We start from the raw sequence: 57,671 nt of genomic DNA on the forward strand, positions 1-57,671 counted from the left end.
TTCATTGCCGTTTTAAGGCTATTTAGTGTCTGTCTATAATGTTGTCTGGCTGCGTTGCACTCACTCAAAAAATGCTCATTTACCGTCAGTAAACTGCGCTTTTTATTCATCTCATGTTTACTTTACGGGCATTCATGATTGCTTCGCAGTTTTCATTTCGCGCGCCTTGCCAGTCATCATTATTCCAACGGTCTGCTTTCAGCGGCAGTCATGAGGCTGCAAGCAGCGTTCTAGTCTAGCCACCGACTTTATGGATAGACTCTATTTAAGGATTATGTTCGTTATATTGGTTAAATTAAGAAGCACCTATACAAGCAGGTACTTCAAATCAGATTCTAATATAGCAATTCACACTATTGTTATATGTTCCAGCACGATTATTGAAACACACAGGATTCCGAGCTTTCGCATCACAGCAGCTTTACAAAATCTTCCAATTTGATTACGTTAATGGCTGGGAACTCGATGGATTTCAAAATATTGAAGTGCTTGTCGTCTACGATAACAGAAAAAGCCGAACGACGGGAGATAGACCGTAGAATCACATTGGTGTCAAGCACCACTTTTAATGTCGGCATGGTTAAGCCTTATCCAATAGCTGCTTCAATTTTTTGTCACTGTATCTTTTCTCGTCCCAAATGGTATCGGCTTTATCCCTCGCCCTTTCGAGCAAGAATTTGGACATTACCTTTTTTAGTTCCAACAATTGGCCTTCCGGCAAGTCCACAGAAAATAACTTCAGTAATTCTGCTTGCACATTACTCAAAGGAGGATTAATTGATATAGTTGCCATAGTTATCCGTTTTATTCAAAATTACTAAAATTTTTTAATTTAATTATTCTTCGCCTTTACCCTGCAGGGCAACCACATTTAACTTTTTCGTCATTGCGAAATTTTAGAGTTGTGCCAACCCATTGGAGGGATAATGACAGCACGCTATGAAGCGTGTTCTTCTGTCATCAGACCGTCCTGCTTTTTCCGGGACGTTAATGCTTCATTTCCCTGTTGCTGTGTTTCTAGGAGCTGGAGTGAGGCAGTTAACGACTTGTCAAGTGCATCCGTAGCGCTGTTCGTTTCAGTCATACGCATGTCGTCTCGGATCAGCGATAATAGTTTCAGGTTTTCTTCCTGTTGTTGGCGACCAAGCTCAGTTTGGAGGTCGGCCAGTCCGTTGTGCAACGATGTTTCGAAGCTCGCGTCATTTACCGGTACTTCGATTCTGGGCATAACCACCGCTACTTGTGCAGTTTCATGATTGTCCTTTGTTCCCTTATCATGGGCTACCGCGCCGAAGATGGTCGTTGCCATCAGTGCGCCGGTTAATAATAGATTTTTTGTCTTCATTGTCATTTGTTAAAAGTTATTTATCCATAAGATACCTTTTAAGCCAAAAGGTTGCAAAACAATGTGTTAAAAATTGTTAATGAGATTTTCATGACATTTTGTTTTAAGTCGGTGTCCATGATAGATGCCCGGTTTCAGTAAGGACATTGTAAACTTAATATCCCCTTAATCCCTGCATAATAAGGCTTCCGTTGTTTTGGCAATATGAAATCGCGTCTGTTGCCAGCATATCTGCTGATCCTATGCTGTATTGGCTTAATGAACACCCAAGCTCAGCCGAGATCTGCCGTTCGGCACTTGCAAACACTGGATTCTTTGGGGGCAGCGCAAGGTGTGGCATATATACAAGGCCAACTGTTTGCCTATGGCGATCGCGAAGTTGGGGTGATGCGCGCCTATACAGTGACTGATACACTCAAGTACCTGCACCGTGAGTATCAATTTACAGTGGACGGAAAAAACCTGATTAATCACCCAACGGGTATCGCTTGGAATGGGAGTTCCCCTACTTTTGTTGGCAATACTGTACGCCTGAACAAGGAAGGAACACAATGGAAGGCAGTGATCCACGCCGTGGATTGGGACGGGTTGATGCGTACCAAGACCTTGGATGGCAACTTGCTGGCGACCATTGAGGACGATGCCTGCATACAGGGGACAAGGCCGGAATACGTGCGCTATAAAGACAAATGGATGGTGGCGACTGCCGATTATGGTCCGCAGGGAAACGAAGTACGGCTGTATGACCCTGAAAAGTTATTGACGGCAAAGAAAACTTCCGAAAAAGGAGTGTTGATCGGAAAGTTTAGCTGCTCACCTTGGGTGCAAAACCTTCACTGGATACCCGAGAAAGGGATGTTGGTATTGGTACAAAACCAAATAGAAGGTAGGCGGTGGCGGCTTACCTTTCTCAATCTTGAAGCTTCAATGGAAAGCGGAGAGGAAGCCGTAGTGAATGTGGCGGATATCGACCGGGGCGACGAATTGGAAGGATTTACGTTATTGGGGGATACTTCCAATGGCGTTGCGATATCTTCATCGCGAAAAAACAATGCGGCATTGCTGGATATCCAATGGTAATCTTCTTTAAGTCAAATTCAATCAACTAGTATATGGTAACTCGTTTATTCATTATTTTCTTTTTTCTTTTTGGGTTTCTAATCGAAACCTCTGCGCAATCTGTTGTTGAGGGAACCATTACCGGCGAAAACAATGCGCCGCTGGCTGGTGTATCCGTAGTAGAAAAGGGGACTTCCAACGGTGTCTCAACCAATGCAGACGGACATTACCGCATCAATATTGGCGCTGGTGCTACCCTAATAATTACCCATATGGGGTACGCACCCAAAGAAGTGGCAGTCGATGGCCGTCGTTTGGTAAACGTCCAGTTAGATCTTGAAGCGCAACTTTTGGAAGAAGTGGTCATGATCGGTTACCAAAGCTTACGCAAATCGGACCTTACAGGAGCCATCTCAAATGTACAGGCCAAGGACCTTAACCTGACCACACCCACCGTGGGGCAGGCGATGGTAGGTAAAATTGCCGGCGTGCAAGTGTCGCAGGTGTCAGGAGCACCCTACGAAACCACCAAAGTAAGGATAAGGGGTGTAGGATCCATTAACGCCAGCTCGGCGCCACTGTACGTTATTGATGGATATCCTGCAGGTAACGACGTGTACATCAATCCAAACGACATTGAGTCCATCGATATCCTGAAAGACGCCGCTTCCGCCGCCATCTATGGGTCAAGGGCTTCCGGCGGCGTGGTGCTCATCACTACCAAACGTGGTAAAGAAGGTAAAGCCCAGATCAATTTTGACTATCAGTCAGGCATACAGCAATTGGAAAAGAAGGTGAAGCTACTCAACGCCACACAGTTTGTGGATTTGTTGATCGATGCCCGGAATAACAATTATCGCAACCTCATGGAAAATGCAGGGCGTACTTGGAATGATGCCATGTATTCCGACCCCAATGATGTGCGGGTGGCCAATGTAGGAAACGCCGGAGGAGTGAGTATCCCAACCGAATATTATGATTTCGCCAACCAACGGATGGTTGCACCTACTGTCAATACCGACTGGCAGGATGAACTCTATCGAAATGCACATGCCCAGCGTTATAATTTATCGTTTGCCGGGGGAAACAACCTGGCCCGGTATTTCGTGAGCGGGGGTTACCAAAAGCAACCGGGAATCATCAAAACGACTGGACAAGACCGGCTCAATCTACGGGTAAATATCGACTCGGATGTGAGCGAAAAGTTTAAGGTGGGTGCAAACATTGCTGTGACCTCCAATGAAAACCGGGAAGTGCGGGAAGGGCGCTTTCACCAAGGCCCAATCCTAGGAGCGCTCATTTATATGCCCATTTTCCCGGCATACAACGAAGACGGTACCCTAGCAAAAAACAAGGCTGCGTCGTTGGCTCCTGCTTTCGGTTTCCAGACCATCGAAAACCCATTGGCGTTGGCCAGCGAAACCATCATCAGCAGACGGGGGCAACGGGGAACATATAACGTGCATGCCAGCTACGACATTTTGGATGGGTTGACATTCAAAGCCAATGTGGGGATGCAGACCTACCACGAGAAATATGAGTTTTACCTGCCTACGAGCCTGAGCAGCGGTAATAACCCGCCGTATTCCGACCAGTCCAAAACAGCGGCGATGGCCACGGCACGCACCATTGACGAGCGCGACCAAGTGGGCGAATTTACGCTGAGTTACCTCAAGGATTTCGGCAAGCATTCCATCAATGCCCTGGCCGGCTATACGGTGCAGGTTACTGATCGGGATGTCATCAGTGTGACAGCAAACGGTTTTGAAAATGACAACATTCCGGAGATTACCGGCAAAGGGGCCGATCCTTCCAACTTCCAACTAAATGATGCCACAGGCAAGTCTGAAAACCACTTGCTGTCATACCTGGCCCGGATAGGTTATAACTTCGATAGCCGCTACTACTTGTCAGCTTCGTTCCGGCGTGATGGCTCTTCCCGTTTCGGCCCGCTCAACCGCTACGGCAACTTTCCTTCCGTATCAGCTGCTTGGAATATCTCGAATGAGCCATTCTATGACGATTGGCTGGGTATGGGGTCGTCCCTGAAGTTACGAACAAGCTGGGGGTTAAGCGGCAATAACAACATCGGTAACTACAATTACGAACAGGTGGTATCCAGTCCGGGAGGGGTGGTATTCGGCGATGGTACCATCGCCTCTGCCATCTGGCCGCGAGACATGCGCGACTTGTCTCTCGGTTGGGAATCAACTAGCCAATTTAATATAGGGGTGGATGCCGAATTGTTGAACAGGAGATTGTCGGTCATTGCCAACTTATACTTGAGCCAGTCGTACAATTTGCTCTTTTACCGACCTATTTCAGCCATTTCAGGCACATCAACCATATTGACCAATATGCGCAATTCCAACGTAGAGAACAGGGGATTCGACCTGCAATTGGATGCGGTGGTCGTTGCCAAACAAGATTTCAACCTCAATATGAGCGGCAATTTCTCACTCAATCGAAATGAAGTGCTTGATTTAGGAGGCGCGAGCACCATCATAACCAATGGCGCCGAACGTTCGTACCTCACCCATATCACCACCACGGGCCACCCCATAGGGATGTTCTACGGATTCAAGGTAGCGGGTATGGTACGTGAAGTTGATATGGAAAACATCGCCAAGGACGATGCCATGTACGATGCGGCCACGCAAAGTTTTCCCGCTGGTTACCAGATACAGGGGCCGCCGCGCTCCCTCGCATCAAGCAATCCGCTACGGCCTGGCGACCTCTATTTCGCAGACGTGAATGGCGATGGGATAGTGAATGATGAGGATAAAACGGTCATCGGAAACCCTTATCCAGATTTTACTTATGGGCTATCAGTTACCGGCAACTATAAAAACCTCGACTTTTCGGTGGCGCTTAACGGGTCGCAAGGCAACGAGGTGTTGGATGGCCAGGACTATTACCTCTTTAACATGGAAGCTTCAGGCAATCAATATGCCGTGGTGGATGACCGTTTCCGGAGCGAGAACGACCCGGGTAATGGCTGGGTGTACAAAGCGTCGCGGGGAGGAACCCAGAGCAATAGTACGCGGTTGTCTACTTTTTATCTCCAGGATGGGTCTTATTTACGGATCACCAACATCACGCTGGGCTACACCTTGCGTAACCTAGCGACTTTGGATCGGATGAACGTTTCCGCGTTGCGGATTTTCCTTGGGGTTGATAATGCCTACACGTTTACCAATTACCTGGGCTACAACCCGGAGGTAGATTACAACGACGGGGAAAACCTTACACCGGGTGTTGACTATGGGAAATATCCCCTGATGCGGGCGTACAATCTTGGGGTGAAAGTTACTTTTTAACAACATTAAATCAGTTGAAAGCATGAACAATATCAGCAAAATATTCTTGACCCTGGTTCTTGCCACTAGCATCGCGGGTTGCGGCGAGCAATTCTTGGAGCTATCAGATCCCAACGCGGTGCCGGCTGGGTCTTTCTTACGCTCCGAAGGGGATGTAGGGGCCGCCGTGAATGGCATTTATGTGGCTATCCGTAGCAACAACGCGTTGGGCGAGAGCAGTGCCCTGTATACGGATGAACGTGGGGATGATATCGGGCGCAACGATAACCAATCCAATGCCGGCGAACCTTTCCAGTTCAACGACTTCTCCTTGCTGCCGAGCAATACCTACCTGAAATCCCATTGGTCGGCACTATACACGGTAGTTGCTCGGGCCAACTATGTCATCAACAACATCGATGATGTTGATTTTGCGGATGATAGCCGTAAGGAAAGCCAACAAGCGGAAGCACGTTTCCTCCGGGCATTGGCCTATTACCACTTGGTACGGAAATGGGGGGCAGTGCCGTTGGTCACCATACAGGTAATTACCCTTGATGAACTAGAAGCCATTACCTTCCGCGAACGGGAAGAACAAGTATATGCACTCATCATAGCCGACCTCGAAGCGGCGATAGCAAGCCCATTGCCCAACCACCAACCACTGGCTGGAAAAGGGAGGGTATCAAAGGTTGCAGCTTATGCCTTGTTGGGCGAAGTGTACCTGACCATGGGCAGCAACGACATACCGGGACAACAGCCGGAAGCATACTTCACGTTATCCCGCCAGTACCTCAACGAGGCATACAACCGGCGGGAATTTGGCGAGTTGAAGGATATCAGCTATGAATCGGTCTTCGATGTGAACCAAAAGTCGACCAACCCGGAGTTGATTTTCCAAATCGTATACAAACAAGAAGATCCCAACCTGAGCTCCGCAGTGGCTCGCAACAATCAGGCATTGGGAGAAACCATCAATTCGCTACGCCCGGCCACGGGGGCAGGCGCCCGGGTAAACCTTGATTTGGTGAACGAATATGAAGCCGAGGACCCCCGTAAAACGTTCGCTGTAAAGTATGCTGCTGCCTCCACCGTGCAACAATGGTTTATTACCAAGTTCAGGGATGTTAGCGATGCGGCAGGTGTGAATGGGTTTGGCGGAAACGACCATGTGTTGATGCGCTATGCCGATGTCATCCTGTTATTGGCAGAGGTGAGCATGCGATTGGGCAATGAAGCTGAAGCGATTGCGTTTCTAGATCAGGTGCGCGAACGGGTAGGACTTCCAAAATACGCTGATGCGATGCAACATCCAACCTACGCTGCCAAGTTCCCCACGTTAAAACTGGCAATCCTGCACGAGCGAAGGGTGGAGTTGGCCTTTGAGCAGAAACGGTGGTACGATCTGATACGGACATTTACCAACGACGAATTGGTGCAATTTTTCAACGCAAAAAAGCAGTCGGAATATGGTGTCGCCAATTTGCAGAACTTCAGTACGAAAGATCGATATTTCCCCATCCCATTTGATGAATATAAACTAGACCCCGAGCGGATGTACCAAAATCCGGGGTACAACTAGTTTGTTTGTAAAAAACTCATAGGTTTGATGGAAACCTATGAGGTTTGCTAAGCTGGTCAATCTCGTGGAAAGGTTGACTGTCCCATTTTTATTGAACAGTTATAAATCGCTATTTTTATGTAAGTTTGCCGGCACACCAACTGGGTTATGGCTGCGTATACGTCCAAAAGCGACCTTGAACTGGCGACCTTGCTCCAGGCAGATGATGAGGCGGCCTACGCCGAATTGTACCGGCGTTACGCGTTGATGCTGCTCAACCATGCCTATAACAAGACGCGCGATCGGGAAGAAGCCAAAGACATCGTGCATGAGGTGTTTTCCATGCTATGGAGTCGGCGCAAGGCGTTACGGTTCAGCAGCAACCTATCCGGATTCCTATATACCGCCGTGCGCAACATCATTCTAAATCAGGTAACCCGTCGTGAAGTTGAAGCGAAATACTTCCAATCCATGCAGCATTTTGCTGATACGGAAGAGTCCATTGCTGATTACCTTATCCGGGAGCAACAGCTGGCCGAGCTGGTGGAACGGGAAATCGAACAACTTCCTAAAAAAATGCGCCAAGTGTTTACGCTGAGCCGAAAAGAATACCTTTCTCATCAAGAGATTGCTGAAAAATTAGGGATATCCGAGCAAACCGTCAGCAAACATGTCACAAATGCCTTAAAAATACTGCGAGGCAAGCTTGGCATCCTTGTTTATTTGCTTTGGTTAATCAAATTTTAGATTTTTATAAAAAATAATTATTTTTTTTACCTGTTGTTGCCTCGTATCTTGTCTTACTTATATAAACAAGCGAGCAACAAGCCAACATGCGACCCGAAAACATCAAATCTATCCTCGTCCGTTATCGAAATGGAGAAGCCACCGATGCTGATAAGGCCTTTTTGGAAAGCTGGTATGCATGGTATCAAAAGCAGGGGCTACCTGCCGATTATCCCGTTGCCGACCGGCTTGCCGATGCCGAAGTTGTGTGGCGCCGTTTGCAACACAAGCCCAACAGGCTCCGCCGCTGGCTACCTTATGCCGCGGCCATTTTCATTGCTGCGGTAGCCGGTACGTGGATATTTTTAGATAATAGGCAACAGACGACAGACAACAGACTTGCCGCCACTGATATCCAACCTGGCGGCAACCGTGCCACGCTCACCCTCGCCGACGGCCGGACGATAGACTTGAGTGAGGGGCACGAGGGAATTGTTGTTGGAGATGGGATTACGTATCAAGACGGCAGCAAGATTTTAGATGTGAGATATGAGACGTTAGACCGTGTCCGACCACTGGCGGATATGAGAGCAGATTCGGCGTCAGAAAGTTATCTCACATCTCACATCTCACATCTCATGTCTTTAACCACTCCCAAAGGCGGTACCTACCGAATCACCCTACCCGACGGTTCCAAGGTCTGGCTTAATGCGGCGTCTACCTTGAGATACCCCTCGCGATTTGATGGGAAAGAACGTGTAGTCGAACTTGAGGGAGAGGCGTATTTTGAAGTTAGTCATCAGTTATCGGCCGTCAGTAGTCGGCTATCAGCTACCGGCCATCGGCCAATGGACGAAAATAATCCGAGAGCCGAAAGCCGAAAGCCGACGGCTGAGAAAGTATCCTTCAAAGTCAAGACTAAAAACCAAACCATCGAGGTTCTCGGTACGCAATTTAACATCACGGCATACGCTGATGAATCCGAAACAAAAACCACCTTGGTGGAAGGCGCTGTTCGATTGAGCGTCGGAGCCACTGGCGCAAGTGTGTCACTTGTGCCTGGCGAGCAGGGGGTATTGGAAAGCGGTAAGTTGCAAGTCAAAGAAGTAGACGTAGAACCCTACACCGCTTGGCGATATGGCAAGTTTAGTTTTAACAACAAAACATTCGCGCAGATCATGGAAGAGCTGGCGCGCTGGTACGATCTGGATATCGTATACGAAAACGGCATTCCCGAGGAGGAACTAGCTGGAGACGCTTTCCGCAACCAAAACTTCAGCCTCATCCTCCGCATCCTGGACGCTGTAGAGATCAATTACAAGCTGGATGCGCCCAGCCGCAAGTTAATCATCAACGGGAAAAAGCAACAGATTAGATAACTAAAACATGAACGATATGGAGACATAAAAACTACACCCCCAACCTGGCAGCATATCCCAAAAGATAAAACAGGAAAGGATTCCAGTCCTTTCCTGCGGTCATCTGGATAGCAGCGCCAACTCATCCTTTAGCAAAATAGAATTACATACTATCCAAACCTAGGGTAAAGTTAATGAATAAAAATTACTTAGTACGAGTGATGAAGATCATCATGTTCTTGCTTTTCGGCGGATTCCTAAGCGTCAGCGCATCTAGCTATTCGCAAAGCATCACCTTCAAAGGAACCAACATCCCGTTTGCCGACGTGATAACGGTCGTCCGCAACCAAACGGGTTACACCGTTTTCAGCGCCAAAAGCCTGTTGGAAGAAGCCAAACCGATCACAGTAGATGTCAGCAATATGTCGCTACGTGATTTTTTGGAAACCATCATTGCAAACCAGCCAATCGCTTATCAGCTCGAGGACAAGACGATCTCGCTATCCAGAAAACCTGTTGTTAGCAATTCCTCCGGCCAGCCGGTTGTTTCGCACATGGTCAGGCAACAGGCCACCATCACCGGGAGGGTTATCGACGCTGATACCGGGGAACCCATGGCGGGCGTAACGGTCCAGATCAAGGAGGAGAAAATTCAAACCTTGACCGACGATGAAGGCCGCTACAGGCTTGCCATCCCGCAGCACATGGACCAACCTATCTTGGTGTTTTCATTTGTTGGCCGGACGCCGACAGAAATTAGTTATACCGGCCAGCAAACCATTAATGTCTTCTTGAAGCCCGACGTAGAAACCATCAAAGATGTGGTGGTAACCGGTATCTACCAGCGGCAAAAGGAAAGCTTTTCAGGCTCTTCTGCCACCTATACCGCAAAAGACCTACAGGTGGTTGGCAACCAGAATGTCTTGCAAAGCCTCAAGACCCTCGATCCATCTTTTGCCATCATTGATAATAACCAATTCGGTTCTGACCCGAACCGCTTGCCCGATATCGAAATCCGGGGAAAGAGTAGTGTCATCGGGTTGACCGAGGAATTCGGCACCAATCCGAACCAGCCGCTCTTTATCCTGGACGGCTTTGAAAGCACGCTGGCCATTATCAGCGACCTGAGCATGGATCGTGTGGAGAGCATCACGCTATTGAAAGATGCCGCGGCGACGGCCATTTACGGTTCAAAAGCCGCGAACGGTGTTGTCGTGGTGGAAACGAAACGACCAGTCGCGGGACAGTTGCGCATCAACTACAACCTTAACTCGTCCGTGAGCTTTGCCGATCTGATGGACTATAACTTGATGAATGCCGAAGAAAAGCTGCAGTTCGAGTTGCTTTCCGAACATTATGGATTTATCGACGAAAACAACAACATTATCCGGAACGCCGAAAACGAAGTCCTTTACTATGAGCGGCTGAAAGAAGTGCGCCGGGGGGTAAACACCTACTGGGCAAGCGAGCCGTTGCGTACCGGTCTGTTCCATCGCCACACGCTCTTTGCCGAAGGTGGGGATGATAACTTACGGTACAGCGCCTCGCTCAACTACGGCAACAACAACGGTGTGATGAAAGGCTCCTCACGCCAAACGACCAATGGCAACGTGCGGTTGATGTACCGCAAGGGTCGCCTATCGGTCAGCAACTCCCTGAGTATTGACTACATCAATGCCAACCGGGAAACCGTACCCTTTTCACAGTTTTCCCGTGCCAACCCTTACCACCGGAAGTACAACGCCGAAGGGGGTATGGACAAAGTGCTGGACGCCTATGAGTTTGGAGGGATCACCGTACCGCTGGTAGCCGTGAACAACTATAACCCGCTGTACGACCTCAATAACCATAACGTGAATCAGCAGGAATCCCAGGGCTTTACCAATAATTTTGAGCTCGACTGGCGGATGGTCGATGCGCTGCGTGTACGCGCCCGTATCGGTATCCGGCGTTTCACCGATCACGACGAGATTTTCAATTCGCCATTCAACAGCCAGTTTGAGGGGGTTGACGACCTCCGCAAGGGTACGTATGAAGAGTCCAACAGCAAGCGCCTGAATTATGACGGTGACCTGAGCCTGACCTATGGCAAGCTATTGGCCGACAAACACATGGTCAATGCGGTAGGGGGTATGCGCATGGAACAGGCATCCACGCAGCAGAGTGCCTATCGGGTTGAAGGTTTTGTGGACGACGATTTTGCCAATCCCAATTTTGCTTTTGGCTATCCGGAAGGCAGTCGTTCCGACTACCAGAGATCCATGCGCCGGGGTGCCAGCTTCTTTATGAATGCGGGCTATGCCTACGATCAGCGGATACTGGTGGATGCAACCGTTCGTTCTGACGGGTCATCCATCTATGGCTCCACCCGGCAGTTCACCACCATCTGGTCGGCCGGTTTGGGCTGGAATATCCACAACGAACCTTTTCTGAAAAATGCCAGTGGGAACTGGTTCAGCCAGCTTCGTCTAAGGGGTTCCATTGGCAACCCGGGCAATCAGAATTTCGACGATTACATTTCCATGCGGATTTACCGGTACAATAATGAAAATCGCAACCCTTTCGGTGCTAGCGTCATTCTTAATGATTTGGGCAACAGTAACCTACAGTGGCAAAAGACGCTGGACCGGAACGTCGGAATCGATGTGACGACCCTCAACGACCGGCTTCGGATCAACTTCGATTATTTCGTTAAAAACACCGATCCATTGCTCGTTTTTGTTGCGTTGCCGTCTTCCTCCGGCACGAACCGCGTCGCACAGAACATCGGCGAACAGATTACCCGGGGCTTCACAGGGATGGCCGATTATACACTGCTACGGCGGCAGCAGCTGAATTGGCGGGTCAACCTGAATATGCGTCAGCTGAAAGCCGAATATCAAAACATGGGCAATCGGCTGAACAACTTTAATGAAGCGAACCAAAGCCGTAACTTGGTACGCTACTATGACGGTGGAAGTCCTTCTGACCTATGGGCCGTTCGCTCGTTAGGGATAGATCCGGCAACGGGACGCGAGGTATTCCTCAACAAGAATAATGAACAAACCTTCGTGCACAACTACGCGGATGAAGTGGTCGTGGGCAACAGCGAACCGACATTAGAAGGCATTATCGGAACTAGCTTTTTTTATAAAGGGTTCTTGGCATCGGTCAATTTACGTTACCGCTTAGGTGGGCAGGTGTTTATGCAGACGCTGTACGAAAAGGTTGAAAATATCACCAACGTAAACGCTGCACTTAATCAGGACAAGCGCGCGCTGTATGAACGTTGGCAAAAACCAGGAGATAATGCCCAGTTTAAGGCTATTTCCACCAACGAAATTACACCGATTTCATCGCGATTCGTAGAAGACAATAATATGCTGATCGGTGAATCTTTTTCATTAGGATACGAGACCACCAATGCGGCTTGGCTACGAGCTATCCGGGCATCATCCATTACCTTTCGTACATATATGAATGATATCTTCTATGTGGCCACGGTGACCAACGAGCGGGGTATCGACTATCCATTTGCCCGTTCGGTTTCCTTCTCCGCGGCAGTTCGGTTTTAATGCGTAAATAGATGTTAACATAACAAAATATGAAGATAGCTAAACTATTCCTTTGCTTGATATCCTGCTATATGCTAGGTGCATGTAGTAAATGGATCGATGTAAAGCCCACCGACCGACTTTCTGAAGAGCTCCTTTTCTCCGATCGGGACGGATTTCTGAAAGCCCTGAACGGTGTATATATAGAAATGGCCAACCGGTCACTATACGGACAGGAAATGTCCGCAGGAACTATCGATGTATTGGCGCAATATTACTATATTCCAGACTCCAGACATCGTTATCGTGAACACACAGTATTTGATTACCTCGACGATTTTCCAAAATCGACATTTGACAATGTCTGGAGCAAGGTCTATGAGCTCATCGCCAATTGCAATGTAATCCTTGAACATTGTGACGCAGCGCCAAGCGAATTCCTGCCAGCACCTTATTACGGCATTGTAAAAGGTGAAACGCTGGCACTCCGGGCCATGTTGCACCTGGATATGCTGCGCCTATTCGGCCCGATCTGGTCAGAAGCAAACAAATCGGTCATCAGCATCCCTTATGTTGCCCAAACCGGGTTCGAGGTTTCACCGCTTCTTTCGGCCGAGGAAATCATGCAACATATTATAGTAGACCTGACCATGGCCCTATCCTTGCTTGAAAGCACCGACCCGATCCGTACCGAAGGCGTGCGGCATACCAATAACCCAACAGGATCTAACGAATTGTATTACCGGCAATACCGGCTCAACTACTACGCGGCCAAAGCCTTATTGGCGAGAACTTACCTTTGGCAGGGAGACAAAGCTTCCGCGCTGGAACAGGCCGAAGCGCTACTGGCTGAAGTGCAGGTGCCCGGGGCGGAAATTTTCCCATTTGTGACGTTTGCCGCAGCTACCCATGCCGAGCGTCCGGATCGTATGTTTTCCACCGAAGTCATGTTTGCATTGTATGATGTCAACCGGGTGAATATGTTCAACGCACTGTTCGCAGCTGCCCTGAATCCCTTTCTTCGGCTTTCGTTCAACGGGGGCAACACCAATGAATCCCGCGTCATCGAGCTGTATGACGACGCCAACGACTACCGCCGTCGTATCTGGCAAAACGTGACGTCGGGTACCGAGACTACACTAACCAACCTCAAATACCAGGATATTCCCGATGCGAATACGCCAGGCCGATACATGATTCCATTGATCCGGATTAGTGAAGTATTGTTGATCGCCGCCGAATGCAGCCCCACATTGCAGGAAGGCATAGCCTATCTTAATCAAGTACGTACGAGCAGGAACTGCTTTGATGTCGTGCCTACGGATGACGCAACATTGAAAGCCGCCATCACACGGGAATTTCGTAAGGAGGTCATCGGTGAGGGACAGCAATTCTATTATTTCAAGCGGAATGCCATGCAGGTGGTACCAAACAACGGGGCTCTGGTGGGCACCAAAACGATGGTCCTGAATAACTACGTTGTTCCGCTGCCAGACAGTGAAGTCTCCCAACGAAACGATTTGAATTAATCTGAAAGATAGTTAGCTACGAATATGAAAAAGATACTGTTTTATATCACCGCTATAACCGGGCTTTGCGCCAGCGCAGGTTGCGAAAAGGAACTGATGGAATATGAAGGCAACGAAGGCGTCTATTTTGCGGTCCAGCATGGTCAGGGCCATTTAAGCGAGAATTCGTGGCCTTACCAGCCTTATAGTAGGGTGGATTTTGTCCAGCTTGATCAGGACGAAGTCACTTTTCTGGTCAAGGTCATGATTACAGGCTCCGTCAAAGACTATGACCGGCCGTTTTTGGTAGCGGTCAACCCCGATTCGACCACTGCCATGTTGGGGGTACACTATGAAGCCCTGCCGGAAGAAGTGATTATTCCGGCTGGTGAAATCAGCGCCTCGGTGCCCGTCCGGTTAAAAAGGGCGGCGGATCTGGAGGAGAATGAGCACACGTTGGGTTTACGCTTGTTGCCCAACGAACATTTCGGGCTTTCCTTTCCCGAGTGGGATGCGATTCCATCCTTGGAGGGTGGAGACGTCGTTCCGGAATTTGATGCAAGTTTACATACCTTGCGCATTAATGACTTTATGGTTGAGCCAGGAGTATGGCCCGGTTCCATCCAGAATGGCAACCGGGAGTCGGGCCTATGGGGTGTATTCACGCGAAAAAAATTCGACCTTTTCGTTGAGCTGTTCGGTGTTACCTATGCCGATTTTGTAAACTCGGAAACCATGCCCATGGTTCGTATGATGGTGATGACTAATGAGGCGACGGCATATTTGGTTGAGCGTTACAACGCAGGGGATCCGATGTTGGAAGATGACGGCCGACTGATGTGGCTTGGAAGCGTTCCTTGGGACTCCTATATTGGCGTTCCTTGGGTTCCAGGTTCTTAACATTCTTCCATTAACTTTAATACGTAAAAATGACACGATATTTTTCTAGTTTTATCTTCGGGCTGTCTGCCCTACTGCTTACGGTTTCATGTAGCAAGGATCTGGGTAATTACGATTATCACGATATTAATGAGTTGGCCATCACGGGCGTTGAAAGTACGTATTCGGTGCTGACTGGTGTAGATACCCTGCATATCGAACCGGAAATCGCAGCCACGGAAGCTGACCAGCCAGATGAGCGTTACGACTATTTCTGGATTTTGAGGGGAAGCAACCAGTTTGTAGACACGGTCGGTACCGAGCGGGCCCTGGACTACCCCATTGACCTTGCGCCCGAAACGTTTACCCTGCATTTCCGTACGGTAGATAAACAAACCGGTGTCGCCTGGTGGACCAATAGTGATTTGGTCGTCGGTACGCCTTACTCCCGTGGCCTGCTGCTCATTGGCGAAAACGAACAAGGGCAAGCCGAGGCAGAGATGATCTCCATGGTGTCAGATACCCTGCACATACCGAATATCCTATCCAATAGCGGGCTCCCTGCATTAACTGATCCAGTAGGTTTTTTGCATACCGGGGGCTATTATGTCAAAATGTGGGTATTGACGCGTTCGGGTTCTTACTACTTGGATCGCATGACGATGAAGAGTACACCTGCCAATCAGTTTGGCAGCTTGGTGTACACGACAGACCCTATCCAAACCGAAACCCTCGATCCCATTGTCATTGCGCCGCAGATTGGAAGCGAGGCGGGTGCCACCGGTCAAACTTGGATACGGGCAGTGCTTTGCAGCGACGGCAGTGTTTTTGTCAGCTATACGCTGCTTAATGGGGGGGATTTTTACCCCAACCCTATGAACCGTACCAGTGATGACCCCGATAGGTTGCTGAAGGCAGCACCCTACCTGCTGTATTCCATTGGCAGTTTGAATGCCGTGATGTGGTACGATAGCGAAAATGAACGATTTATGAACATCTCGAATATCGGGTTGAGTACGTCATCGACGGTACTCACCGACGGCGCTTCCGATCCCTTCCCTTGGAACCAAGCTGCGGCGGGAAGGATCTTGGTGTATGCCGAAAACACGCGAAATACCGACGGCGGCTCCGTGAATGGCAATTCCTTTGCGATCACGAAGGATGGCAACAATCGACACTACATCTATAAATTCTATGCGAATGGAGCCAATCCGGCAAAACACGCGGCATACACCGTATTACCGATGGCGACCGATTTCGACAAGGCTGATTTTTATGCCTTCTCGTCCAACCGTACCGTGGTCTTCTATTCCGTTGGCAACAAGCTTTACGCCTACGACTATAACCCGGGCAATGAGCGGATCTATCCATATCCCACCATCGGTACGGATGAGATCACCATGCTGAAATTTGATACGCAGATAGACCACTTGACAAACTCCCTTTACATAGCGACATATGGTGCCGGTACCAAAGGTACTTTACGCCGGTTTATTGTGGGGTCAAATCCCAATGTAGTCGAATTGACGCCTGCTGAAAACGGTGAGTGGAACAACTTGATCAACGTAACAAACATGAGTTGGCGGGCGGCCAACTAATTCAATCCGTTCATTAAATAAATAGATACATACATATGATTATCAAAACACTTAAAATTGCCTTATCGGCATGTTGTATTGCGGTTGCATCGCAAGCCGCATCAGCACAGGAAGGAACATTTGAAGTAACAGGAGCCATTCGCAATGTCGGCGTTGAGGGCGGTATGGTACTCCTTAGTTATTACGACGGGACCAAATTGCGATACGATACCACACGGGTACGCAACGGTGCTTTCCGCATTTCGGGTACGGTGGCCCAGCCGGTCAAGTCGTTTCTGTACCTTGAATATCCCAAATCCGAAGGCGAGCGAAAAAAGGAAAAAGGTGGGCACCAAGAGTTTTTCTTGGAAAGTGGACGTACACGGATAAAAGGGAAGGACATCGTTTCAGCCAAGATAGTAGGAGGAAATGCACAAAAGGACTATACCAAATTGCAAAAAAAATTGCGCAAGATCGGCTGGCCCTGTGACGACGGGAACGATAAGGATTTGAAGGCGAAAAAAGATGAAGTCGAATTCGCTTTTATGCTAGCACACCCCAACTCCCAAGTATCCTTCGGATTAATGAAGGAAATGGCTACTCCCAACTTTTTAGGTGAGCATCACGAAACGGTAGAAACCGTTTATAGCGGGCTCAGTGAAGCTTGGCGCAGGTCTGACGATGGTCAGAAAATCGCTCAGCGAATCGAGGCAGCAAAGAAGTTGGGTGTGGGCAAGCCAGCCATTGATTTCACAATGAATGATACATTGGGCAACCCCGTTAGCCTCTCGGATTTCCGGGGCCAATACGTGTTCTTGGATTTCTGGGCATCTTGGTGTGCGCCCTGTAGGGCGGAGAATCCGCATGTTGTGGCTGCCTATGAACAATTTAAGGATAAGAATTTTACCGTGCTAGGTGTTTCGTTGGATAAAGCCGAAGACCGGCAGAAATGGTTGGGCGCAATCCATAAAGATGGACTGCCTTGGACACACGTGTCCGATCTGAACGGTTGGGACAATGCCGCAGCACGCGCCTACGGTGTGCAATCCATCCCGATGAACTACCTGATTGATCCGGAAGGCAAGATTGTTGCGGTCTCCCTTCGCGGTAAGCAACTCATTCAGACCCTCTCCGAATTGCTGTAGGGGCCACCGAGTTTCAAAACTCGAGCAATCCACTAAGACTATGAAAAAACCTCATAGGTTTCCATCAAACCTATGAGGTTTTATTGTGGAATCAATCTCTTTTCTTAGCACCAAAAATACGACCCAATAGCATTTGGATCAATGCCACGATGATGGCGAACACGGCTGCCCACCAGAAATTGGCCACCTCAAATTTGCTGCCCATGAAATAGCTGGTGAGCTGTACCATCAGCACCGTGATGATAAAGGAGATGAGTCCCAGCGTGAGGATGTTGAGCGGCAGCGTGAAAAACCGCAGCAACGTGCCAATGGTGGCATTGACAACTGCAATGATCAACCCGGCCAAAACGGCCCAACCAAAGCCGGCAACGCTCACCGCCGAACTCGGAAGGATATAGGCTCCAAGGAAGACAGCCAATCCTGTCAATAGTACATCAATGATGAATCGCATAATGAATTAAGTTTATATCGTAAATATAGCAATAATGTGATAGTACTATAATGTATTTTAGGCATAAATTGTTTTCCTTTGTTTAGTGCGGGGTTAGCATTTAATCATATACTTAGCTTTTGCATTGACTATAGGAATTGTTATCCAATACAAGCCATGATTTCAGAACCCACCTATTTAGCGGCAAAGATGGTGTCGCATACCGTACGACAGCATTTTGAGCAGCAGCGAACACTACTTGGGTATCCAAGTGACGATGGGGTTTATGTGCCTGACATACAAATAATCGAAGCTATTATTGATGCCGCGTTTTGGGCCAGCCTAAGACGCGAGGAAGGATATGAACCCAAAATATCCCTTGCCCTGCTACCACCCGAGCCAACGGAGCACAACCTCATCTTCCAAAGGCGTCAGCGGTTTACCCCCTACAACCTTGTGAAATTGTCGCCAGCCGTTGTGCAACCCGGTATACACCTGGGCATATGGTTTGAAGACGACAACCTGCATATATGGGGTACGGCTCAAGATTTGCCTCCCTTATGCTTTGTGTTGGAAGTAGTGGAAGCCGGATTACTGGTGGTGAAACAGAAACAGAGCGACCAAGTGGGGAAGTTTATCAACGTCGCCGTCCTTAAAGGTGACCAAATTAAAATCATTGATGAAACCCAATGGGGGATGTCTGAGAGCCCAGACATGCTTTCGGCGTTGTTGGGCTTTCCGATTTCAGCCCGAGCGGACCGTTCGGCAAACGTATTGGTACAGCTTGCCATGGGCATGCGAAGCCATGGACGTGGTGCGCTGCTGCTGGTGGTGCCCCAAAACAGTTCGGCGTGGTTGCATTCTGTTGTGAAACCCATCAACTACTTGATCGATCCAGTCTTTTCGCTGGTTCCAAATGGGAATGGGGAAACCTCCAGCCACGCTCATACAGAAGCGCTCCATAAGGCCATCACAGCAGTAGGGGGCTATTCTGCCATTGATGGAGCCACTGTAATTACCAAAGACCACCAGTTGCTGGCCTTTGGGGCGAAGATAGCCCGATCACCTAATGCCTTGCCCGTGGAGAAAATCATGTTGACTGAACCCATTGCTGGCGGTGCGATCCAGCAGCTTGATGCCACCAATATCGGGGGAACCCGTCACTTGGCGGCGGCGCAGTTTGTGCACGATCAGCGCGATTCACTTGCGCTGGTAGCCTCTCAAGATGGCACCTTTACCGTATTTTCATGGTCTGAAAACCAGGAAATGGTACATGGTCACCGCATCGATACGTTGTTGATGTAGCTCTTGATAAATGATACGGTCTTTTTGGTTGATTCGGCGCGACCAATGACCGGGGTGAGCGAATACGCTTTAGTCCGTCCAGCCTCAACATCTGCAATCCCCGCCTTAACTTTGGCCATATTTTCCGGATCAAGGAACCACTTATCCCCGGAAGGGCTGGGGTTTTCAGCTGTCGCAGATTCTTCCTCCTCCACCTGATAGCGGACGCCAAGCGCTTTCAATACTGCCAGTACGGCTTTTTCGGATTTCTTATAATCGATTTCAACCCGTGGTGTAGTCATATGGCAAAGATAGTGAAAACCTTTATTAGCGTTTTTCTAAAAAGATTTGGCTATGTAAAAAATACTTCCCACTTTTGTGGTGTACTAATTAACTAATACACTAAAACATGGTGAGACTAACTGACTTGGTATTTGGCTATCGAAAACAACCATTGCTATTTGACGGGTTGAACCTGCGGTTGAATGTTGGGCATATTTACGGACTACTAGGCAAGAACGGAGCGGGGAAGACAACGCTGCTGAAAAACATGTTGGGGCTGGCCTACCCGAAATCGGGTACATGCCGGATAAATGGCTTGGATGCGACGAAGCGGCTTCCGGCATGCTTGCGTCAGGTTTACCTGCTGCCCGAAGAGCCTTATATACCTAATCACACGGCCAAACGGTTTGTTGGGTTAACGAGCCCGTTTTATCCGGACTTCAATGGGGAGGATTTTGAACGGTATCTGGATGAGTTTGATGTACCTGCTCGGCAGACGCTGACCAAACTATCGCTTGGCCAACAGAAGAAATTCATGATTGCTTTTGCGCTTGCTTGCCATACGCCGCTGCTGATCATGGACGAGCCGACCAATGGATTGGACATTCCTTCGAAGGCGCAATTCAGGAAAGTACTGGCTGGTGCGTTTGATGAAACACGGTGCATGGTGATTTCGACGCATCAGGTGCGGGATTTGGACAACCTTATTGATACGGTATTGATACTCCACGACCAGCAAATTTTACTCCACGCCAATTTGGATGAACTCACCGCCAATTTGCTGTTTACCACCATAAGTCCGGCGGAAGCGGATAGTGCGCTTTATTATGAAGAGACGTACAGCGGATGCCGGGCCATATTAGCCAATGCAATGCAGGTCGAAAGCAAACCTGATTTGGAATTATTGTTTAACGCAGTGATTAAGCGGAAAGCGGCGCTTTTTGATCATTTAACAACAAGTGAAGAAAATGGATAATGTATTTAGTTTGGAGCGCTTCGCGCTATTGATGCGGCGGCATTTTAGCTTGTATTTCCGGACGTATGTGATGGGTGCTTTGGTGCTTGCGGGGGGTACGGTGTTGTTGTTTTCATTGCTTGCATGGCTTGCCTCTGGCCGGAGTGGTGGAGTGTCGGCTGGGAATCAAATTACCGTTTATTTATTGGTGATGTATGGCGGGCTGATCCTTTTTACAGGTGCCGTATTGCAACCTTATCAACGGCCGCGCGAAGCCACGTTCAATCTGTTGCTTCCGGCATCCAAGTTTGAGAAGTACGCGTTGACTTGGCTGCTGTCGCTGGTCTTTTATTCCATATGCGCCAATGGCATTTATTTCATCGTCAGGTTTTTGATGGTGCAGTATTGGGAAGGGCAGGGTTTGGCGGCGGAATCGCTGTGGTCTTATGATCGGTTGTTGGTTAAATCCGCGACGGATTTCACACCGCTTCATATGTTCATAGTAGTTTATCTTTTGGTACACGCGTGTGGATTGCTGGGGAGCATCGTTTTTCGGAAACATGCCGTACTCAAAACTGCCTTGGCGCTTTTCGTGCTTGTAATGCTTTATCGATATATAAATGCCTTATTGTTCAAGGCGTGGCATATGCCGAATGTGGAGGTGACCCAGCCCCCACTTTTGCCTTTTTTGCCTGCCTATATCCAACATCAGGGTATTTCCCAAGGCGTTGGGTTGGATTCAGGGCCTTATTGGGCGTTTGGTTTTTGTAGTGTTTTTATCGTATCGCTTTGGTTTGTGGCCTACCTCAAACTAAGGGAAAGGGAAGTTTGATATGGAATTTAAGGGTAACGAAGCGATATACCTGCAGATAGCCGATTATGTGAGTGAACGTATCCTATTGGGCAAATGGGCGATCAACGAGAAGATTCCTTCCGTGCGCGAATTGGCTGCGGATCTACAGGTAAACCCTAATACGGTGATGCGTACGTATGAACATCTGCAACAGGCAAGGATCATCTTCAATAAACGGGGAATCGGGTTTTTTGTAGCCGAACAGGCAAAGGAGGAAATCAACAAGCAGCAGCGCGAACGGTTTATGACGCGCGATCTGCCTGAATTTTTCCGCAATATGTACCTGTTGGAGATATCATTGGAGGAAATAAAGGGAAAATATGAAACATACCTGCTAAACCATTACAAAGATGAAGACAAGCAATAAATTGTTAATGGCACTGGGAATCGCGCTATTGGTGGCGACTATCGTAAATGCATGGGTTATCAAAGCCGAGTCGCGGAGAATAATAAATCAATCGGTCATGTTGGAAACTTTTCCGATTGACTCCATCACGGAGGTGGTTATCACCGGGACTGCGCCAAAGTGGGAGCGCTTGCAGGTGCAGATATCACACAGCGATAAAACCACTGTACAGCATACCCAACACGACTTTATCCATATCTCCAAAGATGGGAATAAACTAAACATAGCCATCGACCATCCGAAAGACTATGAATATAAGGTAATTGCCCCGCCCGAAGTGATGATCCATTGTCCACGGTTGACCCGGTTTTCTATGGTGGGTACGCCGTTGGATAGCCTGGATTTGCCTGAAGATACGCACATCATGACACGGCGGAATTACGCCCGAAGTGTAGTAAAGCTGAGTGGGTTGCGCGGAGACCGATTGGAATTGTTTGTTTCAAATGGCGCGGAACTGACGCTGACCGACACAAACGTTGACTCGCTACATGCAGCGGCTGGTGCGTTTGGTAAATTGATTATCGATGGCAATACAGCTGACTACGCCTATTTGCGAGCTGGGAAGGATGGGGAAATTGAAGCAACGAACCCCAAAGCGAACATCCTCCGTACACATATTGACCCAGAGGGCGAGCTGATCATGAAAATGAAAGGAACGGATGCGACGATAAAACGGGACACACTTTGAAATAGGACTTTTCTAAACTTTCAGCAGATGACGAATATTATAGAAACCGAAGCGTTGAGTTTCCGATACGGGAAAGGCAAGCACGTACTGGATCATGTCTCCTTGCATATTCCGCGGGGAGCAATATATGGTTTCCTCGGGCCAAACGGCGCGGGCAAATCGACAACCATGCGCCTGCTTACGGGCATTATTCCGGAACAGGGGGATGCCATCCGGTTATTTGGTGCGCCATTGCGAGGGCAAATGCCTAGCGTTTTTGCCAGGATCGGTTCGCTGGTGGAACAGCCAGCATTGTATTTACATTTAAGCGGCATCAATAATCTCCGGTATATCGCCAGGCTGCGGGGTATTGCTGAAGATAAGATTCTACCGGCGTTGGAGTTGGTCAGACTGGCCCAAGACGGTAAGCGCAAAGTGAGACAATATTCGTTGGGTATGAAACAACGACTGGCCATTGCGATGGCATTGTTGGACGAGCCGGAGTTGCTCCTGTTGGACGAACCTGTAAACGGGTTGGATCCCAATGGTATGCAGGAAATCCGCCAACTGCTTATCCGGCTCAACAAAGAAAAAGGGGTAAGTATATTTGTATCCAGTCACCTGCTCGCCGAAATCGAAAAAATGTGTACCCATATCGGGATTATCCATGAAGGGAAGCTGCGTTTTGAAGGGCGCATGGATGAATTATCTACTACATTTGGCGTAACCACATTGAAGGTAACGTTGGCGGATGCGGACCGTTGGGCGGAAAAGTTGCGGGAAGTTTATCCCCACATGGTGGTGGAAAACAATCAGCAACTCAGTATTGGCGTATCGGGCAGGGAAGCCATTCCTGCCGTGGTGCGTGATTTGGCAGATCGGGGTGCTGAGGTATATGAAGTACGCATAGCTGGTGGATTGGAAGATTGGTTTATGTCTTTGGTGGAAACTAATAATCGATGACCCATGACTAAGTTTGTCTTTAAGGATTATGCGACTGCGCTCCGGGCAGAGCATATCAAGAAAAAAGGAACGGGTATTTATGCGCTCAGTGCTGTTGTTGGTGCATTGTTTCCATTCATCATGTTGGTTGTTGCACTTTTCCGCAATGCAGAACAGACGCAGCCGTTTGACTATTCCTATTATTTGTTTTTTATCCAGGAATCGGCCATTCCGCTGACCAATTTTTTTCTGCCGTTGTTGATCATTGTGATGGCGAGCCGGATTGCCCAACTGGACCACCGGAACGGGGGGTGGCAACTGATGGAGACCCAACCTGTACATAAGTTTGCTATTTACTTCTCGAAGTTTACCGTAGTGCTGATCAGCGTTGCTGTTGCTTTGCTTTCGCTTATCTTATCCGGGTTGTTGATTGGTTGGGTGCTTACCCTTTTTACGACAATCCCGGAAACGGCTCAATTTTATATTCCATATTGGAAACTGATTCAGCTAGCGGTACGGATTTTTTGCTGCTGTGTTTACATCGCGGCGCTCCAGTATGTGATTGCGGTATTGGTGCCAAGTTTCATCTGGTCCATCATCATCGGATTTGCCGGATTGCTGGCCGGGGTTTTCGTCAAACCTTTCGGGTATGATTTTGATTGGTATCCCTATCACATCCTTCCACGTATTACCACCTTCAGGGATGGGAGCGATTTTGGGTACTGGTTTACCTATACCGATGTGGTGAGTGTGGTGATTACGGTGGCCTTCCTGTACATTGGTTTCCAGTGGTATCGGCACCGTACATGGAAACTGGCTTTCCTGCAGAAGGGGACACGGCTCTGGTCATTGGTCGCAGTCTTAGCGATAACCGGTGGCGCAGTTGGTTATCTGTTGGCCCCGAAAGTGATGAAACCCTATCATACCTCGGTCATAGCCGGAAAGGTCGATACCGAATTTCCACTTCAGCAGATTTACATAGTGAACCATACTATACAAGATACCCTGGCAGTCATTCCGGTTCATAACAATACGTTTCATTATGTGTTTGATAAACAATTGGTGACGGATTACTATGCTGTCGAATTTGACCATTTTTTTCGAACAAATCTATATTTCGGTTCCCTTGATAGTATATTCATCGCCGCGAAAGCAAACGAGAACGCAACTGAGTTTAAGATTACGGGAACGCGACTCGCTGAAAACCGGGCTCCGGGTTTGCAACAATCGTGGTCTATGGTTAGTTATTATTTACAGAATAACCTGCATTTGGATAATCCGCAGTTTTTCGGCAAAGAAATATATAAAGACTGGCAGAAGAAAGTCAAGGAGCGAAAGGTATTCAAAACCGTGGACGGTTACACATCAAGGGCAGATTTTGATGGGCGGATAACGAAGATGCTTGCTGTCCGATACCTCAATTATTGGAATGAGTATGAAAAGAAAAGAGTGGCCGTCTATCCGGATGAAACAACTGCCGTCTCCCCGGAAATCCAGCAGATAAAAGACCAAGTTTCGCTATCAGATGAAAGCCTGTTGGCCCATGAACCTTATCTGGATTACGTCATTTACGCCATTTCGGCATCTAACAAGTCGGATATCGCTGAAGATACCAAGGCCCTGATGGGCATCACCCAACTTCCTGATGGGCTGTTCAAAGACAAATTGCTTTTTTGGCAAATCAACAAGAGCCTCAATGATGCGGCAGACAGTAGGGAGCGGGCAGCCATTGTTGAACAGTATGCCATGGTATTTTCGGATCATAAATATAAAGATAAGGCAATCCACATTTACGAGCTTCTGCAAAGTTTGGGTAGGGGTGAACCCGCTCCCGGACTTAATGCGGTAGATTTGCAGGGGAATACGGTTAGTTTGGCCGACCTGAAAGGCAAATATGTAGCCGTGGATGTATGGGCTACGTGGTGCGGGCCTTGTAAATATCAATCGCCATATTTTGAAAAACTAGCTATCAAATATCACGACCAACCTATTTCTTTTCTTGCCATTAGTATCGATAACGATAAAAGTAAATGGGTTGTTGAGGCCAAGAATAAATCCAAGTCTGTGATGCAATGGCATATGTCTGACATGGAATCCTTTGGCCGCGATTTTAATATATCGAGTATACCTCATTTTATATTTCTTGATCCGGAAGGCAAATTTGTTCATTCAAAGATGTCCTTTCCCTCGGAAAATGCTTTTGAGATTATCTTGCGTAAGGAGTTGGGGTTGCCGGATTAACAAGGCTTTCAAATCTGATGAATAATTTAAAAACCATGCGTCCGTTTGGGTGTCAAGATCAGGAAGCAAAATGGTCGACGATCTTCGACGCAGTGGTTTTTAATAGGAAAATGGAACCTGCACGTCGGATAAATCAAAATTAATAGCGTGTGCGGGTTAGCCAATTTTTTTTTACCTTGCAATTGCAAATAGCCAATTTAGTGACCAAAAAAAGTAAAGAAAATGGTCGACACTATCCGCTATAGAATTGGCGACATTCGCTTTCGGGCTTTGTTCGCGAAAATTTATTTATGTAAAGTACATTTTTCAAATGATGACAACAAGTAAAATTCATACAACAACCTATTGGAATAAAGGTGTGTTGCTCGCATTGATGCTATTTGCATTGCCTTCCATGCAATCATTTAGTCAGGGAAACCGTGCGGATTTGTTTGTGGGAGTGTGGGAACTGGTGGGTATGGCGAATGCGAACACCAATGGTGAGGTGCTGAAGGTTCCTGCCGGTAACTACAAGATTTTCGGCGCGGATGGGAGCTATTTATTTATGCAGTGGACTCCCCAAGGCTCGCGTTATGTACAGGAGGGAACCTTCAATGTGCTTACTGACAGTACATACGCAGAGCATATTAAACATGCGCTGAACAAAAATCTTGAAGGCAACCAATATGAAATCACTTACCGTTCTGCAGAAGACAGTACGATAACGATTGAGGGCAAGATAGATGGTTTCAGTTATCGGGAGTTGTGGCGGAAGGTAATGGCAGAAGTATTGCCCCCTGTTTCCCGTTAATTGCGTTGTCCTATAATAATTCAAATTCAGTGGCGTTGTTTGTTTAAGGTAAATAAATTTGCTTGCTTTAACTTGGTGCCCTAACTTTGGCGGCTCAATCATTCAACACCATTGTGCGATATTCATTAAGACCGACTTCCATTTTAGTTATTACCGCCCTAATCATTGCATCATGCACCTCTTCCGAAAAGAAAAGACTGAGAACCGCACGTAAACAGCAGGAGAAAGACAGCCTGATGCTGGTATATGATGCCACGAAAGCGGACCAGCGCCTCGAAGCGTTTATGCAACGGCTGCATAGTCGCTCTGGCTTCAATGGCAATGTGCTCATCGCTAAAAAAGGCAAAATTCTTTATCAAAATACTTTTGGCTGGGCCGATTACCTGATGAAAGACAGTCTCAAGATTACCTCGCAATTTGAATTGGCCTCGGTATCCAAGCCACTCACAGCCACTGGGCTGCTCAAACTTTGGGAAGAAGGCAAAATTAAGCTGGAGCAGACCGTGGATGAGTTTTTTCCGGATTTCCCGTATTCCGGCATCACGATCAAGCAACTGCTTTCCCACCGCTCGGGTCTTACCAACTACCTCTACTTTACAGATAAACTATGGCCGGATAAGCGCAAAGGAATGTCTAATATGGACGTGATGGAACTGTTGGCCATGCACAAACCAGAGAAATACGCCAATCCCAATGTGCGGTTCTTCTATAACAATACCAACTACATGATTTTAGCGGCCATCATCGAGAAGGTGAGCGGGCAAGATTTTGCCGTGTATATGCAAGAAAACGTATTCGGTCCCGCAGGCATGAAAAATACAGCAGTGTACTCCACTGCGGTATATGAAAAAATCCCAACGGGAGTCATCGGGCACGACAGGGTCTGGCGGCGCTCCGTGGTGCAGAATTTCCAAGATGGGCCAGTAGGTGACAAAGGCATCTATAGTACGGTGCAGGATTTGTTTCTGTTTGATCGGGCGCTGCAAGAAGAACGCCTGCTTAAGGCGGAAACCTTGGATTCGGCTTATGCCGGCCACAGTACACCCACCAAGGAAATATTCAACTACGGCTACGGGTGGCGCACCTTCGACCCCGGTAACCATAAGGTGGTGTACCATACCGGTTGGTGGCATGGCTTCCGTAACCTTTACATCCGTGACTTGAAGGAGGACATCACCATCGTATTGCTTACCAACCTTGCTAATGGTAGCCTACTCAACCTTGATGAAATGTATCAAATACTTGATATGCCAGTCATCCGGCAAGGGGCTTATTCCTCCCAAGGGGAGTTCATGGCCAACTAGTGTCATCCGTGTTCTATTTTTTTATATACAACCGCTAAGTAATTTTTTTATCCTTAGTTTTGTCCTACTTGTTTATGGAAAATAAAAAAACACTGATCATCGGCGCGACCACCAACCCTGCCCGCTACGCTAGTTTGGCAGCCCATCGTTTGGTTCAATCCGGCCATGATATTGTCAACATCGGCATCCGAAAAGGAGAGGTGGCCGATGTGGCCATACAAGCTGCAGGCGATGTGTTGCCTGATATCCACACCATTACACTCTATATCGGGCCACAGTTGCAGCCCCAGTATTACGACTACATCCTCCAAACCAAACCCAAACGCATCATTTTCAATCCCGGCACAGAAAACCCGGAACTGGCTGATTTGGCCAAGGCAAATGGAATCGAGACGCTCGATGCTTGCACGTTGGTACTTTTAGGGACTGGACAATATTAAGCGAGTTGCTTCTAAAACAAGGTTTTTAATAGTTCTTCCAACGCTTCACCACGTAAATCCTTTGCAATAATCTTTCCTGAAGGATCGATGAGTACATTGGTGGGGACTGATTTTACCCCATATTGTTGTGCCGCTTCATTTTTCCATCCTTTTAAATCAGAAACGTGATACCAGGTGAGGTCATCTGCCGCAATGGCCTTCATCCAAGCTTCTTTGTTGTTATCCAAAGAAACCCCAAGGATTTCAAAGCCCTTATCGTGGTATTTCTTATATGCGGCGACGACATTGGGATTTTCTTTCCTACAAGGAACGCACCAGCTTGCCCAGAAGTCGACCAACACATATTTTCCATGCAGTGACGAAAGCTTCATGGGATTCCCCTCAGTATCGGGTTGGGTGAAGTCTTCGGCCATGACCCCAACGGCTGTTTTTTGAGATTCAGCGATTGCTTTTTCCAGTTCCTTTCCATAGTAAGAAGCCTTTGCATCCGCTCCCAACAGCGCGTGAAATTTGGCAGCCTTTGCCGGGTTTGGATAGCTCACATAACGATCCAGAATGATAAACGCGGCTAACGGAGAGTTGGGGTGCGCCGTCGCTAAATGATGCACAGCGGCCTCGGTTTGCTGGTCCAGTGCTTTAAAACCAGCCTCCACCGCGCTCCTGTCGCCGTTTTCACCGATGCTGTCCGACAGCTTGTATAAGACGCCGGCCTGCTTGGTAATGGCATTCCAGTCTTTTGACCAAGCTTCCCATACAGGTTGTTCCTTTGAACCACGGATTTTGGCTGCTTTTAAGTTGCCCAAATGGCCGTTAATACGGATTTTTTCCTTAGGTGATACGATCACGGGAAGAAAATATTGGTCGTTGAATCGGGCAGCGATATAGATGGTTGAAGGAACGCGGCCCTTGAAGTGGAACTTGCCGTTTTGTGCCTGTACGGAATCCTTAACCAGGCTGTCGCCTAATTGATATTGAAAAATAACCTTGCCATTGGCCAGGCTGTCAATTTTCCCCTTGATGCTAAAGGGTTTGCTTTCTTGGGCGAGCAATACAATCGTACTGCTTAGGCCCAATAGTAATGTCAAGATGCTTGTCTTCATTTGCTATAATTTGATTACCATCCCGGATTGTTGGGTTGGAGATTAGGGTTTTTATCCATTTCTGTTTGATAGATCGGAATGAGGTAATGCTTGTCGGAAAATGGGCGCTCAATCACTACGGTTTCCGAGTAGGTTCTGTTTCCAGCTCCATCTTCTTCAATTCCGATCCCCCTTGTCGGGACACCTAGTTTTTCAGGGCCTTGTTCCCACCGTCTGATATCCCAGGTACGCGTACCTTCAAAGGCAAGTTCAATATTGCGCTCATGCCTGATTTTCTCCAAATTAAAACCGGCTGCCGCAATCACTGGCATGGCTACGCTAGGCCTGCTTCGTATTTGATTGACATACCCACGGGCCTCTTCCACATGACCCAATTCATAGGCGGCTTCCGCAGCATTTAGCAATATTTCGGCATAACGCAAGATAATGTTGTTATTCCCCGGTCCGTACGAAGTAGTTGTATTGAACGGATCGAAAGCGGGATCGATCATTTTCTTTAGGTAATATCCTGTGGCGGTAGGGTTGAAGCTGGGGTTATATGCAGAGCCCAATTTCAAATCCAATGTAATACCCTTCCAACTATTATCCCCGTCGAAAAAGATACTTGCATAGAAGCGCGGATCACGGTTGATGTACGGCTGTTGGGCATCATAACCGGATCCGGTTTCCTTCGGGAGTTTGCCATTCGTAAGCTCGTATTCATCGACGATGTTCTGGGTAGGCTGGTTGAGTCCGGCAGGACCTGGAGGCGTCAGTCCCCAGGGCAAGTTATAGTGGTGTACATGGTACGCTTGAAAAGAAGCTTGGTACTGGTGGTCGAAGATGACCTCGCTGTTGTTGTCATTTGTCTCATAAAAAAGCTCCTGATAATTGGGGAACAGTGCATAGCCGGCCTGCCCAGCATGGTCGATAACCGCTTTGGCCGCGTCATAGGCCGCTTGCCAGTCACCCGATTTGCTGGCTGCGTAGAGCAATACACGCGATTTCAATGACATTGCCGCACCACGGGTAACCCTTCCAGTGTTTCTGCTGTCATATTTCCAGGGTAAGTACTCGGCATTGATGAGACCGTCTAATTCCTCGGTAAGGAAAGCCACACCATCCAAATAGGGGGTGCGCTTTACGTTAAGGTCGTCATCAAGATTCTGTGGCACGGTGATGATGGGCACATCCCCGAAGTAGTTCATCAGGTAATGGTAAAACAACGCTCGTAAAAAACGGGCTTCATCACGTGTCCTGCCCTTGAAACCATCCGATGCCGGCAAGCGGTCCACATTCGCGATATAAATATTGCAACGGCGGACAGCTTCATATAGGTCATCCCAGGTATTCATGATGCTGAAAGGCACACTGGATGCTACATAACTATCTTGATAGATGGAAACATTGTTGGTGCTGTACAGCTGGTCGCTGTATGCATCGCGCATGACTCCAGCAAACTCTGTGGGGATACTGGCGTAGGCACTGTTGAGAAACAGGCTGGCCAAGGTAGAGTCTTGCCAGATATCGGCATCACTGTATTGATCCAAAGGTTTGCTATCCAAAAAATTCTTTTTGCAGCTTGCAGTAAGCAGGATCAACAAAGCAAGCAGGATATAGTAAGCGTTATTAATCTTCATGGTTGTTTAAAATGAAAGGTTGAGACCAACATTATATAATTTCTGGACGAGGTAGGTTGATGAGCCAAAACTACTCATTACCGCTTCCGGGTCGGCATTCTTGATGTTGGTCAGTGTGAAAAGATTGGTGCCTGAAAGATAAATCCTCAATCCGTTTATTTTTGCTTTTTGCAGGATGTGGCTCGGTACATGGTATGCGATTTCCACATTTTTCAACCGCAAGTAAGAGGCATCCCTCACCCAGTAGTTGGATATTTGCTGGTTGTTGGTGTTCTCTTTGAACAGACGTGGATAACTGGCACTTGGATTGTCCGGTGTCCAGCGGTCGAGGTGGTCAGTTGTGGGTACACTGTTACCGGCAAAGGCCCACTGGCTGATGCCGCCCATGTATTTTTCGATACCTCCGGCGCCCTGCAATAAGGCGTTGAGTTCAAAATTCTTGTAGTTGAGGCCAAGGTTTAACCCATAAATGAAGGTTGGGTAGTTGCCTTTGCCGATGAGCACACGATCGTCTGCTGTGATTTCCCCATCACCATTGATATCCACATAACGGATATCACCCGGGGCCACATTGTTGAGCAGCGGAGTAGGGCCTGCGTCAATTTCTTCCTGGCTTTGGTACAAGCCATCGGCCACATAGCCTATTGATGGGATGTTGATTTGTCCCACGCGCACAGGCTGGCCAATGTTGCTCTGATAGGCCAGGGTTGCTGCTGGCTCGGGCATGTAGATTACTTTGTTTTTGTTGTAGGTAAAGTTTGGCCGGATGCTATATTGTACGTTGCCTACGGTATTTTGATGGGTGAGAGCGAGCTCGAAACCTTGATTGTCCACAATGGACAAGTTCTCACTGGGCAAGGTGCCACCAATGGTAGCCGGTATGGAAAAGCTGCGGCTCGCAAGAATATCGCGGGTTCTTTTATAGAAATAATCGGCCTCCAAACCCAGGAGATTATCAAAAAATTGAGCTTCTAGACCAATATTCGTCAATGATGCTTTTTCCCAAGTAAAGGTGGTATTGGGAATAACACCTGGAACCAAGGCCTGCTGGTATTCTTCACCAAAGATGTAGTAGCTATTCAAGCCAGTACCCAAGGTATAATTATTTAGGTAGTCAAAGCGGCGCCCTACCCGATCATTGCCCATTTGCCCCCATGATCCACGGATTTTGAGGAAATCAATATGGCTATGGTCTTTTAAGAAATGCTCTTCGCTGAGCACCCATGCACCTGAGAGCGAAGGGAAGAAACCAAAACGCCCACCATCGGGGAAGACATCGGAGCCATCATATCTGAAACTAAAATCAAACAGGTATTTTTGGCGGAAGTTGTATCCAAATTGGCCAACCATACTCTGCCGGGCATCTTCAAAGGCACCACCCGAGGCCACGGCAGTCGTGGGATCTCCGGCAAAAAGCTGGTCAATCTGTGCCGAAGGGAAATTACTCCTGCCTCCGCGGAAATTATTCCCGGTGTTGCGGGTTTGAGTATAAAGTACCAATCCATTTACCTGATGGTTGCCAAAAGAACGATTGTACCGGAGGGAGGCCTCAGCCAACACGGTTTGCCCCTGCCTGAACGTCTCCGTCAACCAGGCCTTATTTTGTCCGGTTACCCTGGAAGAGTAGGTGCCATCCTCGTTCCGGATATAAGACGTATAGGGTTTGGCAAAATATTTGATATAGGTCGTATACTTATTGTATGAAAATGTTCCTTTGGCTGATAAGCCGGGCGCGAACGGGAAATCATACACGATGGTTCCAATGGATTCGATGCTGTTGAGGTCGGTATTGTTATATCCCCCCTCACGGGTAATGAGGTAAGGGCTTCCATTAACCAATGTGGTGAAGCCCGAAGGGATGGTGACGTAGTTGTAATACCCGTTGCTGAAACGGCTGGGAATAAGGGGGGAAATCTGACGGTAATAACCGCTGATGTTCGATCCGGCTATTTGATCCTTTGTCTTTTCGATACGCCCATTAAGATTTAGCGAAACCCGTAAATTGGAAGTGATATCTGCGTCGAGATTGGTGCGTAGTGAATATTCTTTATAACCATTGGATGGAAATTGGCCCTGCTGGTCGAGGTATCCACCCGAGATGAAATACCTAGAGCGGTCGGAGCCACCATTCACCGAGAGGTTGTGTCGTTGCTGGTAGGTAATCGTTTTGTTCAATTCCTCGTACCAGTCGGTATTGGCATATCGATCGGGGTTGGAGCCGGTGCGGATTATCTCCAATTGCTCCGCAGTATAGCCCCGGCCCTGCGTAGGGTCAAAACGTGCTTCGTTTTGATATAGCTCATTTTCCAGTGTGGCATAGGTATAGCTATCCACCAAATCGGTCAATAAGGTAGGTTGTAGCAAACTGCTGTTGTGGCTGTATTGGAGTGATGTTTTACCTTGTTGACCCCTTTTGGTGGTAATGAGGATAACTCCATTGGCTGCCCGAGCACCATAAACGGCTGCGGTGGCCGCATCTTTCAATACCGAAATATTGGCAATATCATTGGGATTGAGGTGTGGTAGCCGTGCACTTTCAATTCGTTCGCCAGAGCCGGTATTCACGCCGGGTTCAACGGGAATGCCATCGACCACGACTAACGGAGAAGAATTACCAGTGGTGCTTACTCCCCGGATATAAAGCTGTGAATCGTCACGGCCAGGCTGGCCTGAACCCTGCACAGCCATTAGTCCCGGCAACCTTCCCACTAGTGCATTACTGACATTGGCGGTGGGGCTTTGCAATACTTCCTTGCTGGAAATGGTAGATACCGAGCCGGTGATATGCTGTTTCTTTTGTGCGGAGTAACCCAATACAATCACTTCATCGAGTGTACCACTGGCGGCTTTCAACGATACACGTATGGAGTTGCTGGCATCCGGAACTATTTCCACAGGTTCGTACCCCATGTAATGGAAAGTCAAAACGGGGTCGGTCTGTTCATCGATGGTTAGGCCAAAATGTCCATTTTCATCCGTTGCTGTACTATAACGGTTATTGCCTTTTAACATGACCGTGACCCCTGGCAGTGGATGGCCGGCTTCATCGGTCACATAGCCACTGATGCGACGCTGATTAACGACGGTTCCCAAAGGCCTAAGTGTGATGGTTTCGTGGTCAATCAACTCATACTCATAGCCTGTGCCATCAAGGATTTGGTTTAGGACTTCAGCAACGGGTTTGTTGTTGACAGCAATACTTATTTTCTTCTGAAAAGGCCTGTCGTTGCTCCGATAAACAAATTTGTATGTGGTTTTTTGTTCAATGGCTTCCATCACTTTTGCAATGGAAGTATGTTGAAAATGCAGGTTTACCTTGGCGCTTTGGCTGTAAACGGAGGCTGTAGTAGTATAGCATCCAATGAGAAGTAAAGCGCATGATAGCTTTATCATTAAGAAGTGTTTGGTTAATGACCTAAGGTCAAGTTTTTGGAAATTTAATTGCATATTTACAAATGAATTTAAGACTGATGAAAGCAGCACCAACGCCAATTGAACACTGCTTTTGTTAACTAATTCAAGTATGATGGGGTTTCTCTTTGAGAAATCCCATCTTTCGTTTAATAGATAATGATACTTGTTCCCTCCTTCCTGAAGTTAAACTGACTGAGACGTTGCAAAGTTGTTAGAATACGCTCAATGGGCACTTCCCCGAATGAGCCTACAAAGCGCTCATCTTTGAGTGCGGGTCTTTCAAACGTTATGGTTACGTCGTACCAACGTTCCAGTATCAACGCAATCTCTTCAAATGTTTCGTCGTGGAAAATCAAGCGGTTCCTTGTCCATTCAGCCTCAGCGGGCAAGGAGCTGGTTGCAACCGGTACAACTGATGTAAGCTCGGGTACGATCAGTGGAGGCGCTTCTTCAGCAGCTGTATAAGCTTGGTTAGGGAATATCAATTTTTGATTGGGCTTGAGTTCAATCCATTTGGTACGGTTGGTTTTGTCATCGACGTTGCCCTGGTGGTGGTTGACCGCCACCGAACCTTTCAATAAAACCGTCTCTGTCGTGAAATCGTTAGGATAGTCTTTTACATTAAAAACTGTTCCGGTGACTTTTACCGTGATATGCGGTGTGTTTACAAGGAAAGGTCTTGTAGGTTGGTGAGCCACTTCAAAAAAAGCTTCACCCGATAGCTGGATGCTTCGCGTCTTTTGGTTGAAATCCGATGCCACGATGAGGGTGCTACGTGCATTCAGCATCACTTTTGAACCATCTGGAAGCTGAATGTGTTTTCTCTCCCCGACTCCAGTGCTATATTGTTCCGTTTCTACAACAGATAAACTCGAATGCGGGTTATCCGATTGTGTTTCGTTTTTCCAAAATAACCATAAGGGCAATCCTATACTGCATAGTAAGGTGGCGGCAATAATATATTGAACAAGCTTCTTGGTTTTGATCGGTTTCAACGGAGGACGGATGGTGCCTTTCTGGTCGCTACTGTGTTGGTTTAATACTTGTTTGAATTTGGTGAAATCTGCCCGGAAATCAACGTCTGTATGGTCGCCATTTAAGGCAAAATACAATTTCTTGGCTCGATCTACCACTGGTTTTTTTTCGGGGTGCATGGCCACCCATTCTTGCCAGAAACGAACGGCATCAGGATTGTTTCCTAAACAATATTGGCAGAATGTTTCATCCGCAACAAACTGTTCTACATCATATGTTAAATAATCCATTTTGACCTAATGATTTCAGCTTAGATGCAGTTGATTTGGATATTTACTATGGAATTATAGAAAAAAAATTGATTTTTTCTATCGGTTTAGGAATAATGGGGTAAAAATGATGGCTAATAAGCTTAATAGATCTTCCAAGGGGAAATCTTTTTGGCTTCTTAGGTCCTGACGGATTGTTTTTAATGCATCTTGAATGATATTATAAGCCGTTCGTTTGGTAATATGGCATTTTTCAGACAATTCATCATAGCTTAAATCGTCATAGAAGCGTAGCTTCAATAATTCTTGCTGTCGAGCGCTTAATTTTGATATGGTTTTTTGTAGAAGACCTGATTGGAGCTTGAAATGCTGTTGTTTAGTGAGGTTTTCCTCGGGCGAGGCTTCTAATTGTCCAATATTTTCCTGATAGCGTCCTTCACGTTCCTCCCTTGATTTTTCCGAACGGAAGTGCTGTAAGATAATGTGTTTAAACATGGTGAAAACATAAGAACGCGGATACTGCACGCTGGGAAGCGAACTGCGTTTATCCCACAGGTGGATGAAGGTCTCCGTGATGCAATCCGTTACAAACCCACGATCTTTACTGAATTGCACGCCATAATTTATCAACCCGACATAATACTGGTTATATAGTTGCATCAGCGCATCCTGTTCGCCTGCTTGCAGTGCTGCCCAAATATCCCTACCTTGCTTAGGTTCCATTTTCAAAGCCCAAAGATACAAATAAATAGCTAAGCGACTCACAAAGGGGTATATAAGGCAGGGCAACCGCATCTAAAAAAGCACAAAGGTGTCATTGCGAGCAAGCGGGCCGTTCTTCCCCGCACTCCGCTTCGCGGTCGGCTCGCACAGCTCAACACAGCCTTCCCGAAGCAAGTTCGGGACAGGCAGCAATGACGAAAAAAGTTAAAAGCGAAATCCCTGTATATAAGGGTGCACGACACGGTAATCCACGTGAACATTTATTTTGAAGTTTTGTTATTTCGTTAAGAAAGCTATATTGCGGCATGAAACCGACATGATTAACCGAAATCATAAAAGTCATGAAAATGATTCATTTCCAATCATGTGCGGTTCCATTAGGCCGATAAGAAACAAACTGCGAAGCATTCATTGATGCCTTTAAAAAGATAAAATGTAATATCAATAACTATTTACGAATGAATCAGCAAACATATTCCGTCATTGTAGCCAGTGGCAGTTATATACCCACGCGACGTATATTGAATGAGGACTTTCTGAAGCATCACTTTTATGATAAGGATGGTGTCAGGTTACAAAAAATGAATGAAGAGATTATCAGGCAGTTCGGGCAAATCACGGGCATAAAAGAACGTAGGTATGTGACGGACGATCTTGTGGCTTCCGATATTGCTTTTTTTGCCGCAAAGGACGCCTTGGAATCTGCTGAAATCGATGGTGAAACATTGGATTATATTATTGTAGCGCACAATTTTGGCGACATCAGTGAAGAAAACCGACGGAGCGAATTTGTGCCTGCCCTTGCTTCAAGGGTAAAGCACCACCTGGGGATCGATAATCCGAACGTGATTACTTATGATTTGCCCTTTGGCTGTGCAGGATGGTTACAGGGGGTTATCCAGGCTGATTATTTTATCCGTTCGGGTGTTGCCAAACGCATCATGGTCGTGGGCACCGAAACATTGTCGCGTATCTGTGATCCACATGATCGCGATAGCATGATCTATGCCGATGGGGCTGGAGCGGTCATTGTAGAAGCCGTTAAAAGTAATGAGCCTGTAGGTATATTGGCGCATAGCGTAAGGTCGTATGCCGGAGAGCTTGCCTACCTGCTACGCATGGAAAAGTCCTATAATCCCGATTATCAGAACGACACATTATTCCTTAAGATGAATGGCAGAAAATTGTATGAAAATGCCCTGAAATTCGTTCCATTGGTCATCAAGGAGAGCCTCGACAAGGCCGGATTGACTATAATGGATATTGAAAAGGTATTGATACACCAGGCCAACGAAAAAATGGATGAAGCCATCCTGAGGAATTTGTTTGAACTGTATGGTCTTAACGAATCTCCCAAAAATATTATGCCCATGACCATATCATGGTTAGGTAATAGTTCCGTAGCTACATTACCCACTTTATATGACCTGATGCGCAAAGACCGTTTTGAACACCAGACGCTACAAGCGGGAAAGGATATTGTATTTGCATCCGTAGGTGCAGGGGTTAATATCAATGCGGTAGCGTATAGAATACCGATGATTATGTAGGTAATAGCTTTTTTGCCTTTTCGCCTGGTTTAGATGGCAAATTTGCTTTTTTGGATAAAATAGTGTTGTTTTGAGCCAAATGCGCTTACCGTATGACACCGAAGAAGCCAAAATCCGAAAATAGCATTGTGGATATCGCCAAGGCATTGGGTGTATCCCCCGCCACGGTATCCAGGGCGCTCAATGACCATTCGCGCATCAGTGAAGCCACCCGCAATCGGGTGAAGGCAATGGCAGAGGAAATGGGTTACCGCCACAATAACATGGCTTCTTCATTACGAAATCGACGGTCGAACATCATTGGACTGATCGTGCCCCGGATATCCATGTATTTCCATGCGTTTTTCATCACGTCCTTGCAGCGGCAGCTGCAAGCAGCGGGATACAACCTCATGATTTGTCAATCCAATGATTCTGTTGCGTTGGAAAAGGAGCTGGCCAACACGCTCTATTCCGCTCGGGTAGACGCCTTGGTGGTATCACTTGCACTTTATACGGAAGATATTGCCCATTTTGAAGGGTTTTTGAAACAAGGGATACCACTGGTGTTTTATGATCGCGTACCTACGGTAGAAGCCAATGCTTACATCATCCAAGGAGACGATTACCGAGGAGGACTGCTGGCCGGAAATCATTTGGTGCAGGCAGGAAGCCAACGGGTGGCCTATATTTGCGGCCCATTATCATGTAGCATTTACCAAGAACGTACACGTGGTTTCGTTGATGCGATGGCGAAGAATGGCCTGCAATTGCGGGAGGACTGGGTGTGGCACCATGAGTTGACCGAGGAAAATGCATGGAACAGCTTGCGGACGTTGTTTGGCGGCAACACCGTGCCGGATGGCCTGTTTGCGGCAAATGACACCACAGCCATCGCCGCTGTGGAATTTGCGAGGGAACGCGGAATTCGGATTCCTGAAGATTTGAAAATCATCGGCTATTCCAACGACCCCAGGGCGTCCATCATTACACCACCCATCACTTCCATAGAACAATATCCTAATGAGATGGCCGATAAAGTGGCCGAAACACTGATTAATGCGCTGCAACACCGTGCGAGCACTTCAACCGTTATAGGTGAACCCGTGGTATGTCCAGTGGATTTGGTGAGGCGGATGACGACCTGATAACGAGCTCCGGTTTCAATACCTCGTATCGATACCCTTCTGCTTGTTCGCTGTTGCTGAAATGATCAAGGAGGATTTTTGCGGAGAGCATGCCCACCTCATACACGGGTTGCCATACCGAGGAAAGGGAAGGATTGAAGAAACAGGAATAGGATTCATCATCAAAACCTACCATGGAAATATCCTGAGGAATTCGTAACCCTCTTTCTCTAATAATATGCATGGCCCCGATAGCCACGGCATCATTTACGGAGAAAATGCCATCTAGTGTCTCATTTTGGTCTAGAAGCTGTGTTAGTGCGTCGATGCCGCATTCGGAAGAAAACCCGCTGCTGTATACAATGAGCGAATCATTGATGGATAGGCCATTATCTTGCAGTGCATCCAAGTACCCGTCCAAACGTTGTTTGAACGTAGGGATGGCGATGGGGCCGGCAATGTGGGCAACGTGTCTGCAACCAGCCTTAACCAAATAGTCTACAGCCTGATATGCACCATGATAGCTGTCCACCAATACTTTGTCTGCCTGGAAACCAGGGCAGTCGCGATCAAAAATGACCAAAGGGATACCAGCGCTTTTGAGCTTTTCGAAGTGGTCAAATGTTTTCGTATTGAACGTTGGGGAAATCAAGAATCCATCTACACGGAGCAATGTCATCTCATGTATAAGTTTTTTTTCCTCTTCAAACGACTCGTTGGATTGGCAAATAAGTAATTTATATCCGGCGGAAGCCACCATATCCTGTACCCCATTAATAATCGTGGCGAAGAAATAACCGGTGATTTCAGGTACGACAATACCTATGATTCCAGTCTTTTTGTTCAATAGGCTCAAGGCGAGCAGGTTGGGTTGGTAGTTAAATTTCTTGGCCAATTCATGTACATTACGTTTGGTTTCGGCACTGATGGAAGGGTGGTCATGGAGTGCTCGGGATACCGTGGAGGGCGACACATTGAGCGCCTTGGCAATGTCGATGATGGTGGTTGGTTTATGCTTTTGCATGATTGTTTATAATTGGAGCGTGCCGATTGCTAAGGTTGCCAGCTAAACGTAACCATCCCAGCTGTTTAGTTCAATGTGATGGCTACATTTCTGTAGGTATGTGCCCGATATCAACCTGTCTAAGTTCGCAAAGTTCTATCAGATAACCAAATACTATAAACTAGTGGAATGTAAAGCCCTTTTACGCAAACCTTTGCATTAGCTATTTCCCCTGGCCTCTTGCTTAATCCCTCAAATTATCCGTGCTTTGTTAAGACTGTTATAAACGTGTAAACCAATAAATAAAGCTTGTAAAGCAGGGCATAAACGAGGAATCGCTACGTGTTCAGTGCATGAATTTACTTACAGAGATTGTTTTCTTAACACTATGCTAACCTTTGTACAATGTTGTCTTTTTAACATTGCGCTATGAAGATTGTATCAAGCAATAGCCAAAATGTCCACATAAGAGACCGTTGGTAAGTAAACAAGTACAGCAAGCAGTAAAAGCCTGACTAATGAAGTATCCCATTACCCTCGTATGTGCTTTCCTCTCCGCGTTAATCATCGGATGTGGAAGCCAAAACAAAAAGGATAACCAAAAGTTACCCAGAAAACCACAGGAACATCCCATAGCGATGGTTGTGCACCGAGGGGCTAATCATTTAGCTCCCGAAAACACGTATCCGGCTGCACAGAAATGCATTGAAATGGGGTTGGATTATGTAGAGATTGATGTGCGGCAAAGTAAAGACAGTGTATTTTATATCATCCATGACGCCACGGTAGACCGTACCACGGATGGAACGGGCAAGATCGCGGACCTGACCTCCCATGAAATAGACGAACTGGATGCCGGTGGTTGGTTTGACGAGGCATTCCAGGGTGAAAAGATACCCCAATTGGTGGCATACCTCGATTGGATTAAGGGAAAGGCGAAGGTATACCTGGATGTGAAGGCTGCCGATTTGGGCAAACTGGTGACGATGATACAGGAAAAGCAAATGAATGATGATGTGTTCTTTTGGTTTGGAGATACCTTGATGACCAACGAATTTCGGGAAATTAGTCCTGATCTACCGCTGAAGATCAATGCAGATAATACGGAGCAAGCACAGGAAGCCATCCGTAAATACCAACCGCAAATCATCGAGATGCGTGCTTCTCCGGCAATGGATGAATTGATCGATTGGTGCCAACAACGGGGAATCAAAGCGATGGTATATGTGCCCGATACGGCTGATTACCGGAAGGTTATCCATTCCAAAGCGGATATGGTAAACCTGGATGACCCTGTCTTATACCTGCAGCTGTTGGGTGAAGGCAGCCCACAGAATACATCGTCACGATAGCACAAACTATCCGTATCATGACATTTAATTAAAACGAACATCATGAAGTACATCGCAACACTTTTAGGCCTCCTGGCCACATTGTACGTCCCCAAATTGTATGCACAGGGAACTGATGCAAGCATTGAGGTAACCGTGGCTGACCAAGCCAATTCGTCGCTCGCTGCGGCCACAGTCTCCTTGGTCAACAAATCAACGGGATTCAAATCCGCCGGAGCAACAGGCCTGGAGGGACGTTATCGGTTTAACCAATTGCCTTTGGGAGGACCCTATGAAATTACTGTGCAGCTGCTTGGATATGAATCGAAAACAACGGTAGTGGGAATGCTCAACCAAGGCAGCTACCTGCGGGTCAATATCCAATTGGCAGAAGAAGGGCAAGTGCTGGAAACGGTGGATGTGACCTATGATAATTTTAAAAGCCGCGACCGCCGTTTGGGGCAAGCTACCGCGGTCAATGCGCAGGAAATACAACGTTTGCCCAGTACCAACCGTAATTATACCGATTTGACCCAATTATCGCCCATGGTAGGTAGCGGACTCAATATCGGGGGTATCAGCAGCCGTAACGATGCACTTACGCTTGATGGTGTGACGGCTCGGGAAGTGGCTTTTGGTGGGCCTGCCGAGATGCCTTATACCCTATCCATGGAAGCGTTGAGGGAATTTGAAATCGTGACCAATTCTTACGATGTAACAGAGGGCCGATCGCTTGGCGGCGGTATCAAAGCAGTCACCAAATCAGGCACCAATGAGTTCCATGGGAGCGTATTCAATTTCTTCTGGGACGATCGGCTGGCTGCCCGGACAGATCTGATGGGCCGCAGTGTGATCAATGACACCAAGCAGCAACGGGGTTTTACATTGGGCGGGCCTATCGTGCGTGATAAACTGCATTTTTTTGTGGCATATGACGGCGAACGTTTGGAACAGGCTTATGACATGTGGTCTAAAAGCACCCGCCCAGGAATCGTACAGAGCAATGAGGGACACCTTGCTACCCAGGAAAATCTCGACCGGGCGGTAAGTATCCTGCAGGCAAAATATGAACTTGCTGACGGCCCCCAATATGGATTCTTTTCCCGAAAAAACAAATTGGATACTTATTTTGCCAAGGTCGACTGGCAGATAAACGATGACCATAAGCTCACCGCTCGCTATAATCAGTCGGACTATATCCGCCCAAACAACACCAACAGCGACATCGGCCGTTATGGCTTGCATGGAGCGGGGTATGACTTTTTGGTCAAAGAGAAAAACGCTTTGCTGTCATTGCGGTCGCAGCTCCGGAGCAACCTATCCAATGAGTTGAAGGTAGGTTACTATTTCAATACCCGTCAGAATTCCATTAACACGGCTGAGCATCCACAACTGTGGATGACCATGGAATCGGAGATCGATGGGGAAATTTACAACGCCACATTGGTAGGGCGGTACAATAGATGGACACCCGAGGTGCAGGAAAGCAGCATCTACTCCATCATCAACGATGTATATTGGACCAAAGGCAAGTATGATTTTACATTTGGTACGCAAAACACATTCACCAAAACCGGGGGTATCTATACCCACGATATGCACGGGCGCTTTGATTTCAGTGGCATTGATGCACTTGATGCGCTGCAACCCAGCCGGTATAGGCGTAAATTTACCAACCCCGGGCAGGAGATGCGCGATCCATTGACGACCAATCTGGCCGAACTTTCCATTTATGGACAGGTAAGCACTTACCTATTGCCCACGTTGGAAGTCGCCGCCGGTTTACGGTATGATGTATCCATATTCTCCACGGCAGCTGATTACAATGAAACCCTGTTTACGGAACTGGGTTATCGTAATAACGTAAAACCTATTGATTTCAAAAACATTCAGCCGCGATTCAACTTCAATTGGGATATCAATGGCGACGGGCGCCACTTGGTAAATGGCGGCTTTGGTATCTTCGTTGGCCAAATGGTCAACCGACCCTACATCTATGCGTTGATTGACAATGGTATTCGTTTTACGGGAATAGATATCTCCGGTAGAGATGGCTATATTTTGGATCCCTCGACCGGCAATCCCCTGATTCGGGACGGTCAGCAGGTGCCAATGCCGGTTCCTGACTACGCCAGCTATAACAGGGACTATAACACCATTCCAGGTGCGGGATATACGAATAGTGAGCTGTTTGGTGGCGGGCAACAGGCCCAAGTCGTTCGGTTTGTTGATGAAGATCTGGTATTGCCCTCTTCCTTCAAGGCCAATCTCAGCTATCACCACTACCTTACGGATAAACTGCGGGTAGGGGTAACGGGTTATTATTTGAATACCCGCAATATGCTGGCTATGGATAATGCCAACTTAAGCAGGGAAGTGGCTTTTCAATTGGAAGGAGAAGGAGGCCGTGAAGTGTATGCCCCTATCGAAAACGTAGGAGCTTCTGGAGCCAGTTTCAATTCCGCTAAAATATCGCAGCAATTCTCCGAAGCATTGCGGTATACTAATGGGTATAAAAATCGCTCAATGGGCTTTATACTTGATGCTTCCCTTAGCCTACCTAAGGAAGGAAGTGTATCGGTAAGCTATACACGGGCACAAGCCAAGGGTGCCGAACGCTACCGCAATGAAGATGATCAGCGTTTTGTGGGGGCCTCTTACTTCGATGATTATGCTTTTATCAATAACGGCTACGCACCCAATGATTTCAGGCAGAAAATACTGGTTAACTTAACCAGTCCGAAGGTGGGTGGATTTACATTTGGTGCGTTTCTGAACATGGTGGAGGCGGGGCGTTTTTCAGCTATCATCAGTCCAATCGATGTGATGGGTACCAATATCCGGGAACTTAATGGCTATACGGCTTATATCTTTGATCCCAATGACCCGCAAACATTGACATACCAAGGGCAGCAATTTGTGGACGATCTTAACTACGTGTTGGAAAATGCGGGCCCCGCTGCGCAAAAATACCTGAAGGATAATATGGGCGAATATGCCCAGCCGAACGGTGGGCTGATGGGATGGCGAACTTCATTGAATGCACGGATTACCAATGAAATCAACATTTACAAAGACCACAAGCTCGTCATCAATATCGACGCTTTCAATGTGCTGAACCTGATTAACGCCGAATGGGGCGGTTATTGGAACTATCCATTCCAAGAATTGTATCGAGTAACTGGTTTTGACGCCGGACGAAGGAGCTATGAATATCAGGTAAACCGTAATTATGGCGAAAGAAGGCAGGAAGGAAACGGTTTCGTATTGATGTTTGGGGCAAAATATACCTTCTAGGTTGAAGCTAGGTTGAAGCGTTATATAATGGATCGCTATAAAACTGGCGTCGATGTCCAAACCATGGATATCGGCGCCAGTTTGTATTTATCTGGCGCTAAGGATCGGCGAAATTAGTGATATGCTTACGCGCAAACCTTTGCGCAATATATTTTGGTTTATGACCTAAATTGTTATTGATTTGTGATAACAATTATAAACAACAAAACTAGGTATAAAATATTTGCATACGTAACGTAATACGTCACGGGATAGTGGTCGGGAACTAGCAACCGCTGATTCATTCTTCGATAAAAGAATGTACTAACATGGCCAGATGGATAAAATCATACGGTGAATTATAAAAAATGTCTGTTTCACATTTTTAAGCCAACAAGCTATATAAATGCAACAATCAACATAATTAAAATAAGATGAGCTATGGGAAAAATTACTTCAAAAATTCTTGATCATTCCAATAATGGGAGTGCTTACTGGAAAATACCACGCCATTCCAGGTTGCTTTTTATCGTACTTATGAGTGCCTTTATGGTACAAAACGGATGGGGGCAATCAAACAATGTGGTAAGCGGTACCGTGTTGTCAGCCGGAACAAACGAACCGATCGCCGGAGTGACGATTGTCGAAAAAGGGACAACTAATAAGACGCAAACCAATGTCGAGGGGGCTTACAGCCTACTTATACAAGAAGCGAACGCGGTTCTTGTCTTTTCATTTGTTGGGTTTGAGACCCAAGAGATCCGGGTGAATGGTTCAAAGCAAGTCAATGTGTCGCTACAAGAAGCTTCAACTGAGCTGGATGAAATTGTGGTGATCGGCTATGGGCAAACTAAAAGAAGCGACCTCACTGGATCGGTGGCTTCCATGAATGCCGAGGCCATCCAGCAGACCAATAAGACCAATGCCTTTCAGGCCATGCAAGGTCAGGTTGCAGGGGTAAACATCCAAGTGGCTGACAATAAGCCAGGCTCTGGGTTTAATATCCGGATAAGGGGGGCTAACACCATTAATTCGGGCGAGACCATATCGAATGCCGGGTATAGTGCCGGCCAGAATCCCTTATTTGTGGTAGACGGCATATTTGTGAACGATATTTCTTTCTTGAATCCCTCGGATATCCAACGGATGGATATCTTGAAAGACGCTTCCGCAACCGCCATTTATGGCTCTAGGGGAACAAATGGTGTTGTCATCATTGAGACAAAACGGGGGAGTAAAGGGAGGACGGTTGTTTCTTATGAGAATTATTTTGGGGCGAAACAGGCCTATAACCTGCCGAGGATGCTGCAAGGTGAAGAGTTTGTGCAGTTCTTTAAGGATGCCGTCGTTGGCAACCAGTTCGCCTCTGGTAACCTGGCATATCGCCCGGAGGATGTCGTGCTGAGTGACTTTATGAGGCCGAATGAAATTGCCAACATCAACAGCGGCAATTACGTGAACTGGATCGACTTGGTTGATCGCAGTGGATTCCAAACCAACCACACCTTAAATGTCGGTGGTGGCGGAGAAAATGCCACATATGGTGTGGGTTTAGCATATACGAAAGATGAAGGAACATTTGATGGAGAGCGTTATGAGCGTTTTACCCTACGCGGCAATGTCAGCTCAAACCTCCTGCCCAAAGTAACCCTAGATTACAACAACTATATGTCGTTTTCCATCAGGAATGAAGGCAGTCTGGAGGGGCTCCGGAGCGCTTACCGGCTTCGTCCAACGGGCTCACCGTATGACGGAAACGGCGATCCCCTGTTTTTCCCGCTTGAAGGGGAAACCTTCATCACCAACCCCCTGTTTGAAGCAGACAACTGGACGTTGGAAAACCGGGCATTGAACTATATTGGCAATCTTTCCCTCGCTTACAACCCGATAAGGGGCCTTCGCCTGTCGACAAACTTTTCACCCAATATCGAGTTCAGGAGATTCGGCGAATACCGGGCAAGGTATAGTAAATCGACCAGTGGAAATATTGCCAATACGCGTGCCGATGTTGTCAATGGCAACCGCATTTCCTGGACATGGGATAACATCGCCAATTATGAGACAACTATCGACGAAGACCATTCCCTGAATGCCACGTTTGTGTATTCCTTGTTTTTCGATCGCGCAGAAAACTACCAGATGCAGCGCCGGAATTTCACGACGGACGAATATTTGTTTTACAACATCGGTGCGGGGTCTGTGTTCAATAGTGCCACCAGCGGCCTGGTGAAACAGACCTTGGAATCGTATACCGGGCGCTTGAATTATGGCTACAGAAACAAGTATTTACTGACGCTGACCGGCCGTTATGACGGATCATCTATCTTGGCTCCCGGCAACAAATGGGCTTTTTTCCCATCTGCGGCCTTTGCCTGGCGGGTGATTAACGAACCCTTCCTACAAAACCAGCGGGTGCTGAGCGATCTGAAACTCCGCTTGAGCTACGGCGAAACGGGAAATAACGGCACAGGTGGCGGACTGGCTCCTTTGGGTTCTTTATCATTGGTGGCCCCCGGATTCACCAATATTGGCGGAGAAGTTGTGCAAACGGCCTTTATCACGAACCTTCCCAACCCGGACTTGACTTGGGAAAAGACAAAAGAATGGAACCTTGGCTTGGACTTTGGCTGGTGGAGCAATCGGCTGACGGGTACCATTGATGTCTATAATAGAGATAATACCGGTATCATTTTTTATCGTCGTATTCCCGCCGCTACCGGTTATTTGGGCGTGTTCGAGAATATTGGCGAAGCACGGAATCGAGGGGTGGAAGTACTGTTGAATTCAACGAACATCAATATCGGGAACTTCAAATGGACAACTTCATTGAACTTTGCCGCCAATAGGAATAAAATCACTAGGTTAAATGGAGACGTGGACGACCTTATCTTTGGGGTGCAAGGCGGCACATTCATCCACCGCGTAGGTGAATCCATCGGCTCCATTTATACCTTCGCATTTGATGGTATCTGGCAACTCGACGAGGTGGAACAGGCCAGGAGTTATGGACAGCAACCTGGGCAAGTGAAAGTGAAAGACATTGATGGCAATGGGGTTATCAATGCAGATGATCGGGTCATTATCGGGAATAACATGCCGGATTGGACCGGAGGTATTACCAATACCTTTAATTATCGGAATTTCGATTTTTCATTCTTTGTATACGCAAGCCAAGGGGGGATTTCCCCAAGCTATTTCCATATCTCCCATTCAGGTGGTTTTGACGCCACACCGGCGAGGTTCAATAGCCTCAAGACCAATTATTGGACACCAGAAAACCCTTCTAATGAGTGGTATCAGCCAAGCAATAACGGGCCTTACACCGAACCGCTAACGTATCACGACGTATCCTATGTGAAAGTCGGGTACATCACACTGGGCTATAATTTTGGGCAAGACCTGCTCAATAAAACCAAGCTGAAAGGAGTCAGGCTATACCTGACGGCCCAGAATCCCTTCGTGTTTACCAATTACGACGGCTGGGATCCGGAAACAGCCGGAAGGAACAGTTACGGTTCCGCCCATTTAACAAGGATATGGATGGGTGGAGTAAATATTAACTTTTAAAATGCTGAAATCATGAAAAGATATATCGCAATATTATTTCTAGGAGTGCTATTATCGGGTTGTGAGGGTTTTCTTGATGAGTTAAACCGCACGGCATTGAGCGATGCCATCAGTTTCAATGATCCGGCATCATTTGACCAATTTGTGGCCAATGTGTATGATAAGATGCGTACCGCCACTACAAACTACGACTTGGACCACGTGGGTACCGATATCTTTACCAGAGGTTCGATTATTGCAGGAATTGATGAATTGAACGATTATGTCAATATGAGACCGTTCAACGGGGCTTTCGAAGCCAATTGGCAAAACTGGTATTTTGTGATTTCAGCTGCCAACACGGCGATTGACCGTGCAGAGGTGATCTCAGGACTTTCTCCAGATGTAAAAGACAAGGGGATTGGGGAGGTTAAGTTCCTCAGGGCCTATGCCTATTTCAACTTGGTCGAACAATTTGGTGGTGTACCGCTGGTGTTAAACGAAGTGCGGGCAGTCCAGACCCAATTCACCAGAGCAAGTGAGGAGGCAACATACAGCCAAATTTTGGCAGACTTAACTGCGGCGCTTTCTTCGGTGGATGAGACTCCTTCCGCTTTTGGCAGGGTTTCAAAAAGTGCGGTACGGCACCTGCAGGCCAAGGTGCTCTTGACCCGGGCCTATAAAGATTTCGGAACAGCCAATGATTTCACCGAGGCCGCAGCGTTGGCCGAACAAGTGATTAGCAGGCACCCGTTGGCCGATAATATCGCCTCGTTATTCTCACGCGGGAACCTGCGTGATGCAGAGGTGGTATTTTCTTTGTTGTACGGTACCAATCCGGTGTCGAGGGGAGTCGGCAATAACCGCCATCTGCTCTTCAAGTTTTCCTACGATGTCTATCCGGGGATGACCCGCTCTACCTTATATCATCGTGGACTCGGCCCCGCACCGACCCCGTTTTTCTTTTCCCTATTTGAAGCTGGTGATGAGCGCGAAGCAGCAACTATCAGAAGGCTGCTGATCGCCGAGGTAAATAGTGACGATGGGGTCATCAGAGCTGGCGATACCGCCATATTCTTCCCCAAGGAAGCCTGGCCTGCACAAACCATCAGCAGTAAGCCCTACGCTGTGGTAAACCCGGGCAATTATTTTATTCCCAACGGCACAACACAGGTACAATACCCCATGTTTCGTAAATTTGATGACCCGGGGGTACCGTATACCAATCCGGAAATTAATCCGGATGGCGAGCGCGATGCCGTGATTATGCGGGGAGGTGAGGCGCGTCTTATCGCGGCTGAGGCCTATCTGAATGCGGGGAACAGGGCAAAGGCAGCCGAGCATGTGAATGCATTGCGCGGACGGGCAGGGCTAACCCGGATGCTGGATGAAAGCGAGATTACCGTGGATGTCATCCTCGACGAGAGTGCCAAGGAATTGGCTGGAGAGGTGAGCCGGTGGATGGACTTGAAAAGGACGGGCAAACTGATTGAACGGGCATTGGCGCATAATCCTCATGTTGCGTTAAACCAAGCGTTGAGACAGTTTCATCTGTTACGGCCGATCCCCAACAATGAGGTAGACCTAAGCGGGGGAAGCATCGTCCAAAACCCGGATTATTGAGAAACAGGAACGGCAAATGGCTATGGTAATGGGTGCAGGCGAATAACGATTTTGTGTTATGAAGAAAATAGGTAGAAACACGTTCATCAGACAGTTAGGCCTAGGGGCGTCGTTAGGTTATGTAGCCTTGAACAGGCCGGCCTTCGCGGTAGAGAAGGTATTCAACCCGCTTTCCACCCACGGACAGCTGATGCAGCGTTTGGTCAAAGCGAACGATGAGCACGTGGGGCAGCTGCTCGAACTCGGAGACAAAGCGAACCGGCATGGGGGCAGGAGCCTAGGGTATAATTTCGCTAAAATGGCAGCGGCTTACTGCCATCCGGAGTCGGTATACCACCAGCGGCAAGACGTGGTCGATAAGCTGGAGGAAATAATCGCCCGGCTATTTGCAGTGTTGCGGCCCGATGGTACAATCAACGCGGGCAACCTGGAGTCGCCGCCAGATACGGCCTTCATCATGGAACCGCTTTGCTCAGGTGCCTACATCCTCAGCCAAAGTAAATCTGTAGCATTAGTAGGTGTGAAGGCTTCAATTAAGGAGTTTATACGTAACGTAGGAGAAGCGTTGCGGCTTGGAGGTGTTCATACACCGAACCATCGGTGGGAAATCTGTTCGGCACTGGCGTGGATAAATGCACTTTATCCAAACCAAGGTTTTGTGGACCGCATTGATGACTGGTTGGGGGAAGGTATTTTTATCGATGAGGATGGTCATTATCCTGAACGTAGCATGAACTACGCCGATGTGGAAAACCGGGCGTTCCTGACCATAGGGCGGTTACTTGGCCGGCCGGAATTGTATCAGCCGGTAATCCAAAATCTGGAAGCTACCTATTATTACATGGAGCCCAACGGAGACCTGGTTACCGTTGATTCCAGAAGGCAAGACCAGTATTCCTCCCGCAGCATCGTTATGCAGTACCTCCACTATCGGTATCTCGCTATCGTTCAACATCACAGTGTGTTTTCCGCTATTGCTGACCTGATAGAACAGCTGCCCGATTTTGAAGAACAGCTTGTCAATGAATCGTTGTTCCATTTTATGGCTAATCCCGCTTTAGCCAAAGAACTTCCCCCGCCCACATATCCGGACACCGTTTACGAAAAGGTGTTCGTCACGAGCAGTCTGGCGCGGATCAGGCGGAATGAGACAAGCGCCACCATTTTCGGCGGCGTAGACTGGCCGTTGATCATTGCTTCGGGGCGTTCCGTGAGCCCCAATTTTTTCATGTACCGAAAGGGTAAGGCCATCCTAAAACATATGCGTATGTCTTCGCGTTTCTTTAGTATGGGGCATTTCAGGAGCGAAGGGCTTAGGCTGGTTGACGGAAAATACGTACTTCACAAGAAACAGGAAGCTTACTATTTCCAGCCCCTGCCTGCGGATGAACGTAATCCGGAAGGCGACTATGCGCTGACGCCGAGTACTGACAACCGCTTCTGGAGCAAGATGGCATTCGATAAACGACCGGTAAGCAATGTGAAAACCTTGGAAAGCACCGTGCAGATTTTGGAAGAAGGTGGCAATGTTACGTTGGATATCACCGTGGAGGGGCAGGAACAAGTAGCAGTAACCATCGAATTGTGCTTTGAGAAATTTGGAAAATTAACAGGCGTGGAGAAGGTATATGGAAGCGAGCACGATTATTTCCTTAATGAAGGCTATGGACAATATGACCATGAGGGGGATCGGATTACCTTCGGGCCAGGAGAAAAGCAGCATGAGTGGATCCGTGGACTGGATGGCGAGCAATACGGTGTCCATTTCGGTGGGTTGCCGGCCGAAGGTCAACGCGTATTTATCACTGGATATACGCCATTCAGCTATTCGATTACGTTTTCATAGCAAAAACAATGAAGCGAGCCGGATTCAGGATTAAAACCACGCAAACCTTTGCATATAAATATAACGGTAGTCGCTTGTATTATTGCGCAAATTGTCGTTTTATTTGTAATACCGTTATAGACTGAGTCATATGCTTGTTAGTCCGAGGATTTTGTTCAACCATTGTTACGGCCAGTATGGCATCGCGGCCATCAACGTGTTCACGTTGGAGCAGGTACTGGGTGTATTCCGTGCGGCGAGTAATGCCAATGCACCGTTTATCATACAAACCACACCAGTGGCGCGCGACTATGCCACGCCTGAACTGCTCATTGGCATGATTCATACAGCCGCCACCTTATATCCCGATACGGTGTTTGCCATCCATTTGGACCACGGGGTCGAGGCGCACATCGGCCATGCCCTCGAAAGTGGACATTATACCTCGGTGATGATTGATGCCTCGCATGACCCCCTGCAGACCAATATCGACCGCACAAGACGTGTAGTGCAACAGGCCCATGAAAAGGGTATTTGGGTAGAAGCTGAATTGGGGGTGCTCAGCGGGGTGGAAGATGGATTGTCTGTAGAAGCGGAAATGGCCCGATATACACAACCAGCGGAAGCGGCTTTTTTTGTTAAAGAAACGCAGTGTGATAGCTTAGCCATTGCGATAGGGACAAGCCATGGGGCTTACAAATTCTCGGGCGGTAAAGGACTGCAATTTGATGCGCTCAAAAAAATTCAAACCGTATTGCCAGGTTACCCGTTGGTGTTGCATGGTGCGTCCGCTGTGGATCCGCTTGAAGTGGACCGGGTTGTCAAAGCAGGAGGGCAGATGGAGAAGGATGCGAAAGGTGTGTCTGATGACGAAGTCAGGCGAGCCATCCAGCTCGGGATATGTAAAATCAATATTGCCACGGATTTACGTGTGCTATGGGCTCGTGTACATCGTGAGTTTTTTCGTGATTATCCAAATCAATTTGATCCGATCGCACCGGGCAAAGTTTATATCAATGAATTGGAAAAACTATGCACACGGAAATTTGAAGCCTATGGAGCAGTCGGAAAGGCTGCGGAACTGATCCACGCTATCCATTGAAACAACGGAAATATAAAAATGCCTATCATGATAAACGATGAAAAATATCCTTTACTAGCGAAGTCAAATCCACATGCCACCACCTACCAACATGTAAGCAAGGAAGATGGTGGCTGGCAATACCTCAATTTTGCAGCGAGGACGATGAAGCGGGGCGAGGTTTGGGAAAGCCATACAGGTGATCATGAATACGCCATTATCCTGCTATCGGGCAACTATCGAGTGAACACAGACAAGGGCAGTTGGCAGACCATCAATGGCCGCAAAGATGTCTTTTCTGGAATTGCCCATTCCTTGTATTTGCCGCGCCATACCCATTTTGAGTTGGTGGCGGAGAGCGACGTTTTGGACATTGCTTACGGGTGGTGCGAGACCGACCAAGACTTTGCCCCTGTGTTCAAAACACCGGAGGAGGTGCAGATAGAGATTCGTGGGGGCGACAACGCTACCAGGCAAATCAACGATTTGTTGGGGCCAGGCTTCCCCTGCCATCGACTGGTGGCCGTGGAAGTATACACCCCATCGGGCAATTGGAGTTCATTCCCCGCCCATAAGCACGATGAACGCATCGTGGCTGAGAATGGCGAATTGGTAGAGGCCAGGCTGGAAGAAACCTATTTCTATAAAATCAGCAAACCCCATGGGTATGCCATACAACAGGTGTATACAAGTGATGGCAGCCTTAACGAAATAGCCGTGGCCCGCCATAATGATGTGGTGCTGGTGCCTAAAGGTTATCACCCTGTGGTAGCAGGGCATGGCTACGATGTGTATTACCTCAACTTCTTGACAGGTTCAGATCAATCGCTCGCCAATACCCCCGACCCAGACCATGCCTGGATATTTGGAACATGGAAAGGGACGGATGAACGGATTCCGATGGTTACGGCAAAAATGAATGGATGATGGAAGCTTCAGCAAAAAAATACGACGTAGTCACTGTTGGCCGTTCGTCAATAGACCTCTATTCACAGGATATTGGCGCCGATTTTGTGGACATCAAAGGGTTTGATGCGTTTGTGGGCGGCTCACCGCTCAACATCGCCACAGGCTGCAGCCGACTGGGACTCCGGGCTGCATTATTGACCGGTGTGGGAGATGATAAAGTGGGTGATTTCATCCTGAATTTCCTGACTAAGGAAAATGTGGAAACTGCTTTTATTCCCCGCATACCAAGTGCGAGGAGCAGTGCCGTGGTTTTGGGCATACAACCACCGGATACCTTTCCTTTGGTTTTTTACCGTAACAATGCGGCAGATTCCCAGATTACCATTGATCATGTGGATGCCATCGATATGGACAAGGTGAGGCTCATCGAGCTATCGGGCACCGCATTGAACATGGAGCCGAGCCGGAGTGCTGTATTCCATGCCGTAGAAAAAGCCAATGCACATGGGGTGACCACCTTGCTCGATATTGATTTCCGTGCAGACCAGTGGACCGATTTACGTTCGTTTGGCATCACCATACGGGCATTGTTGCCGCAGATTAAAATAGCCATTGGCACCGAAGAGGAAATATTGGCGGCAATGTTGCAAGATGCTTCCCAAGTGACCATTGAACAACAGCAAATTTCAGCACCAACCATAAAGGGCGACATCGATAAGGCCATCCAGCATATTTTATCGCTCGGTGTGGAGGTATTGGTGGTAAAGCGGGGAGCTACAGGTGCCACGGTATTTGATAACCGAGGCGAAAAAGAGGATGTGCCTGGATTTCCGGTCATCCCACTAAACATTCTCGGGGCAGGAGATGCGTTTGCTTCAGGATTTATCTATGGCTATTTAAATGGCTGGGATTTATACAAGTCGTGCCGGATGGGTAACGCAAGTGGAGCGCAGGTAGTGCTGCAACCGGGGTGTGCCAATTTTATGCCATCTTTGCAGGAATCTCTGACCTTTATTGAACAACATGGCGGGTTTTGAATTTATTAAAGAGGCTGTCCGAAAAGTGTTTCTATCTGTCAGGACACGCCGCAATGTCACACTGAGCGGAGTCGAAGCTCACCCTCTTTATAAACTGACAACGAAATGGAAACAATTAAATTGACGACTGCCCAAGCGGTGATTCGGTTTCTTGACCAGCAATATGTGGAGCGGGACGATGTACAGCATAAATTCTTTGCTGGTTGCTTTGGCATTTTTGGCCATGGCAATGTAGGTGGTATTGGGCAAGCGCTGTTTGAATACCCCGATTTCAGGTATTTCCAATCGCGCAATGAGCAAGCCATGGTGCATACTGCTGCGGCTTATAGTAAGATGAAAAACAGGCTATCCACATTTGCCTGTACCTCATCCATCGGTCCCGGGGCTACCAACATGCTTACCGCTGCTGCCGGTGCCACCATCAACAGGTTGCCCATTTTGTTGTTACCCGGTGATATTTTCTCAGGCAGGCACATAGATCCTGTACTGCAGCAACTTGAATTTTCGGGTTCATCGGATATATCGGTCAACGATTGCTTCCGACCAATATCCCGATATTGGGATCGTATAAGCCGCCCGGAACAACTGATCGCTTCAATGATGCACACGATGCGTGTGCTCACCTCACCTGCGGAGACCGGCACGGCCACCCTTTGCTTGCCGCAAGATGTGCAAGCAGAAGCATATAATTTTCCCAAGGAAATGTTCGAGAAACGGATCTGGTATATTCCCCGTCCACTACCCGACGCGGTATTGCTGCAACGTGCGGTTACGCGGATGCGGGCTGCTAAACGGCCGTTGATTATTGCGGGTGGCGGGGTGATTTATAGTGAGGCCACGGAGGCCTTGCGGGCATTTGTGCATGCTACAGGAATACCCGTAGCAGAAACATTTGCCGGAAAGGGATCCTTACCCTACAACGATCCTCATCAACTGGGTGCGGTGGGTGCCACGGGCACAGAGGGGGCCAATGCAATAAGTGGCGAAGCCGATTTGGTGATTGGTGTTGGTACGCGGTATAGTGATTTCACCACCGCCTCAAAAACCGCTTTCCAAGGCCATGACGTTTCGTTCATCAACATCAACATCGCCGAGTTTGACGCCCATAAACAAGCGGGGTTAGCCCTCACCGGAGATGCTAGGGCGACATTGCAGGCACTTGCCGATCTATTGGTGGGGTATCATGTGGACACCGATTACGAGGAAAAGGTGGCGAATTTCAATCGGAGCTGGGATGACAAGGTATCCATTGCCTATCAGCCGGAAAACGACCAGCAGCTTTCCCAAGCCGAAGTCATTGGGCTGGTCAACACCTTTGCCGAGCCGAAGGACGTGGTGGTCTGCGCGGCAGGAAGCTTGCCAGGTGATCTACATAAGTTGTGGCGAACTTCAGACCCGAAAGGATTCCACCTCGAATATGGTTATTCCTGCATGGGTTACGAAATCGCAGGGGGGCTGGGGGCCAAGATGGCCGACCCCGATAGGGAAATATACGTGATGGTGGGCGACGGGAGCTACCTCATGATGTCATCGGAAATTGTGACTTCCATACAGGAAGGGTATAAGCTGATCATCATCCTCATCAATAATAATGGGTATGCCAGTATCGGAGGGCTCTCCAAATCATTGGGTACGGAAGGTTTTGGTACACGCTATCGGTATCGGGATGAAGGTACAGGACAGCTTGATGGCAAGGAACTCCCTGTGGATCTTGCCCGGAATGCGGCGAGTTTAGGTGCGGCGGTCATCAGAACCACCAATGAAGTTTCCTTTGGCGAAGCATTGATGCAAGCAAAGACCAATGATAGCACTACAGTTATCTATGTGGAAACCACCCCCGAACGAAAAATGGCTGGATATGGGCATGCATGGTGGGAAGTACCCATTGCGGCAGTCTCGGAAAAAACCGCTGTACAAAAAGCCCATCAGCAATCGATGAACTCTAAAAAGAAACAACGCCACCACTTGTAATCCACATTTATTTTATAATAGCTCCGATATGTTCCAGCTTTCATCAATGACCCTAACCGTGCTTAGCTTTGTGGGCTTCACCCTGCTGGTAGGCCTATATGCTTGGTATCGTACCCGAAAGGAAAACTTGCGTTCGCAGGATGGTTATTTTTTGGGCGGAAGGAGTTTGACAGGCGTAGTGATTGCCGGCTCCATGATTATGACGAATATTTCTACTGAGCATTTGGTGGGGATGAACGGCTCCGCTTATAAAAATGGCTTTATCATTGTCGCGTGGGAAGTCACATCGGCATTGGCATTGATTGTAGCCGCCATCTATTTTGTGCCCAAATACCTGAAGATGGGTTTGACCACGATTCCTCAATACTTGGAAAAGCGGTTTGATGCAAGTACCCGTTCATTGGTGGCCCTGTTTCTGCTTGTATCGTTTGCAGTGACCTTGCTGCCCATTGTGTTATACACGGGAGCCATCAACTTAGAGAGCTTTTTCAATGTGTCTGAGGTGCTTGGGGTAGATCGGGAACAAGGGATATGGATTACTGTGGTCGTAGTTGGTGGCCTTGGCTCCATCTATGCGATTTTCGGTGGGTTGAAGGCGGTATCCATCTCAGATGTTGTCAATGGATACGGGTTATTGATTGGTGGCTTGCTGATACCCTTGCTTGCCCTCATCAGCATTGGCGGGGGTAATCCTGCCACGGGGCTGTCGCGGGTTTTTGAAAACAGCCC

43 protein-coding genes (1 of these 43 only partly in view) are annotated in these 57,671 nt (G+C 47.8%); 32 read left to right on the plus strand and 11 right to left on the minus strand.

What is annotated here, in order from left to right:
- Positions 1-410: 410 nt before the first annotated feature.
- The 3 genes from NF543_RS04005 to NF543_RS04015 all read right to left on the minus strand — a co-directional run bounded on the left by NF543_RS04005 (position 411) and on the right by NF543_RS04015 (position 1,345).
- The gene (locus tag NF543_RS04005) at positions 411-578 is read right to left on the minus strand and encodes a hypothetical protein (protein ID WP_257666817.1); all 168 of its coding nucleotides are present in this window, start codon (positions 576-578) and stop codon (positions 411-413) included.
- 2 nt (positions 579-580) lie between these two features.
- Positions 581-793 carry a DUF8507 family protein gene (locus NF543_RS04010; protein WP_257666818.1) on the minus strand — a complete coding sequence of 71 codons (213 nt, stop codon included), beginning with the start codon at positions 791-793 and terminating at the stop codon, positions 581-583.
- Positions 794-937: 144 nt separating this feature from the next.
- Positions 938-1,345 carry a hypothetical protein gene (locus NF543_RS04015; protein ID WP_257666819.1) on the minus strand — a complete coding sequence of 136 codons (408 nt, stop codon included), beginning with the start codon at positions 1,343-1,345 and terminating at the stop codon, positions 938-940.
- A gap of 258 nt (positions 1,346-1,603) precedes the next feature.
- On the opposite strand from NF543_RS04015, the gene NF543_RS04020 reads away from it, so the two are divergent.
- The 10 genes from NF543_RS04020 to NF543_RS04065 all read left to right on the plus strand — a co-directional run bounded on the left by NF543_RS04020 (position 1,604) and on the right by NF543_RS04065 (position 17,990).
- Positions 1,604-2,425: a hypothetical protein gene (locus NF543_RS04020; protein WP_257666820.1), complete on the plus strand. Its 822-nt coding sequence runs from the start codon at positions 1,604-1,606 to the stop codon at positions 2,423-2,425.
- 32 nt (positions 2,426-2,457) lie between these two features.
- Positions 2,458-5,724, plus strand: a complete 3,267-nt coding sequence (locus tag NF543_RS04025) for a SusC/RagA family TonB-linked outer membrane protein (protein WP_257666821.1) — start codon at positions 2,458-2,460, stop codon at positions 5,722-5,724.
- 22 nt (positions 5,725-5,746) lie between these two features.
- A complete protein-coding gene (locus tag NF543_RS04030; RefSeq protein WP_257666822.1) occupies positions 5,747-7,285 on the plus strand; it encodes a RagB/SusD family nutrient uptake outer membrane protein in 1,539 nt (512 codons plus the stop codon).
- Between the two features lie 147 nt (positions 7,286-7,432).
- Entirely contained in the window at positions 7,433-8,011 is a 579-nt protein-coding gene (locus tag NF543_RS04035) for an RNA polymerase sigma factor (RefSeq protein WP_257666823.1), read from the plus strand.
- Between the two features lie 86 nt (positions 8,012-8,097).
- On the plus strand, positions 8,098-9,369 hold the full coding sequence (locus NF543_RS04040) for a FecR family protein (RefSeq protein WP_257666824.1): 1,272 nt from the start codon (positions 8,098-8,100) through the stop codon (positions 9,367-9,369).
- Between the two features lie 200 nt (positions 9,370-9,569).
- Positions 9,570-12,902: a SusC/RagA family TonB-linked outer membrane protein gene (locus tag NF543_RS04045; protein ID WP_257666825.1), complete on the plus strand. Its 3,333-nt coding sequence runs from the start codon at positions 9,570-9,572 to the stop codon at positions 12,900-12,902.
- Positions 12,903-12,931: 29 nt separating this feature from the next.
- Positions 12,932-14,410 carry a RagB/SusD family nutrient uptake outer membrane protein gene (locus NF543_RS04050; protein ID WP_257666826.1) on the plus strand — a complete coding sequence of 493 codons (1,479 nt, stop codon included), beginning with the start codon at positions 12,932-12,934 and terminating at the stop codon, positions 14,408-14,410.
- Between the two features lie 24 nt (positions 14,411-14,434).
- Positions 14,435-15,289, plus strand: a complete 855-nt coding sequence (locus NF543_RS04055) for a DUF4843 domain-containing protein (RefSeq protein WP_257666827.1) — start codon at positions 14,435-14,437, stop codon at positions 15,287-15,289.
- Positions 15,290-15,318: 29 nt separating this feature from the next.
- Positions 15,319-16,866 carry a PKD-like family lipoprotein gene (locus NF543_RS04060; RefSeq protein ID WP_257666828.1) on the plus strand — a complete coding sequence of 516 codons (1,548 nt, stop codon included), beginning with the start codon at positions 15,319-15,321 and terminating at the stop codon, positions 16,864-16,866.
- 35 nt (positions 16,867-16,901) lie between these two features.
- Positions 16,902-17,990: a TlpA disulfide reductase family protein gene (locus NF543_RS04065; protein WP_257666829.1), complete on the plus strand. Its 1,089-nt coding sequence runs from the start codon at positions 16,902-16,904 to the stop codon at positions 17,988-17,990.
- Positions 17,991-18,081: 91 nt separating this feature from the next.
- Here the strand turns inward: NF543_RS04065 and NF543_RS04070 are convergent, their stop codons facing one another.
- Positions 18,082-18,441, minus strand: a complete 360-nt coding sequence (locus NF543_RS04070) for a phage holin family protein (RefSeq protein WP_257666830.1) — start codon at positions 18,439-18,441, stop codon at positions 18,082-18,084.
- Between the two features lie 156 nt (positions 18,442-18,597).
- Here NF543_RS04070 and NF543_RS04075 point away from each other — a divergent pair, with 156 nt between their 5' ends.
- The gene (locus NF543_RS04075) at positions 18,598-19,725 is read left to right on the plus strand and encodes a putative sensor domain DACNV-containing protein (protein ID WP_257666831.1); all 1,128 of its coding nucleotides are present in this window, start codon (positions 18,598-18,600) and stop codon (positions 19,723-19,725) included.
- On the opposite strand, the gene NF543_RS04080 is transcribed toward NF543_RS04075, so the two are convergent.
- A complete protein-coding gene (locus tag NF543_RS04080; protein WP_257666832.1) occupies positions 19,698-20,006 on the minus strand; it encodes a hypothetical protein in 309 nt (102 codons plus the stop codon). The genes NF543_RS04075 and NF543_RS04080 overlap by 28 nt on opposite strands.
- A gap of 107 nt (positions 20,007-20,113) precedes the next feature.
- Between NF543_RS04080 and NF543_RS04085 the strand changes: the two genes are divergently transcribed.
- From NF543_RS04085 to NF543_RS04125, 9 genes are all read left to right on the plus strand, one after another.
- Positions 20,114-20,962: an ABC transporter ATP-binding protein gene (locus NF543_RS04085; RefSeq protein WP_257666833.1), complete on the plus strand. Its 849-nt coding sequence runs from the start codon at positions 20,114-20,116 to the stop codon at positions 20,960-20,962.
- On the plus strand, positions 20,955-21,773 hold the full coding sequence (locus NF543_RS04090; protein WP_257666834.1) for a hypothetical protein: 819 nt from the start codon (positions 20,955-20,957) through the stop codon (positions 21,771-21,773). The genes NF543_RS04085 and NF543_RS04090 overlap by 8 nt, the downstream gene beginning before the upstream one ends.
- A gap of 1 nt (position 21,774) precedes the next feature.
- Complete coding sequence (locus NF543_RS04095) at positions 21,775-22,161, plus strand: GntR family transcriptional regulator (RefSeq protein WP_257666835.1); 387 nt, start codon at positions 21,775-21,777, stop codon at positions 22,159-22,161.
- On the plus strand, positions 22,145-22,888 hold the full coding sequence (locus NF543_RS04100; protein WP_257666836.1) for a hypothetical protein: 744 nt from the start codon (positions 22,145-22,147) through the stop codon (positions 22,886-22,888). Before NF543_RS04095 ends, NF543_RS04100 begins: the two co-directional genes overlap by 17 nt.
- Positions 22,889-22,915: 27 nt before the next feature.
- Positions 22,916-23,830: an ABC transporter ATP-binding protein gene (locus NF543_RS04105; RefSeq protein ID WP_257666837.1), complete on the plus strand. Its 915-nt coding sequence runs from the start codon at positions 22,916-22,918 to the stop codon at positions 23,828-23,830.
- A gap of 3 nt (positions 23,831-23,833) precedes the next feature.
- Positions 23,834-26,050 (plus strand): redoxin family protein, encoded by a 2,217-nt coding sequence (locus NF543_RS04110; RefSeq protein ID WP_257666838.1) that lies wholly within the window; start codon positions 23,834-23,836, stop codon positions 26,048-26,050.
- Between the two features lie 310 nt (positions 26,051-26,360).
- The gene (locus tag NF543_RS04115; RefSeq protein ID WP_257666839.1) at positions 26,361-26,840 is read left to right on the plus strand and encodes a DUF4488 domain-containing protein; all 480 of its coding nucleotides are present in this window, start codon (positions 26,361-26,363) and stop codon (positions 26,838-26,840) included.
- 110 nt (positions 26,841-26,950) lie between these two features.
- The gene (locus NF543_RS04120) at positions 26,951-28,144 is read left to right on the plus strand and encodes a serine hydrolase domain-containing protein (RefSeq protein ID WP_257666988.1); all 1,194 of its coding nucleotides are present in this window, start codon (positions 26,951-26,953) and stop codon (positions 28,142-28,144) included.
- A gap of 74 nt (positions 28,145-28,218) precedes the next feature.
- On the plus strand, positions 28,219-28,584 hold the full coding sequence (locus NF543_RS04125; protein ID WP_257666840.1) for a CoA-binding protein: 366 nt from the start codon (positions 28,219-28,221) through the stop codon (positions 28,582-28,584).
- An 11-nt stretch (positions 28,585-28,595) separates the two neighbouring features.
- Here the strand turns inward: NF543_RS04125 and NF543_RS04130 are convergent, their stop codons facing one another.
- The 5 genes from NF543_RS04130 to NF543_RS04150 form a co-directional block, all read right to left on the minus strand.
- Positions 28,596-29,684: a TlpA disulfide reductase family protein gene (locus NF543_RS04130; RefSeq protein ID WP_257666841.1), complete on the minus strand. Its 1,089-nt coding sequence runs from the start codon at positions 29,682-29,684 to the stop codon at positions 28,596-28,598.
- Between the two features lie 14 nt (positions 29,685-29,698).
- Positions 29,699-31,303: a RagB/SusD family nutrient uptake outer membrane protein gene (locus NF543_RS04135; RefSeq protein WP_257666842.1), complete on the minus strand. Its 1,605-nt coding sequence runs from the start codon at positions 31,301-31,303 to the stop codon at positions 29,699-29,701.
- Positions 31,304-31,309: 6 nt separating this feature from the next.
- Positions 31,310-34,696 (minus strand): SusC/RagA family TonB-linked outer membrane protein, encoded by a 3,387-nt coding sequence (locus tag NF543_RS04140; protein WP_257666843.1) that lies wholly within the window; start codon positions 34,694-34,696, stop codon positions 31,310-31,312.
- Positions 34,697-34,863: 167 nt separating this feature from the next.
- Complete coding sequence (locus NF543_RS04145; RefSeq protein WP_257666844.1) at positions 34,864-35,982, minus strand: FecR family protein; 1,119 nt, start codon at positions 35,980-35,982, stop codon at positions 34,864-34,866.
- A gap of 78 nt (positions 35,983-36,060) precedes the next feature.
- Entirely contained in the window at positions 36,061-36,684 is a 624-nt protein-coding gene (locus NF543_RS04150; protein ID WP_257666845.1) for an RNA polymerase sigma factor, read from the minus strand.
- A 458-nt stretch (positions 36,685-37,142) separates the two neighbouring features.
- Between NF543_RS04150 and NF543_RS04155 the strand changes: the two genes are divergently transcribed.
- A complete protein-coding gene (locus NF543_RS04155; protein WP_257666846.1) occupies positions 37,143-38,234 on the plus strand; it encodes a 3-oxoacyl-ACP synthase III family protein in 1,092 nt (363 codons plus the stop codon).
- A gap of 92 nt (positions 38,235-38,326) precedes the next feature.
- Entirely contained in the window at positions 38,327-39,361 is a 1,035-nt protein-coding gene (locus tag NF543_RS04160; RefSeq protein WP_257666847.1) for a LacI family DNA-binding transcriptional regulator, read from the plus strand.
- On the opposite strand, the gene NF543_RS04165 is transcribed toward NF543_RS04160, so the two are convergent.
- Positions 39,306-40,364: a LacI family DNA-binding transcriptional regulator gene (locus NF543_RS04165; protein ID WP_257666848.1), complete on the minus strand. Its 1,059-nt coding sequence runs from the start codon at positions 40,362-40,364 to the stop codon at positions 39,306-39,308. The two genes, NF543_RS04160 and NF543_RS04165, sit on opposite strands and share 56 nt — an antisense overlap.
- 497 nt (positions 40,365-40,861) lie before the next feature.
- Between NF543_RS04165 and NF543_RS04170 the strand changes: the two genes are divergently transcribed.
- The 10 genes from NF543_RS04170 to NF543_RS04215 all read left to right on the plus strand — a co-directional run.
- Positions 40,862-41,695 carry a glycerophosphodiester phosphodiesterase family protein gene (locus NF543_RS04170; protein WP_257666849.1) on the plus strand — a complete coding sequence of 278 codons (834 nt, stop codon included), beginning with the start codon at positions 40,862-40,864 and terminating at the stop codon, positions 41,693-41,695.
- 42 nt (positions 41,696-41,737) lie between these two features.
- Positions 41,738-44,971, plus strand: coding sequence for a TonB-dependent receptor (locus NF543_RS04175; protein ID WP_257666850.1), 3,234 nt, complete (start codon positions 41,738-41,740; stop codon positions 44,969-44,971).
- 420 nt (positions 44,972-45,391) lie between these two features.
- Complete coding sequence (locus tag NF543_RS04180; protein WP_257666851.1) at positions 45,392-48,517, plus strand: SusC/RagA family TonB-linked outer membrane protein; 3,126 nt, start codon at positions 45,392-45,394, stop codon at positions 48,515-48,517.
- Between the two features lie 12 nt (positions 48,518-48,529).
- Positions 48,530-50,119: a RagB/SusD family nutrient uptake outer membrane protein gene (locus tag NF543_RS04185; protein ID WP_257666852.1), complete on the plus strand. Its 1,590-nt coding sequence runs from the start codon at positions 48,530-48,532 to the stop codon at positions 50,117-50,119.
- 58 nt (positions 50,120-50,177) lie between these two features.
- Complete coding sequence (locus tag NF543_RS04190; RefSeq protein ID WP_257666853.1) at positions 50,178-51,965, plus strand: hypothetical protein; 1,788 nt, start codon at positions 50,178-50,180, stop codon at positions 51,963-51,965.
- Positions 51,966-52,095: 130 nt separating this feature from the next.
- A complete protein-coding gene (locus tag NF543_RS04195) occupies positions 52,096-53,046 on the plus strand; it encodes a class II fructose-bisphosphate aldolase (RefSeq protein WP_257666854.1) in 951 nt (316 codons plus the stop codon).
- 27 nt (positions 53,047-53,073) lie between these two features.
- Positions 53,074-53,952, plus strand: a complete 879-nt coding sequence (gene iolB / locus NF543_RS04200) for a 5-deoxy-glucuronate isomerase (protein WP_257666855.1) — start codon at positions 53,074-53,076, stop codon at positions 53,950-53,952.
- The gene (iolC, locus tag NF543_RS04205; RefSeq protein WP_257666856.1) at positions 53,952-54,971 is read left to right on the plus strand and encodes a 5-dehydro-2-deoxygluconokinase; all 1,020 of its coding nucleotides are present in this window, start codon (positions 53,952-53,954) and stop codon (positions 54,969-54,971) included. The genes iolB and iolC overlap by 1 nt, the downstream gene beginning before the upstream one ends.
- A 105-nt stretch (positions 54,972-55,076) precedes the next feature.
- Complete coding sequence (iolD, locus tag NF543_RS04210) at positions 55,077-56,942, plus strand: 3D-(3,5/4)-trihydroxycyclohexane-1,2-dione acylhydrolase (decyclizing) (protein WP_257666857.1); 1,866 nt, start codon at positions 55,077-55,079, stop codon at positions 56,940-56,942.
- A 28-nt stretch (positions 56,943-56,970) separates the two neighbouring features.
- Positions 56,971-57,671, plus strand: partial view of a solute:sodium symporter family transporter gene (locus tag NF543_RS04215; protein WP_257666858.1) — the 5' end (the start) only. It continues 898 nt past the right edge of the window; only the first 701 of its 1,599 coding nucleotides appear in the window; its start codon is at positions 56,971-56,973; its stop codon lies off the right edge, out of view.

The organism is Parapedobacter tibetensis (assembly GCF_024704835.1).
GTDB lineage: Bacteria > Bacteroidota > Bacteroidia > Sphingobacteriales > Sphingobacteriaceae > Parapedobacter > Parapedobacter tibetensis.

What these genes read in the sequence shown, in the direction of transcription:
- NF543_RS04005 (WP_257666817.1), bottom strand. Translation starts at nt 578, where the DNA reads ATGCCGACATTAAAAGTGGTGCTTGACACCAATGTGATTCTACGGTCT.
- NF543_RS04010 (WP_257666818.1), bottom strand. Translation starts at nt 793, where the DNA reads ATGGCAACTATATCAATTAATCCTCCTTTGAGTAATGTGCAAGCAGAA.
- NF543_RS04015 (WP_257666819.1), bottom strand. Translation starts at nt 1,345, where the DNA reads ATGAAGACAAAAAATCTATTATTAACCGGCGCACTGATGGCAACGACC.
- NF543_RS04020 (WP_257666820.1), top strand. Translation starts at nt 1,604, where the DNA reads ATGAACACCCAAGCTCAGCCGAGATCTGCCGTTCGGCACTTGCAAACA.
- NF543_RS04025 (WP_257666821.1), top strand. Translation starts at nt 2,458, where the DNA reads ATGGTAACTCGTTTATTCATTATTTTCTTTTTTCTTTTTGGGTTTCTA.
- NF543_RS04030 (WP_257666822.1), top strand. Translation starts at nt 5,747, where the DNA reads ATGAACAATATCAGCAAAATATTCTTGACCCTGGTTCTTGCCACTAGC.
- NF543_RS04035 (WP_257666823.1), top strand. Translation starts at nt 7,433, where the DNA reads ATGGCTGCGTATACGTCCAAAAGCGACCTTGAACTGGCGACCTTGCTC.
- NF543_RS04040 (WP_257666824.1), top strand. Translation starts at nt 8,098, where the DNA reads ATGCGACCCGAAAACATCAAATCTATCCTCGTCCGTTATCGAAATGGA.
- NF543_RS04045 (WP_257666825.1), top strand. Translation starts at nt 9,570, where the DNA reads ATGAAGATCATCATGTTCTTGCTTTTCGGCGGATTCCTAAGCGTCAGC.
- NF543_RS04050 (WP_257666826.1), top strand. Translation starts at nt 12,932, where the DNA reads ATGAAGATAGCTAAACTATTCCTTTGCTTGATATCCTGCTATATGCTA.
- NF543_RS04055 (WP_257666827.1), top strand. Translation starts at nt 14,435, where the DNA reads ATGAAAAAGATACTGTTTTATATCACCGCTATAACCGGGCTTTGCGCC.
- NF543_RS04060 (WP_257666828.1), top strand. Translation starts at nt 15,319, where the DNA reads ATGACACGATATTTTTCTAGTTTTATCTTCGGGCTGTCTGCCCTACTG.
- NF543_RS04065 (WP_257666829.1), top strand. Translation starts at nt 16,902, where the DNA reads ATGATTATCAAAACACTTAAAATTGCCTTATCGGCATGTTGTATTGCG.
- NF543_RS04070 (WP_257666830.1), bottom strand. Translation starts at nt 18,441, where the DNA reads ATGCGATTCATCATTGATGTACTATTGACAGGATTGGCTGTCTTCCTT.
- NF543_RS04075 (WP_257666831.1), top strand. Translation starts at nt 18,598, where the DNA reads ATGATTTCAGAACCCACCTATTTAGCGGCAAAGATGGTGTCGCATACC.
- NF543_RS04080 (WP_257666832.1), bottom strand. Translation starts at nt 20,006, where the DNA reads ATGACTACACCACGGGTTGAAATCGATTATAAGAAATCCGAAAAAGCC.
- NF543_RS04085 (WP_257666833.1), top strand. Translation starts at nt 20,114, where the DNA reads ATGGTGAGACTAACTGACTTGGTATTTGGCTATCGAAAACAACCATTG.
- NF543_RS04090 (WP_257666834.1), top strand. Translation starts at nt 20,955, where the DNA reads ATGGATAATGTATTTAGTTTGGAGCGCTTCGCGCTATTGATGCGGCGG.
- NF543_RS04095 (WP_257666835.1), top strand. Translation starts at nt 21,775, where the DNA reads ATGGAATTTAAGGGTAACGAAGCGATATACCTGCAGATAGCCGATTAT.
- NF543_RS04100 (WP_257666836.1), top strand. Translation starts at nt 22,145, where the DNA reads ATGAAGACAAGCAATAAATTGTTAATGGCACTGGGAATCGCGCTATTG.
- NF543_RS04105 (WP_257666837.1), top strand. Translation starts at nt 22,916, where the DNA reads ATGACGAATATTATAGAAACCGAAGCGTTGAGTTTCCGATACGGGAAA.
- NF543_RS04110 (WP_257666838.1), top strand. Translation starts at nt 23,834, where the DNA reads ATGACTAAGTTTGTCTTTAAGGATTATGCGACTGCGCTCCGGGCAGAG.
- NF543_RS04115 (WP_257666839.1), top strand. Translation starts at nt 26,361, where the DNA reads ATGATGACAACAAGTAAAATTCATACAACAACCTATTGGAATAAAGGT.
- NF543_RS04125 (WP_257666840.1), top strand. Translation starts at nt 28,219, where the DNA reads ATGGAAAATAAAAAAACACTGATCATCGGCGCGACCACCAACCCTGCC.
- NF543_RS04130 (WP_257666841.1), bottom strand. Translation starts at nt 29,684, where the DNA reads ATGAAGACAAGCATCTTGACATTACTATTGGGCCTAAGCAGTACGATT.
- NF543_RS04135 (WP_257666842.1), bottom strand. Translation starts at nt 31,303, where the DNA reads ATGAAGATTAATAACGCTTACTATATCCTGCTTGCTTTGTTGATCCTG.
- NF543_RS04140 (WP_257666843.1), bottom strand. Translation starts at nt 34,696, where the DNA reads ATGATAAAGCTATCATGCGCTTTACTTCTCATTGGATGCTATACTACT.
- NF543_RS04145 (WP_257666844.1), bottom strand. Translation starts at nt 35,982, where the DNA reads ATGGATTATTTAACATATGATGTAGAACAGTTTGTTGCGGATGAAACA.
- NF543_RS04150 (WP_257666845.1), bottom strand. Translation starts at nt 36,684, where the DNA reads ATGGAACCTAAGCAAGGTAGGGATATTTGGGCAGCACTGCAAGCAGGC.
- NF543_RS04155 (WP_257666846.1), top strand. Translation starts at nt 37,143, where the DNA reads ATGAATCAGCAAACATATTCCGTCATTGTAGCCAGTGGCAGTTATATA.
- NF543_RS04160 (WP_257666847.1), top strand. Translation starts at nt 38,327, where the DNA reads ATGACACCGAAGAAGCCAAAATCCGAAAATAGCATTGTGGATATCGCC.
- NF543_RS04165 (WP_257666848.1), bottom strand. Translation starts at nt 40,364, where the DNA reads ATGCAAAAGCATAAACCAACCACCATCATCGACATTGCCAAGGCGCTC.
- NF543_RS04170 (WP_257666849.1), top strand. Translation starts at nt 40,862, where the DNA reads ATGAAGTATCCCATTACCCTCGTATGTGCTTTCCTCTCCGCGTTAATC.
- NF543_RS04175 (WP_257666850.1), top strand. Translation starts at nt 41,738, where the DNA reads ATGAAGTACATCGCAACACTTTTAGGCCTCCTGGCCACATTGTACGTC.
- NF543_RS04180 (WP_257666851.1), top strand. Translation starts at nt 45,392, where the DNA reads ATGGGAAAAATTACTTCAAAAATTCTTGATCATTCCAATAATGGGAGT.
- NF543_RS04185 (WP_257666852.1), top strand. Translation starts at nt 48,530, where the DNA reads ATGAAAAGATATATCGCAATATTATTTCTAGGAGTGCTATTATCGGGT.
- NF543_RS04190 (WP_257666853.1), top strand. Translation starts at nt 50,178, where the DNA reads ATGAAGAAAATAGGTAGAAACACGTTCATCAGACAGTTAGGCCTAGGG.
- NF543_RS04195 (WP_257666854.1), top strand. Translation starts at nt 52,096, where the DNA reads ATGCTTGTTAGTCCGAGGATTTTGTTCAACCATTGTTACGGCCAGTAT.
- iolB (WP_257666855.1), top strand. Translation starts at nt 53,074, where the DNA reads ATGATAAACGATGAAAAATATCCTTTACTAGCGAAGTCAAATCCACAT.
- iolC (WP_257666856.1), top strand. Translation starts at nt 53,952, where the DNA reads ATGGAAGCTTCAGCAAAAAAATACGACGTAGTCACTGTTGGCCGTTCG.
- iolD (WP_257666857.1), top strand. Translation starts at nt 55,077, where the DNA reads ATGGAAACAATTAAATTGACGACTGCCCAAGCGGTGATTCGGTTTCTT.